The following is a 54,654-nucleotide window of genomic DNA, read 5'->3' as shown; positions in this document are numbered from 1 at the left end:
CAGGTCAGCCCCAGAAGTCGCGGTGCGGCTCCGCAGCCTCTTCCTGCAGGTGCGGCCCGGACACGACGGTGTCCCGTCCGCCGTGCGCGAAGACGTCGCGCGAGGGCAGATCGAGGGCCGCACCGTCGTCCTCGGGTCCGGCGAGCGCGATGAGCCCCGTCCCCGAGAGCGCGTAGATCACGCGGCCGATCCCCGCCCAGAAGATCGCACCACAGCACATCGCGCAGGGTTCGCACGAGGTGAAGAGAGTGGATGCCGGCAGCTCAGCGGCATCCACCTCCTTCCACACGCGGCGCACGAGGTTCGTCTCCGCGTGGCCGGTGACGTCACGGTCGGTGAGCACGGTGTTCTCGGCTTCGATGACGCGGCCGTCGCCGGTGACCAGGAGCGCGCCGAACGGGTGGTTGCCGTGATCGCGAGCGAGCTGGGAGAGCTCGATCGCTCGGCGGAGGTGGGCGAGGTCGGTCGTGTCGAGGGTGTCGGCCATGAGTCGATGATGGCGGGTCGCGACGCTCATAGCACTCCCATAGCTTCTCTTGGCCGCGGGTAGGGCGCTCTTTGGCCGCGAACAGGGATCGGCGTCTTCTCTGGTGCCATGGACCCCGAGCAGAGCACCCCCGACACCGCCCCGGGCAACGCGGCCGACCTGGCCTCGCACCCGGGGGCCTCGCACCCACAGACCTCGCGCGCACAGACCTCGCGCGCACGCGCCCCGCGCCGCCGCGTCGCCCGGCGCGCCTTCCTCACGGGCGGCCTGAGTCTCGTGCTCGTGGCGGGCGGGGTCACGTGGTGGGCGGCCGACCGATTCCTCATCCCGCACGTCGAGGTGACCGACGTCGCGGCCTACGAAGCCGAGCACGCGGCCGTGGTCACCACCACCACACCCGAACCGGAGGCGACCACCCTCACCGACACGAGCTACAGCAACGGCTCCACCTCGGTGACCCTGTCGACGGTCACGACCGACGCCCTCACCTCTTACGTCGCCGACGTCGTGCTCGGCGATGCCACCGATCTGCGGTCGGCTTTCGCGAACAACCAGTTCGGCGAGAACATCACGCAGACCACGAGCGAGATCGCCGCCGACAACGCCGCGGTGTTCGCGATCAACGGTGCGGCGGGCGTCCCTGACCGTCACGATCAGGATGCCGCGGACCAGGGGCGTTCCCGGGTTCGCGGCATCCTTCGCGAGCAGGGGCGGGCTCCCGGCAGCTCCGTCACACCCCGGGCCGTACATCTCACCGCATGACCTGCGCCCGCCCGACGTTCGCCGAGATCTCCGAGTGGGTCACCGATTACGAGAAGCAAGATCGCGTCGCCCACGCGACCGTGCACGTCCTCCCCCAGGAAGACCCCGCGCATCTCGAGTCGGGAATCGTCGCGGTCCATTTGAATCACGGCCCCACCTCGATTTACCGCGACCTCGACTGCGACCCGAAGTGGACGGCCGCCCTCACGGAGCGATCCGGCGCGTTCCCGCTCTCGGGCGGACACCTCATCGCCCTCGGCGAGGAGCTTCTGACGACCGGGCGACTCAGCGAGTACCTGCACTCGCGGACGAACTGACCCCCGCCGCCCACGAAGCAGCTGCGCACCACCGATCCGCTCGCGGTGACGCCGAAGACCGTCCCGTTCCACAAACGGGTTCTGCGTCACGACGGGCCAGCCAGCCGTGCGACCACGTCGGCCAGCTCGCCGACGGGTAGCGTCCCGTCCAGTTCGAGTGTCGCGCTCCGCCGGAGGAGCGGCTCGACCGCCGTGACGTAGGCGAGGATCTCCTGCTGCTGTGCCGCGGTGTGACCGTACGGATTGTTCGCGCGAGCACGCACCCGTTCGAGGAGAACCTCCGCGGGGGCGCTCAGCAGCACGACGTGCTCGAAACGGTCGCAGAAGGAGCCTTGGTTCTCGCTCGTCCCCGAAACCACGACCGTCGACTCCGCGGCCAGCAGTGCGGTCATGCGGTCGACATCCCACGGACCGCCGTTGCCGTCGGTCCATCCGTCGTAGTCGGTGTCGACGGTGCGATATCCGCGCGCGGCCAGCTCGCCGAGCACCGTCGACTTCCCCGCGCCCGACATTCCGGTGATCAGGACCCTCGCCATGCCGTCACGCTACCCGGGTGAGATGGTCCCTGCGGGTTCGCTGGCATACTCGGCATCCCGGCGCTTCGCCGCTGAGGGAGAGCAAGTACGCGACGCCCAGCCACTTGATCGTTTGGAACGCGATCGCTCGCGGCTCGCACGACGAGAAAAGGGGGTCACCGCCCGACCTCTAGGGTTGACAGTCATGGATCTCGAGCGCCGCGCGCGAACCCTGACCGACCCCGACGCCCCCTCCTTCCATCTCTCTGCCCCGTACGGGCGGATCAACGACCCCAATGGGCTCATCGTGGTGGATGGTGTGGCACACGCGTTCTACCAGTGGGGACCGTCGTTTCCCGATCGTGCCGGCATCGGGTGGGGACATGCCTCCTCGAGCGACCTGATCCGGTGGACCCACCACGGCATGGCCTTCGAACCGGATGCCGACTACGACCGCGACGGCTGCTACTCGGGGTCAGCGATTCCCGCCGACACGGGTGCCGACTTCTTGTACACCGGCAACGTCAAGCACCCCGACGGCACCCGCGAAGCCCACCAGGTGCACGTGCACACCGACGACTTCGTCACGTTCACGAAGAACGTCAACGGCCCGGTCGTGCCCGACGCCGCCCGCCCCCCGGGGCACACGGCGCACTTCCGCGACCCGATGGTCTACGCGTGCGACGGCGGGCGTCTGCGGATGTGCATCGGCGTCCAACGAACCGACGAGACCGGTGCCGTGCTGCTGTACAGCGCCGAGTCGGCGGCCGGCCCGTGGCGCTTCGACGGTGAGCTCGCGGTGGACGGGCTCGACGCGGCATCCGCGGGGTACATGTGGGAATGCCCGAACATCTTCCGGCTGACCGACGAAGAGACGGGGTTCGAACACGACGTGCTCGTGATCTGCCCCCAGGGCGCGACCGACCCCGCGATCAATCCGTTCGGCGTCGCGGACGTCTGCGGGTACGTCGTGGGCCGTCTCGAGGGAACCCACCTTCGCGACACGACCGGATTCCGGCTGCTCGACGCCGGCTTCGAGTTCTACGCACCGCAGGTCTTCGCGGGGCGCGGCACCACCCGCGATGCTCTGCTGCTGTCGTGGGCGGGCATGCCTGCCGAAGACGATCAGCCCTCGCGAGCCCACGACTGGGTGCACACGCTGTCGGCACCGAGACGCCTCACGCTGCGCGGCGGCGTGCTTCACCAGGCACCCGCCGTCGACCGCGCGGACTTCGGCGTCACGATCCCGCTGGACTCAGCCGCCCTCGAAGGGGACGAGAGCCTCGCCCTCCCCGTGCCCGGCGATGCGCGGACGAGCTGGCTCACCCTCCGCGTGCGCATCGCGGACGGCGCGCAGGCCCGTCTGCGGATCGGACCGGACGCTGCCCCCCTCACCGTCGATCTCGACGCCGACGCCCTGACCGTCGATCGCTCGGCCACGCGCTACGTCGACGGCGGGGCTCGACGCGAGGTCGCCCTCCCCGCCCCGGCGGGCGCTGTCCGCACCATCGACCTGCTGATCGACCGGTCGGTCGTCGAGGTGATCGTCGACGGCACGGTGGCATTCACCGCGCGGGCTTTCTTCGCGCCGGGGCCGGTCGCCGTGACGTTGAAGGCCGTCGGCGGCGGGGTGACCCTCGTCGAGGGCGAGTCGTCGGCGTTCTCCGCGCACTGAGCGTCACATACGTCGCCCATTTGGGCGGAGCCGGGTCAGCACCCTACTATGTCAAACGTTTGACAGAGTGTGTCAATCGGTCCTCCCCTTCACCGCCGTCGACCTTCAGGACTTCCCGATGCAGCACGACCTCGTCGCCCGCTCCGTTCTCACCGCGCTCGGTGGACCCGAGAACATCCAGGTGGCCGCGCACTGCGCGACCCGACTGCGGATCGTGACGGTCGACAAGACCAAGATCCATCAGGCGGCGCTGGATGCCGATCCCGACGTGAAGGGCACGTTCGAGGCGGGCGGGCAGTTCCAGATCATCATCGGCCCGGGCGACGTGGACAAGGTCTACGAGGAGCTCGTCGCGCTGTCGGGCGTGCGGGCCGCGTCGAAGGACGAGGTCAAACAGGTCGCCGGCCAAGGCGGCAACGTCGTCGTGCGGTTCATCAAGATGCTGTCCGACATCTTCGTGCCGGTCCTCCCGGCGCTGATCGCCGGCGGCCTCCTGATGGCGCTCAACAACGTGCTGACGGCGCCGGGCTTGTTCGGCCCCGATGCGGTGACCACGACGCTGCCGTGGCTGGCCGACCCCGCCGCGCTCATCAACCTCCTGGCATCGGCCGCCTTCGCGTTCCTTCCGGTGCTCGTGGCCTTCTCCGCGGGTCAGCGGTTCGGCGCGAACCCCTACCTGTCCGCGGCCCTGGGGGCTGCGATGGTCACCCCGTCGCTGGTGAACGGTTACTCGGTCGCGCAGGCGATCGCCGACGGAACCATGACCTACTGGAACATCCTCGGCTTCGACGTCGCACAGGCCGGGTACCAGGGCACCGTCATCCCCGTCCTCGCGGTCGTCTACCTGCTCTCGTTGTGCGAGAAGCTGCTGCGCCGCGTGCTCAAGGGGACGTTCGACTTCCTCTTCACGCCGATGATCGCGCTGCTCGTGACCGGCATGGCGACCTTCGTCGTGGTGGGTCCCGCGATGCGCTGGGTCAGCGACGCCATCACTTTCGGCCTGTCCTGGGTGTACGACAGCTTCGGCTTCGTCGGCGGTGCGCTGTTCGGACTCGCCTACTCCCCCATCGTCGTCACAGGGCTCCACCAGAGCTTCCCCGCGGTCGAGCTCAGCCTCATCGCGCAGGGCGGCTCGTTCATCTTCGCGATCGCCTCGATGGCCAACATCGCGCAGGGCGCCGCGTGCCTCGCCGTCTTCCTCTTGGTTCGCCGCGGCTCCAAGCTCCGGGCGATGGCGGGTGCCTCGAGTCTCTCGGCCCTCCTCGGGATCACCGAGCCCGCGATCTTCGGCGTCAACCTGCGCTTGCAATTCCCCTTCTTCATCGGCATGGGTGCCGCGGCCGTCGCCGGCGGCTTCATCAGCGCTCTCGGTGTGAAGGCGATCTCCCTGGGTGCCGCGGGTCTCATCGGTTTCGTCTCGATCCAGCCCTCGTCGATCCCGCTCTTCCTCCTGTGCGCGCTGATCAGCTTCGTGCTGTCGTTCGGCGCCACCCTTGGCTACGGCCGCTGGCGCGTCGCCCGTGGGCGCTCGCTCGACCCGACCGAGGGCGTGGCACCGCTCGACGCGTCGGCGGCCGTCGACTCACCCGACGTCAGCATCGACGTCGCCGCCACCAGCGCCACCGACCCCGTGGCATCCGATCTGCCCGATGCACGCATCGACATCGTCTCGCCCGCGCGGGGCCGGCTGATCCCGCTCTCGGAGGTGCCCGACCCGATGTTCTCGGGCGGCGTGCTCGGCGGCGGCGTGGCCGTGGTGCCGAGCGACGGCGATGTCACCGCACCGGTCGCCGGCGTGCTGACCGCGGTGTTCCCGACCGGCCACGCCTACGGCATCACGACCGACGACGGCATCGAGGTGCTGGTGCACATCGGCATCGACACCGTCAACCTGAAGGGCGAGCACTTCACCGCCCTGGTCGCCGCGGGCGAGCGCGTCGAGGTGGGCACCCCGCTGGCACGGGTCGACTGGGCGGCCGTCCGCGCCGCCGGGTACGAGATCACGACGCCGATCGTCATCACCAACTCCGACAGCTTCGAGGTCGTCGACTCCGTCGAGGCGGCGGACGTCGCACCCGGAGACCCGATCTTCCACGTGCACCGGAACCCCGTCGCTCCGCACGCCTGATCCGGCGCGGTCGTCGCGGCGCGCCCCTGCCGGTCGCGCCGCGGCTACCGCACGGTCTCGCCGCGGCGGAGCGTCACCGGCAGCACCGTCTCGGCCGGGACATCGCCGTCGGGTGACTCGATGCGCTGCATGAGCAGCCTGACCGACTCGTCCGCCAGCCGATCCACGGGCTGCAGCACCGTGGTCAGGGTCGGAGCGAGATGTCGAACGGCCGCCGATCCGTCGTACCCGACCACTCCGAAGTCGTCGGGAACCCGAACGCCCCGCGTGCGCGCCCATTCCACAGCCATCAGGGCGCTGACGTCGTCGGTGCAGAACGCGGCGTCGTAGCCGCCCTCGTCGAGGGCGCTCTCGATGAGAGCTCGCCTCTCGTCGAGGCTCGACCCGAAGCCGTACGCCAGCAACGACTCCGTCAGTCCGTGCGCGCCCACGACCTCGCGGTAGCCCGACCGGCGCGCCGAGCCGAGGTCGTCGCGAGGTGTGACGAAGAGGATGCGCCGGTACCCGGCATCCACCAGCAGGCGAGTCGCGAGAGAGGCACCCGCACGGTTGTCGCTTCGGACATCCGGGATGCCGGGACCCAGTCGCCGATCGAGAGCGACGATCGGAAGCCCGGCCGTGCGGTACAAGCCGACGTCGTCATTGTGGGTGGAGGTGATGACCCCGGCGACCTGGTGCGCGAGGAGCAGTTCGAGCGACGCCGTTTCGCGCTCGACGCTGCGCAGACTGTCACAGAGGAGGGTCCGATACCCCCGATCGGCGAGGTTCGCCTCGACCGCGGCGGCGAACTCGCCGAAGAAGGGGTCGGCGACCGTCGGAACGATCAGCCCCACGACCCGCGTCCCCCGGCCGAGAAGAGAGCGGGCCACCTCGTTCGGCCGGTACCCGAGTTCGGCGATGGCCCGGTGGACATCGGCGCGGACTCTGTCGCTGAGGTAGCCGCGGTCGTTCAACACCCGCGACACCGTGGTCACCGAGACACCGGCGCGGGCCGCCACATCGGCAAGGGTCGGACGCGACACATACCCTCCCCGGACGGATCAGCCCGTCGCACGGACCGGTTCTCAGCCTAAACGGCCGGGAGCAGCCCCCGTTCGGCGAAGACCTTCTTCGCCGTGGGTGTCGTGTTCCACGGCATCGCGGTGATCACCGCGGCCACCCTGGCCATGACGCTGCGCAACCGCTGACGGCGGGACCGCGCGACGGCGACGGAGCTTCGAGGCCGGTGGATGCCGCTGCGACGCGCCGATTCACGCGCGTCGCGCGTCGTCATAGGCGCTTCTCGCAGCGAGGATGACCTCGATGTTCTGGTTCCGCACGCTGCTGCACACCGCAGGACGCCTCGTGGCTACGTACCCGGGCACGGCGAAATGGATGCTGATGCACGGGCCGACCGTGACCGCCGCTCTCCCCATCCTCGAGGCGGGCACGGCTGTCCTGTCCGAGAGCGGCTTCGGAGCGCGCACCAGTTTCGCCTACGCCGCCCTCTTCAACAACGCCATGCTCACCGTCTCGCTCAACGACGATCGCCTGCAGCACGAGGGCGACGGCCCCCGCGACCACGCGACCATGATGGACGAGTTCCGCAGGATGCCGACGGCATCCCCTCACGCCCACGATCTCGGGCGGGAGATCATCGGCCCCTTCGCCGAGGGCGGGCAGACGGCCGTGCAGACGCGGTGGGCGTACTACGACTTCGTCGTCGACACCACGATCGCCGGACTCGACGCGAGCCTCCGCCCGACCGCCGGGTGAGTGGGAACGCGGATGCCGTTGCACCCACGCCAGCGCGTCGACGCATGCCCCGCGCGGCTCCCACGAAAGGACGTCCTATGACCATCGAACCCGGCATCTACGAGCACTTCAAGGGTCAGCGCTACGAGGTGTTCGGCACCGCGAGGCATTCCGAGACCGAGGAGGTCTTCGTCTCGTACCGCAAGCTCTACGACGATTACTCGTACTGGGTGCGTCCGGTGGAGATGTTCACGGGCGCCGTCGAGCGGGATGGGTACTCGGGGCCGAGGTTCCGCCGCATCGTGTAGCTCTCGACTTGCCGATGGGGCGGGCGCGGAACTCGGTATGTACGCGGGGTCGTGCGACCTCTGTCGAGAGATCAGCGAGCTTCGAAAGCGAGCCGTCCGGCGAGCAGAACATACGTCGCCGCGAACGTGCGGCGAAGCCACGCCATGACCTTCGGGTGCGTGATGACCTGGTTGCGCATCGTCGCGGCGAAGACGCCGTAGAGCGCGAACACGACGAACGTCAGCGCCATGAACACGAGGCTGAGCGAGACCATGTGCCAGGTGCCGTTGGCTTCGCCCGCAGGAACGAACTGCGGGAGGAAGGCGAAGAAGAAGATCGGATCCACCTTCTGAGACATTCGCGTGCAGCACCGCTTCACCTCCACGCCGGACGGCTTCACCTGCTCAGACGGCGATGCCGTTCCCGGCGGCGCAAGACCGTCAATGTGGCCACCGCAGCCACGAACATCAGAGCCATGACCGGGACGCCCCATTCCGCATGCACTCCGAGTCGACCAGCGTTCCGGAAGCCTTCGAAGAGAGGAAGGCCCAAGAGGTCGACAGGCATCACGACATCGCCCGCCGCGTAGCGCGCAGACTCAGCCGCAAAGAAGAACGCGGCGGTCGTCGCAGCAAGCACAAGGACTGCGGTGGCGGCCGCAATGGTCGCGACCGCGATCGTCATTGGGCCGGGGTTGCGTCTTGCGCTGACTGACGTCATTGGCTTCGTCCTTTCGGGTTTCGTGCGCACCATTGCACACCCAGAAGCACGTAGGCATGCCATTACTCGAGAAACTTCACCCCGCACCCACCAGGCCGCCGCGCCGAGCACCGACTCGGCCGACTCATGACGTGGCGAGAGTTGGATGCGCCGACGCCCGCTCCCTCTCAGCCGCCGTGAGCAACTGATCAACCTCCCCAGAGCCCTGTCGAGCCCCGACACCCTCGGCGTAGCATTCGAGTACGCCGGGTCCTCCGCGGCATCCGGTCCCTCCGTCACAACGAGCACTCGGGAGAAGCAATGGACACGATGGCCATGATGAAGTCGATGGACATGGGCGAGATGACCATGGACACGGATGCCATGCAGGAATGCATGCAGTCCCTGAACGCGTGCGCGATGGCCGCGGCGATGTGCGCCGGCAGCGACATGATGCACGGCCCCGAGATGGCGACGTGCTGCGCCATGTGCTCGAACATGGTCGAGATGGCTCAGGCGACGATGCACATGATGATGCGTCCGGCTGGCATGAACATGGACGTGATGAGCGCCATGATGACCGCCTGCATGACCATGGGCAAGGCCTGCGCCGCCGAGTGTCGCGCCCACGCCGACATGGACGAGATGTGCCGCTACTGCGCCATGGCCTGCGACGACATGGTCATGAAGTGCGAGGCCATGATGGCCTCGATGAGCGCGTAGTTCCGGTTCAGGCGACGCGAGCGGTCGTGATGACCGTCGCCGCGTTGAGGAGTTCCGCGACCGGGTGGTAGGCCACCGGCTCCCCCGCCGCGATGTCGACTGCGGGTCCCACGACCCGCAGTTCCACCGTCGCACCGTTCAGCAGGGCGACGGTGATCGTCGCGCCATCGGCGTCGACCACGAGACCGTCCCACCACGCGGAGGGGTTCGAGGCTGCCATGCAGCGCTGGATCGGGTGGACTGTCGACGAGATCGTGCGGGACATGGCTTCACCTGCCTTCGGAGGGGGTTGGTGAGATGAAGCTACGGGATGCCGTGGCGGTGGGCGATCTGGGACGTAGTGGGGCGTAACACCTCAGGTTCAGCTACAGACCGGGTTCTTCGATGTCCCCCGTCGAAGCTCTCGAGGAAGCCAACACGGCCGAGACCGCATCAGCGAATCGAGGTGCCCCGCCGCGCGCGAGCCGTTCCAGCAGTCCGTCTTTCGTGACTGGGGGTCTGCCCATCGCGCGCGCCTAATCTTCGATGAGCTGCACGGTCACGGTCACGCTGAGATCGAACTGCGACAGCAGGAAATCGTCGAGCCGCACGGCTTCCAGTCCGAGCGGCGCGAGCGCCGTCGTGGGAAAGTCGCGCACGTTCTCCGTCACGATGACATCTGCCCTCCCACGGATCGCGGCCGCGAGAACATGGCGGTCATTCGGGTCGAGCAGTTCGAGCCCCTCGACGAGCGGCTCCCATCCCGATACGCGCGCGTCTTCGAACGCCTCGTTCATGCTCCGAAACCGGCTGTAGAACCGGCTGGGATCGATGTCCGGATGGATCTCGCACAGAGCTCGCAGAGCCTCCTCCTCAACCGCCTCCGACCAGAGCGGACGAAAGGCTCCGCAATCAGCCATACGCAGAAGAGTGTCGCAAGGAGCGATGGGCACGAGAACGCACGCATCAAGGAATGCCGTGAAACGAGTCACTGGTCACTGCCTTCGTGCGCGCCGCAGTGCCTCTGCGTAGTCCGTCGCACTGGCTTCATAGAGGCCGTCGTCGTTCGCCTGACGGGTCATCTCGTCTAGACGGCTCCGCCGTTCCTCTCGCTTACGGTCGCGATACGCGAGCACGTCGTGAAGCCTCAGCCTGCGATGCCGGGACTCGCCGAGCCGCTCGAACGGAAGCTCGTGTTCGTCCAAGAGCCGCACCAGTGTGTTGCGACTGATCCCAAGGAGCGTCGCCGCCTGCTGGGTCGTGAGCTGGCGATCGATCGGCTCCAGGCTGACAGACGCACCCCGTTCCATCGCAGCGACAACACGCTTGAGCGCTTCGTACACAGGAAGCGGAAGAGGAACCTGCTCTCCGTCCGGGCCGACCAGCACGGCCGGAGCAGAATGCTGCTCCAAGAAGTTGGCCAGCCTCATCATCTCGTCGAGGTCATGCGGTGGCTCGACGACCTGTGCGTGACGGGACGAACGCGCATGCTCAGACATGAATCCATTATCGCGCAAATCGCCCAATTCGTTCAATACGCCCATCGCGCCCGTTCCATGCCGTGGACGGCGAACGCACCCTTCGCGCAGCCACGGCCCGCGTGCTCGCCCCTCCGCGCAGGGCGGCGATGATCACGGTGAAATTGCGAAGCGCGGAACCGCTCGGCGTCGTCATCCAGACCCTCGCGCGCCCACGAATTCACCCGCACAACACGTTCGTGGACGAGGGCCGCCGGATCGATACGTTCGTCTGCAGCGCCTTGCCCGAGGACGCTGTCGTACAAGCTCAACGTGAGCTCCTCATGCGTGTGATTCCTGCTCTGGTCGCGTTCGCCGCGTGTGCGATCACCATCGTCGTCGGAATCACTCTCTTCGGGAGCACGGTTCCGCCTGGGGCGTGCGAAGGAGTGGTGTACGACGCGTCGATCTGCGAGAGCGCGCGCCTTCGGCAGTCGCTCCTCGCCGCCATCTTGATCGGGTCGGCGCTGATCGCCGCGTCCGTCACCAGCGGCGCTCTGATCATCTCGACGGCTATGCGCGGGCGCCCCATCGCCGCCGAGGAGCCGTCGACAGACGGAACGTGATCAATGAGACTCGTTCTGTACGCAGCGGTGTCTAGCGCGACTCTCGCTCCCATCTTCCGGTGTTTTTGACATTCGGACGATGCATGTGGACCGCGCGGAGTCCGAAGAACCCGGCGTGAAGTCGACGCCACTCCGCCGACGCGGCCAGAGCAGCGGCGGCGTCTGGACGCTGATTACTGTGAGCGTGTGCCATCGTTACGCCCCCGGACGAACGCAGACCTCCCCGTTGTCGCGAGCTGGGTTCCCAACGCCGAGGCCCTCTTCGCGTTCGCCGGCCCGTGGGTGAACTGGCCTTTCCTGCCGAGCGACCTCGATGATCTGCACAAACGGCCCGGCGCGAGCGCGTGGATGCTGGACACGAGCGAGGGCGAACCCGTCGGCCACGTGCAGTTCACTCCGCTCGAGGATGCTCTGCGCATCGGCCGTCTGATCGTCGCTCCGAGCGTCCGCGGCCAGGGGTGGGGACGCCGCCTTCTTCTTCTCACCTTGGACTACGCACGCGCACAGGGCGTTTCGCGCGTGCAGTTGGGGGTCTTGGCATCCAATGCCCCAGCCCGCCGACTGTACGAATCGGTCGGATTCGTCGCCGACCCCGAGACTCTCGACGCCGCCATCGTGCTGATGGCCCGCAACATCTGAACCCACCCCCGAAAGGTCAGAAGATGCCCACCGCCGTCACGCTCATCCGTTCGAGCGCGCTCTCCGGCAGCGCGGAGTACGCCTACGCCGCCACCGCTCCCGCCGACGCGCGGCTGATCTTCCTCGCCGGTTCCTGCCCACTGAACCTCGACGGCACGACCGCAGGCGTCGGCGACTACGCCGCCCAGGCGGCGAAGTGTGTCGAGAACATGTCGATCGCGCTCCGCGAAGCCGGCGCGGAGATCACGGATGTCATCAGCACGCGAGTCCTCGTCGCCTCGACGCGCCAAGCCGACCTGGTGACGGCATGGGAGGTCGTCCGGGACGCCTTCGGTGAGCACGACGTTCCGAGCACGCTCCTCGGCGTCACCGTGCTCGGGTACGACGACCAGCTCGTCGAGATCGAGGCTGTTGCGGCGGTCGTCGACCCCGCTCCGCTCGACTGACGGCGCCGTGCCCGTCGAGGCCTCAGCATCAGGAGCGCACTCGGTCATCCGCCTCCGGGAATGCCACACTGACAACGTGGGGAATGGCGAAAGGGGCGATGGCCGCGGTCGGGCTACGGCTGGGGCTGGCTCGTCCTCAGCCTGGGCGCGCTGGTGGCGGGTGGCGCAACCGTCCTTTTCTACACCGTCTTTATCGGCGCAGAATGTCATCATTCGGGCACCAGCTGGGGCGGCAACAGGGCATTCTTCTGCCGCGACGTGATGGGTGGCTTCGTGGCTTCGTCGATGCCATGGGTGGTGCTCGCAGCGGTGAGTATCGCCGTCGTCGCCGGCCTTGTGGGCGGGACCATGACGGTGCTGCATCGCGGCCGACGGATGCGAGGCGCCTGGCTCACGTCAACGGCCATCGCCTACCTCCTCCTCACCGCTGGAGCGACCTGGGTCCCAAACTCCGGCTCCATCGACGCGGAACGCGTCTTCTCCGTCCTGCCGTTGACCGCGCCGATAGCCACCGGGCTCCTCATCGTCTGGGTGGGGATCACCGGCGGTCTCGGGGTGCTCGTGCTCACGGCGCGGCGTTTTCGCCAGGTTTCAGACGGCGTCGGGACGCGCGTGCCCTCGTGACGGGGGCGGAGTGCCCGCCCGCAGGCAGCGCCGGTGGAGCACGGGATAGGCGATCATCCATCCCCGAAGAACCGGCAAAATGGGCTGATGACCCAGCGTGAGCCGCAGACGGCGCTCCCCCGCTGCGACGTCTGCACCTCCGTCGCGGTCTATCGAGACTTCTACGGCAGGCGCGTCATCGATATCGAGCCGACCGAAGACCGCCTCGCCGAGCGGCTGGACGACGGGCGGATGAGCGTTCTGCGCGCCGACGTCCCCCTCCGCGACATGATGCCGTTGGCCAGGTCGGATCTGAAGTTCACGATCGTACTGTTCGCCAGGTGCGAGGTATGCGGGACCACCTGGTTTTACGGGCTGTGCATCCGGGGCCAACCCATGTACAAGCCGGTCGAGGCGGGGGCCGAAAACGCGTGGTCGTGGGATCCCGTGCCGGAGCGGGAGCGGTGGGCGCAGTGACGTACGGCGAGGCTCGCCGCCAGCATGCCGCGCCGACAACTCGTGATCGAGATTGGGATGCCTGACCCGGATCCGGCGTGATCACGCCAATGCTGCCTCACCTCGACGCCGCCAGCACAGCCGCCAACCCCTCCCGCAGATCGCGCACGAACTCCCCCGGCATCTCGAGCGCGGGAAAGTGGCCACCTGCCTCCGGCGCCCGCCATCGCACGATGTAGCGGAACCGTTCCTCCGCCCAGGGCCGCGGATGCTTCTCGATGTCGTGCGCGTAGGTCGTGAGGGCCGCAGGCACCGTCACCCGCAGGTCGGGGTCGAGCGACTGGTGACTCTCGAAGTAGATCCGCGCCGCTGACGCGCCGGTCGCGGTGAGCCAGTACAGGGTCACGTTGTCGAGGAAGCGGTCGCGCGAAATGGTCTCGAACGGCGAGTCGACCGTGTCGCTCCACTCGAAGAACTTCTCGAGGATCCACGCGAGCAGCCCGACGGGCGAATCGACCAGCGAGTAGCCGATCGTCTGCGGCGAGGTCGCCATGACCCTCGCATAAGCGAGACGGTTCCTCTCGAAGGCGCGGGTGTGCTCAACCCACTGCCGTTCGGTGGCGTCGAGCACATCGAGGCTCAGCCCGGGCGGCGCGATCGGGGTCGTCGTGTGGATGCCGATGACGTGCGCCGGAAACCGACCACCGAGCGCGATGGTGATCGGTCCACCCCAGTCGCCCCCGTGAGCAAGGAAGCGGCCGTACCCGAGCCTGCTCATGAGCTGGACCCACGCAGCCGCAATGCGCTCGGTACCCCACCCCTCGTCGTCGGTCTTGTCGGAGTACCCGTACCCCGGCAGCGACGGCGCGACGACATGGAACGCCGGGGCCGCGGCATCCTGAGGCTCAGAGAGCTCGTCGATGATGTCGACGAACTCGGCGACGCTCCCCGGCCAGCCGTGGGTCAGGACGAGCGGGGTGGCATCCGACCGCGGCGAACGGCGGTGGAGGAAATGGATGCCGAGCCCGTCGATGAGCGTGCGGAACTGGCCGATCTCGTTTAGCCGGCGCTCGAACGGCCGCCAGTCGTACCCTGTTCGCTGGGGCAGGTGGGGCGGGACTTCGTCGAGCCGGAGGACGAGCCGGAGTTGGTGTTCGTGGACCCAGCCGCGAAGCACTTTCGGTCGCAGCTGTTCGACGGGCGGGTTGGACAAAGCTTTCAATCATGCTTCGGGGTGCGCGACGGCGATGAGTTCACCGATGCTGCTTGACCGCGCCGTCTGCTTGAATGATCCGCCACAATGTCGTTGCCCCGGTGTAAATTTCACTCAGCATCCGACTTGAGGTCCGGGGGGACAACATGGCTAAACAGACGAACGAAGGGTACTGGAAGGGTCAGGTCACTGACCGGTACCAGACGTACAACGAGCGCACCGAACGCTGGGATAAGTACGACGGCGACGCGAACTACATCGACTCGAAGGTGTCTGAGGGTCCCTGGAAGAGCATCGAGAAGCGCGACGCGCAAAAGCCGGGCCGCTGACGCTCCGCGCCTCTCCCGCGCCCTAAGAACCCCGGAACCCACTCTCGGACTCCGGGGTTCTTTCGTGACCAGGACGATGCCGCGGAGCGTCAAGGACGGGGTTATTTAGGGCAATCGGGAAGCGTCGTCGGCGTCCTCGCGAGATTCGAACACCTGGTCAACCTTTGCCGCTTCGCCTTCCTTCCCGACCTTCTCGAGCTGTTGCACGGCCAACTTCGACGGCATTGGTCGACAACGAGAACTCGCCGCCCGAGCCAGCACCCTCACGCCCCTATGTTGAGGTGGTGTTCCGCGAGGTAATGGCAACCGAGCCCGGGAAACTCAGGCGTGCCCGATGAGCGACGACAAGAGGACTTCACCGACGCCCCCCAAGTCCGAGCCTATTCGCCCCGACGTGGAGGTGGTCTTCACCGGGCTTTTCGGTTCGGGCGACCCAACAAGGAGATAGAACTAGTTACGGAGAACCAGCGCCCGACGTTCCCGCCCCCACGCGCTGACGTCGAAGCGGTCTTCGTGGATCTGCGCGAGAACCCGACACCTCCCACTCACGGGCGCGGCTAGCCGCGTTTTCCACTCGGGCAAGCGCCCGAATGGCGCGTGCGCGTCTTCCGGGGCTAACAACATTCGTCCCGATATGGTGAGCCCATGTCAGCAGAGGCGACACAGGAAAAGGGGCGCCGGGGAGTCGCGCATACCAAGCGGTGGCTGGAGGCTACTACGTACGTCGAACTCCAGTTCAACGCATATGAAGACGAGGGCATGTGCGAACTGGAACTCCTGTCAGGCACGAAGACATTTGACATGTTCGGATTCATGCTCGGTCCGAACCGTCGACCCATTTACGTCGAGAACAAGGACGACACCAACACGTCTCGGCTGTACAGCGACTTTCAGGCGTTCCTCGCTAACGCATACAGCGCCACCGCGAAGCGAATTCAGACCACGAAGGATCAGAAGGCCGAGTTCATGTGGGTTAGCACCCACCCCTTCAATCAGGGCGGATGGGGCAAGCTCGCGACTCCGGCCGAAGTCAAGACGGCGCTGAATAAGTACCCAGGTGTGTTGGGCGGTGTCGCCATCGACGAGGATCTTGTGCGACTCGTCGCCCAACGCATCTGGGTGCTCGTCATGAATCAGCGGCAACTCGAAATCAGCCTCACCCACGACGAAGTACTGCTAGTCATGCCCACACTGAAGCGGAAGGAACCGACGCTGTGACCTTTGTCGAAACGCTGAATGCTGCGAAGGACACTCGCGACGCTGAGGAGTTCGTGGCAAGAGTGAAGACAGCGGTTTTGTCCGAACTCAAGACTCTCGACTCCTCTGTTGTCGTTGAAGACACCACCTACTTCAACCATTCAGCGATTCCGGATCTGGTCCTCAAATGGCCGAAGGAGCGAGCGAGCCGCGCTATATTCCTACGTCACAGCTATCAATCAGTCCTCGACGCCGACGACATCAACTACCTGGCGGATGACCACCCTGTGCTCATGTCGCTCGACACGCGGGAAAGCGACGATCGCCAGGCCGAGACTAAGCTTCGAGAGTCGACGACGAGCGCTCGCACTCTGGTCACCGATCCAACCGCCGTCGATGTGATCAGCGGCGACAGCCGAGGCGACAGCCCGCTGGCTGATCTAGTACGCGCCAACTTCATTCGAGGAGGGCGCGGCCTGATCGACCAGGATCGCGCCTCGTCGCTCGTTGACACAGCGCACGCTGAGCCCCAAGGCCGCGAGCTCCTCATCAGCGAAAGCTTCAGCGAGGACGCAGCCGCCCGCATCACTCGCACAGCTCAGCTCATCGCGCTTGCGCTGAATCCGTCATTCTCGATCCCGAAAGACGGCGACAGCCCGCTCGTTGGCGGGAAGCTGTCGGTTGCTGAGCTTCGCCACCTGGTTCCATGGCTTCTCGGGCAGGATGCCGCGATCGCGAACACCGAGTTCTGGCGTCACCTCGGCGACTACGTGACCTTCGCCGAACTGGAGAACATCCGCGCGGACCTCGCCGACCTGGACCTGTCTCCGCTCGTCGCTGCAAATGCGCGCCGGTGGAGCGCGAAGTGGGCTTATGTGGGCTTGGCCACGCCTATCGAAGGCGACGACACATACACGCTTCGGTCCGACTTCTGGTCGTTCCGTAACGGGGGCGCGCTGGGCATCGACATCGGCGAGCAACGCCTCTCACTCGCCCATAATGGGCAGCTGGCGAGTAAGGGCAGGGACGGTACGTCGAGCGCGACGTGGGACCTTATCAAGGGGGCAGTTGCCTCAGACAAGCTGGCGCGCATTGACCTCCGCGGAATCACTCGCTCCGTAATCCTGAACGCGGAACGCAGCCCGGATATCCGCACCGACATCGAGAAGGTCACGGACAGCCTGGACGACTCGTACGTGGTCAACGAAGTCGTGCTCCGGACGAGCGCGCCCGAGGGAGAAGGCACCACCGAGATTGAGGTGAAGTTTGACAACGCCCTCGTTATTGCTGGGGCTGGCGCTTCAATCACGGATCTCGCGCGTGTGTCACTCCAGGTTCTGAACTTTCGCGACTCCCTTACCGATGAGGCTGTCGACTCGCTATTCGCTCCGGCTGCCATAGAACCGGAGGACGTAGACGAGTAGCCCGACGCGCGACCGAGCAACCGCGAAGGATTGTGGCCGATTACCTGCGGGGGCTGGGATGGACGGGTTCGGCCCGTGACTATCTAACGCCCCGCCTCCAGCGAGTGCTGGGGGGTGGACGCGTGAAAGGGCGTCACGCCCCGCATGTAACGCCCACGTAAACTCCCCCTCTCCCCCACCCCCTCCGCGGGTGAGCACATCGTTACTCCCCCGCCCCTCCCGACGCCCTCCCGGGAAACCCCTCCTCCCTACGCTGACGGCACGCCCCGCCCATGCGGAGCGCTGCACCTCCCCCGCATCGCCCATGGAGGACCCCGTGACCGTCACCGACCCGCGCCCCGAAACCGCAACGCCGCCCGCGGCCGCAACGCCTGCAGAAACAGCCCAGGCCGACGCAACCCTGACCCGCCGCCCCGGCCGCTGGATCGACAACTGGAACCCCGAGAACCCCACCCAGTGGGCCAAAGAAGGCAAGGCCATCGCCTCTCGCAACCTGCGGTGGTCGATCTTCGCCGAGTTCCTCGGGTTCGTCGTCTGGCAGCTGTGGTCGGTCGTCGTCGTGTCGCTGCCGGCGGCGGGCTTCCAGCTCTCGACCGGTGAGATCTTCTGGCTCATCTCCATGCCGAGCCTCGTGGGCGCGACGCTGCGCATCCCCTACACGTTCATGGTCCCGCGCTTCGGCGGCCGCAACTGGACGATCGTCTCGGCAGGCCTCCTGCTCATCCCGAGCATCGGCCTCGCCATCGCGGTGTCGAACCCCGCGACCCCCTTCGGCCTCCTGCTCCTCATCGCCGCGTTCGCCGGCTTCGGCGGCGGCAACTTCGCCAGCTCGATGTCGAACATCACGTTCTTCTACCCGGCCGCGCAGAAGGGATACGCCCTCGGACTCAACGCCGCCGGCGGCAACCTCGGCGCCTCGGTCGCGCAGTTCGTCGTCCCCATCGTCATCACCGTCGGTGCCGCGGCGACCCTCAACCTGCCGCTCGCGGGCCTCATCTGGGTGCCGCTGATCCTCGTCGCGATGGTCGGCGCCTACTTGCGCATGGATAACCTCTCCGCCGCGAAGGCCGACATCACGGCATCCCTCGCCGCTCTCAAAGAGCCGCACATGTGGGTGCTCTCGCTGCTCTACATCGGCACCTTCGGCTCGTTCATCGGCTTCGCGGGCGTCTTCCCGAAGCTCCTCGCCGACACGTTCCCCGACTTCAAGGGAATCGTGATCGGCACCGCCACCGTCACCCTCGCCTTCATGGGTGCTCTCGTCGGCTCGCTCGCCCGCCCCTACGGCGGCAAGCTCGCCGACCGCTTCGGCGGCACCGTCATCACGATCGGCGCCTTCACGGTGATGGGGCTCGGCATCCTGAGTGTGATCCTCACCCTGCCGATGCAGAACTTCGCGATCTTCCTGCTGTGCTTCCTCGTGCTGTTCGCGGCGGCGGGCATCGGCAACGGCTCGACGTACCGCATGATCCCGACGATCTTCGCCCTCAAGGCCAACGGTGGCATCGGCGCGCAGCGCAAGGCGGCCGCGGCCCTCGGCCTCATCTCGGCGATCGGCGCGTACGGCGGCTTCTTCATCCCGCAGCTGCTCGGCTTCTCGAAGACGACGTTCGGCTCGTACACCCCCGCCCTCGGCTGGTTCGCCCTCGCGTACGTCGCGTTCCTCGCCCTCACCGCGGGCGTCTACCTGCGGATGTCGAAGAAGACCGGAACGCGGATCTGACCCCATGAGCTCCGCCGACACCCACTGCCCCTACTGCGCACTGCAGTGCGCCATGACCGTCAGCCACGCGGGCCACACGACGGTCACCGGCCGCGACTTCCCCACCAACCGGGGAGGACTCTGCGCCAAGGGCTGGACGTCGGCGGAGCTCTTGGCCTCCCCCCACAGACTCCGGATGCCGCTGATGCGGCGCTCCGACGGAACCCTCGCCGAGGTCACCTGGGAGGAGGCACTGGATGCCGTGGCCGCGGCGTTCCGCTCGACGCGCGAGGTCCACGGGCCCGACGCCAACGCGATCTTCGGCGGCGGCGGACTCACCAACGAGAAGGCGTACCAGCTCGGCAAGTTCGCCCGCGTCGCGCTCGGCACCTCGCGCATCGACTACAACGGCCGGTTCTGCATGTCGTCCGCGGCCGCGGCATCCAATCGGGCCTTCGGGATGGACCGCGGCCTGCCCTTCCCCGTCACCGACCTCGACGACGCCCAGACGATCCTGCTGCTCGGCTCGAACGTCGCCGCGACCATGCCGCCGTTCCTCGCGCACCTCGCCGGAGCGCGCGCCGCGGGCGGACTCATCGTCGTCGACCCGCGCCGGTCGGCCACCGCGCGTCTCACCGACGACGGCGCGGGCACCCACCTGCAGGCGGCGCCCGGCACCGACCTGACGCTCCTGCTCGGCCTCACACACATCGCCATCGCCGAAGGCCTCGCCGACCGCGCCTATATAGACGAGCGCACGACGGGGTTCGATGCTGTTCGGAGATCGGTCGCCGCGTGGTGGCCCGAGCGGACATCCTCAACGACCGGCGTGCCCGTGGCGCAACTCCGCGAGACCGCCCGCCGCCTCGCCGCGGGCCGCGCCTACATCCTCACCGGGCGCGGCGTCGAGCAGCACGTCGACGGCACCGCCACCGCGACCGCTGCGATCAACTTCGCGCTCGTGCTCGGCCTCGTCGGACGCGAGGGCTCGGGCTACGGCACCCTCACGGGCCAGGGCAACGGCCAGGGCGGCCGCGAGCACGGCCAGAAGGCCGACCAACTGCCCGGATACCGCTCCATCCGCGACCCCGAAGCCCGTCGGCACGTCGCCGGGGTGTGGGGCGTCGACCCGGACGCGATCCCGGATGCCGGCATCCCGGCCACCGCCCTCCTCGGTGAACTGGGCGGGCCGGTGAAGACGCTGTTGGTCGCCGGGTCGAATGTCGTGGTGTCGGCACCGGACGTCGAGGCCGTCCGCAAGGGACTCAACGCCCTCGACACCCTCATCGTCTGCGACTTCTTCCTCAGCGAGACGGCGGAGCTCGCCGACATCGTGCTCCCCGTGCTGCAGTGGGCCGAGGAGGAGGGCACGATGACCTCGCTCGAGGGTCGGGTGATCCGCCGTCGCCAAGCGCTGCCCGGGCCCGAGGGCGCCCGCAGCGAGCTCTGGATCATGGCCGAGATCGCGCGGCGGCTGGGCGCGGCATCCACCTGGTCGACGGTTCCGTCCGAGGTGTTCGACGAACTCGCCCGCGCCTCCGAGGGCGGCGTCGCCGACTACTCGGGCCTGTCGCACGCCCTGCTCGACACGGGCATCGAGGCGTACTGGCCGTACCGCGCCGAGGGCACCCCGCGTCCGTTCACCGAGCGTTTCGCGCACGCCGACGGCCGCGCTCGTCTCGTGCCGGTGGATGCCACTCCCCCGGCGCCCACCGACCGCGGCGGCGAGCTGACCCTCGTCACCGGCCGCTACCTGCAGCAGTACCAGTCGGGCACGCAGACCCGGCGCGTGGCCGAGCTGAACGGCGCCCGCCCCGAGGCGCGGCTCGAGATCCATCCGGCGACGGCGTCGCGGCTCGGCATCCGGGAAGACGCGCTCGTCGCCGTCTCGAACGAGCGCGGCACGGTGCGGGCGCGCGCGACGGTGACGACCGACATCCGTCACGACACCGTCTTCCTGCCGTTCCACTACGCCGGCGAGGAGTGCGCGAACCGCCTGACCGAGGCGCTCGTCGACCCGACCTCGGCGATGCCGGAGTTCAAGCGCACGCAGGTGCGGGTGGCTCCGGATGCCGCTATGCCCGTGCCGGCGCTCGAGCACGGGCCCGTGGTGGTGTCGGAGCATCCGGGCGTCGAGCGGGCAGGGGTCTCCGCTGCGGGCGGGCCGAGCGAGCACGTGCCGGGCCGCGACGGGGCGTCCACCCGCACCGAGGAGGGAACCCATGTCTGAGCGTGTGGTGCTGGTGGGCTACGGCCCCGTCGGGGCGCGGCTGATCGACGGGCTGCTGCCCGCGGTGCGCGACGGGCGCATCGACCTCACGGTCGTCGGCGCCGAACCCCACGACGTCTACAACCGCGTCCTGCTCGCCGAGTACGCAGTCGGCCGCACCGACCGAGCCGGCCTCGACATGGACGACCGGCGCGTCGCCGAAGAGGCCGGCGTGCGGTTCGTGCTCGGCGCCACGGTGGTGGGCGTCGACCGTCACCGCCGTTCGGTGCGCCTGCACGATGGCATCCGTTTCGATTACGACCGGCTCGTGCTCGCGACCGGCGCCCGCGCGAACGTCCCGACGCTCGCCGGTATGGAGCGCGCGCGGCGCGATCGGGCTTCCGTTTCAGCCTCCCCCGCGGAACTCGACTTCGGCGGCGCGCCGCTCCCGCGCGGTGTCGTCGCATTGCGCGACCTCGCCGACGCGGAACACGTGCGCGCGGCCGTCTCCGCCGGGCAGCGGATCGTCGTCCTCGGCGCGGGAGTGCTCGGCATGGAGCTCGCCCTCGCGGCGGCCGAGGCCGGGGCGGACGTCGTCGTGGCGTACCACTCCGCAGCTCCCATGAACCGCACGCTCGATGAGAACGGCGGACGAGTCCTGGCCGCCGCAGCCACCGCCGTCGGCGTCGAGATGGCGCACCACGCGCGCGCCGAGAGCATCCTCCTCCGATACGACGACCACGGGCACGCGTGGTTCGACGGCCTCGTCTGCGCCGACGGCAAGGTGCTCGCGGGAGACCTGCTCGTGCTGTCGTGCGGGGTTGCGGCGCGGACGGAAGTGGCATCCCTCGCCGGCCTCGCCACCTCGACCGGCATCCTCGTCGACGGCTCGTCACGCTCGTGGACCGACCCGAACGTCTTCGCGATCGGCGACTGCGCGCACGTCGCCGACCCCGCTGATGCCGACGCCCACGGCCGCGTCCCGGGCGGCCCGAGCGGACTCGTCGGACCGGGCTGGCGCCAGGCCGACCGCCTCGCTGCGCTGCTGTCATCGGGGGTCGCCGAACCGGCGCCCGTCGAACGCCCCGGTGTCGTCATGCTCAAGGCCGAAGGGGTCGATGTGGTGGCCGGCGGCGCGGTCGACGCCGACCCCTTCTCGCACGCTCCCGGATGCCACGGCCCCCAAGTCACCCTCTGGGCCGACCCCGCGCGCGGCGCCTACGTCAAACTCGTCACCGTCGAGGGCGTGCTCACCGGCTTCGTCGCGGTCGGGATGCCGCGCACCGGCGCCGAACTGACCCTGCTGTTCGAGCGTGGCTCGGAGCTTCCGGCCGACCGCTCGTCGCTGCTCCGCCTCGACGCCCCCGACGCCGGGATGGCCGTCGTCGCCGACCCCTTCGCCGCGGATGCCACCGTGTGCTGGTGCAACGGCGTGAGCGCCGGGGCGATCCGCGAGGCCGTCGCTGCCGGAGAGCCGACGGTCGCGTGCGTGAAGGCCGCGACCCGCGCGGGCACCGGCTGCGGCGGCTGCGTGGGGCGGATCAGCGAGCTGCTGGCGCGGGAGTCGGTGCCGGCGTAGAGCGTGCCCGGCGTGACGTGCCGCACTTTGCCGCCCGAGCCGCCCCCGAAGCGACAAATAGCGGCAAACGACGCCTCCCCCACCCGCGCGACACCGCATGACTTGCCGCACTTTGCCGCTCGAGCGCCCACAGAGCGACAAAGACGGGCAACTCACGCCCGCCGACGCCCCGAACGGACGTCCGCGAAACGCGAAAGCAGTACGCTGCACGCATGCCTCCGATCGAGAACATGCTGGCCTTCGTGGCGGCATCCGTCGTCATCATCGTCATCCCGGGGCCCAGCGTGCTGTTCGTCATCGGACGTTCCATCGCCCTCGGCCGCCGTGCGGGTGTCCTCAGCGTCGTCGGCAATGCCCTCGGCACGGTTCCCGCGGTACTCGCCGTCGCTTTCGGTGTCGGCGCGATCGTGGCCTCCTCGATCGTCGCGTTCACCGTGCTGAAGATCGTCGGGGCGATCTACCTCGTGTGGCTCGGCATCCAGGCCATCCGCCACCGCCACGCCCACGTCGCCGGCGCCACCCGCGGCCCCACCTCGTCGTGGACGCTGCTGCGCCAGGGATTCGTCGTGGGCCTCACCAACCCCAAGACGATCGCCTTCTTCGTCGCCGTGCTGCCCCAGTTCGTCGCCCCGCACGCCGGTGCGGTGTGGTTGCAGTTGCTCATCCTCGGGCTGATGTTCCAGCTGATGGCCCTGACGTGCGACAGCGTGTGGGCCCTCGCCGCGGGCACGGCGCGCACCTGGTTCGCCCGGTCTCCGAAGCGGATCTCGACGCTGTCGGGAACGGGCGGCGTGATGATGATCGGCCTCGGCGGGGCTCTCGCCTTCACGGGCGCGAAGAGCTGAACGAGTCCGCGGTCTCGAGCTCGCGAGAAACCTGTGCGTTAGCTGAGTGCAGACCATAGGATGAGGCTCGTCGGCTCCTCGAGCCACCGCCGAGCCACCCGGCCGACGGCGTCATCGACCAGGAGTCCCCCGCCTTGCGTACGTCCGTCGGTTTCGCCCTCGCTCTCATCCTCATCACCGGCGGGGTCGCCCCCGCGGCTCTCGCCGCCCCACCCGCCGCGCCGGAATCCTGCCGCACCATCCCCGTCGATGCCGACGCGCCCCTACGCGCCGACATCGCGCGCGAAGCCTTCGGTGTCGACGGTACGGGCGTGAAGGTCGGCGTCATCTCCGACTCCTTCGGCCGCACCTCGGCTCTCGGCGCGACCGTCGCCGACGACATCGCGAACGGACTCCTCCCCGGCCCGGGGAACCCCTGCGGACACGAGACCCCCGTCCACGTCGTGCGTGAAGCCGCCGAGGGCACGGACGAAGGTCGCGCGATGGTCCAGCTCGTGCACGGCATCGCACCGGGTGCCGAGCTCGCTTTCGCCTCCGTTGACGAGGGGCACGCGGCATCCGTCATCGAAGCGATCGAGATGCTCGTGGCCGACGGGGCGGACATCATCGTGGACGACGTCGAACCCAAGAACGAGCCCGTCTTCCAGCGCTCCCCCGTCGGCGAGGCGATCGCGCGGGCGAACGAAGCGGGCGTGGCGTACTTCTCGGCCGCCGGAAACTCGACGGCGCTCGCTCGGGATCCCCGCCCGGGTCAAGAAACATCCCCCATCAACGGCTGGGAAACCCCCACCTACCGCCCGATGGCCTGCCCCGACGACATCGTGACGGGCGCCGAGGCACAGGGCTGGGACACCCCCGTCGACTGCCTCGACGTCGACCCCGGCGAGGGCACGGATGCCACCCTCTGCTACACCGTCGGCGCCGGTGACAGCACCCCCGTCGACGTGCAGTGGGGAGAGCCGCTCGGCCGAGTCAGCGGCCTGCTGGTCCCGATCGTGACGGTCGACGGCGAGATCCTCGCGACTCCCGCGACCCGGATGCTCGACGGCACTCCCGGCTTCACCGTCACGCTCCCCGCGTCCGCGACCCCGACGGAGGTCGAGATCTCGGTCGCGCGCATCGTGATTCCGGATGCCGACACCTCCCTGCCCCTCCCACCCATCTCGGTCATCTTCGGCCAGGGCGCTTCCCTCCGGTCGGCCGAGTATTGGCGCTCGGCGGGCGACGACATCATCGGGCGGACCAACACCGGGCACAACGGCGACCCCGCGGCTCTCTCCATCGGCGCGTCCCCGGTAGACGATCCCACCGAGGTGGAGTACTTCTCGAGCTACGGCCCCGTCGTCTGGGCGTTCGGATCGGCCACCGCCGACCCGCCGTCGGCGATCCTCGAGCCGCGGCCCGTGGTGAGCCGACCCGACGTGATCTCGGTCGACCGCGCGCGCAACTCGGTCCTGGGAATCCCCACCGACGATCCAGCCGTGAAGACGTTCGTCGGAACCTCGGCCGCAGCCCCCACCGCCGCCGGCGTCGCCGCGCTGGTGCTGTCGAAGACGCCGGACGTCGGCCAGGAGGGCCTGCGCGCCCTCCTCACCTCGACGGCCACGCCGATGGACGCACCGAACGACTTCGTCTCCGTCGAGAACTCGGTCGGCGCGGGACTCATCAACGCGGAAGCGGCTCTTGCGGCGCTTCCTCCCGTGCCGACCCCGAGCCCGAGCCCCACCCCGACCCCCACTGCCTCCCCGACGAACTCCCCGTCGCCGTCGGCATCCGCGACGACGCCCGTCGCCGCCGGTCCGTCGCGCCTCGCCAACAGCGGAATGGATGCCTCGGCATGACTGCCGCTCGCCATCGGGGCGATCCTGCTCCTCATCGTGGGAGCTGTGGTGGTCATGGTCGTGCGCGTGCGGTCGCGGCGACGCTGAGACCCCGCGCCGTTAGGCTTCGAGGGTGAGTGACGCCGCTGCCCCCTCGAGCCGCACGGCCGTGGTGGCCGCGGCCATCGACCTGTTCGCCGAGCGCGGGTACGACCAGACCTCGGTCGAGCAGATCGCGCAGGCCGCGGGGGTGTCGCGCTCGACGTTCTTCCGGCAGTTCGGCGGCAAAGAAGACGTCGTCTTCGCTGATCACGAAGTTCTGCTCGCCGAGACACGGGCGTACCTCGCCCAGCCGCATGACGACCCGTGGGCGGCGGTGTGCGAAGCGTCGGTGCGGGTGTTCCGGCACTTCGCGGCCGACCCCGAGCTCGCGCGGCGCCGCTACGCGATCGTGCGTCAGGTTCCGGGACTGCGCGACCGCGAGATCATCACGGTGTTCCGCTACGAGCGCCTCTTCGACGAGTACCTGCGCGAAGCGCTCCCCGGGCTCGACCCCCTGGATGCCGTCGGCTTCGCGGCCCTGGTCACCGCGGTGCACAACCACGTGCTGCGCCGGCTCATGCGGGGCGCTCGGGTGCCGGCATCCGTTCTCCGTCGCGCTCTCGACGACGTGCTCCGCCGCTACGGGGTGCACCCCGCCGGCGACGACGCGGCCGGCGACGACCTCATCGTCGCGGCCTTCCCCCGCCGCATGCCCGCGGCCGAGGTGACGCGGCGCCTCCGCGCCTCGCTCGGCGAGTAGCGCGCTCGTTCCCCTGGCGTTGAGTGTCCAAAACACGCCGTAAGGGACGCGTATGTTGCGGCGTGTCCTGGACACTCAACTCCGCACGCGCCGGAGGAACCCCGCCGCGGCACGGGCGGCAGGGCCGCGATGTCAGGCGAGGGGCTTCGCGAGGTCCTCGATCACCTCGGCGCCGGGGAGGGATGCCAAGACCTCACCGGGGAGGAACAACTTTGCGCCGCGGATCCCGGCGCCGACGATCGCCCGCGGCAGCGCCGCCACGCGCGCGTCGAGCAGCAGGCGCCACTCGGAAGGGATGCCGAGCGGCGTGATGCCGCCGTACTCCATGCCGGTCTGCGCGACGGCGTCGTCCATCGGGGCGAATGTCGCCTTGCGCGCGTCGAGCAGGCGCCGCACCGCGCCGTTGACGTCGAGGCGGGTCGTCGCCAGGGCGAGACAGGCCGCCGTCGAGGTGACGCCGCCGCGGGTCCCCTGCACGACCAGGCAGTTCGCCGAGATGTCCAGGCTCTGACCGTAGGACTCGCAGAACGCGGCGGTGTCGGCCAGCGCCGGGTCGACGGCCGCCACGTCGATGCGCGCGGCGGTCGTGGCATCCATCGCCGCGATCGCGACGGCGACGGGCGCGGCCAGCAGATCAGGATGCTCTGTCGCAGGGAGGAAGGTCAGCGCGCTCACCCTCGCGACCCTACCCGGAACGCCCTCTCTTCCCCGCGTGATGCCGCCCTCGCCGCACTCCGAGGCATGTGAATGTCCGAAACACCCGGAGCCGGGCGCGAGGGCGTCCGGGTGTTCTGGACACTCAGCGACCTCCGCAGCCCGATGGGGCGAGATCCTCGCCACGCGGCACAACATCCCGCGCGTGACACTCAGTACCAACATGAACGATACTGGGAACCATGACCATCGATGCCGATGCCCGTACGCTCCCCGGCGAGCGCGTCTCGCACTACGATCTGCTCGGCCGCCGCGACACCGACTACTACGGCGTGTTCGCCGACATCCCCGAGGCCGACCGCGCGGTCTGGGATCGCGCGAAGGCCTTCTGCGACGAGGTCGGCACGCGCATGCAGGGCGAGTGGGATGCCGCGACCTACCCCGTCGAGCTTCTCCGGCGCATGGGCGAACTCGAGCTGTTCACCGACGGCATCGAGCACCCCGACCTGCCGGACTCCTCGCCCCTCGCCGCCGGCCTGGTGAACATGGAGGTGTCACGCCACGACGGCTCGCTCGCCACGGCCCTCGCGGTGCAGGGCGGTTTAGCGCTCCGCACCCTCGCCCTCTTCGGGTCCCCCGAGCAGCAGGAACGCTGGCTGAAGCCCCTCGCCGACGGCACGGTGCTCGGCGCGTTCGCGCTGACCGAGCCCGACCACGGCTCCGACTCGGTCTCGCTCGAGACCACCGCAACCCGCGTCCCTTCGACAGGCTCAGGGACCGGTGGGTGGTCGCTCAGCGGCACGAAGAAGTGGATCGGAAACGGCGCGTCCGGCGGCATCACGTTCGTCTGGGCCCGCGTCGACGCCGAGGGTGACGAAGATCACGGCAAGGTGCGCTGCTTCCTCGTGGAGCAGGACACCCCGGGATACACGGGCACCGTCATCACCGGCAAGGTGTCGCTCCGTGGCATCCATCAGGCCCACATCGCCATGGACGACGTGCGCCTGGCTCCGGATGCCGTCCTCCCCGGCACTCACACCTTCAAGGACGCGTCGACCGTGCTGTTCGCCACACGGTCAGGGGTCGCGTGGTCGGCCCTGGGTCACGCGACAGCGTGCTACGAGATCGCACGAACGTATGCCACCGAACGCATGCAGTTCGGGAAGCCCCTCGCGAAGTTCCAGATGGTGCAGGAACGCCTCACGCAGATGCTCGACGAACTCACCGCGATGCAGCTGTACTGCCGCCGCCTCGCCGACCTCGAAGCCTCGGGCGGCCTGCGCCCTACGCAGGCATCGCTCGCGAAGTACCACAACACGCGAGCCGCCCGCCGCGTGGCGGCGATCGCTCGCGACCTGCTCGGCGGCAATGGCATCCTGCTCGAGAACGGGGTCATGCAGCACATGGCCGATATCGAGGCCATCCACACGTACGAGGGCACCGAGAGCGTCCAGGCGCTCCTCCTCGGTCGCGACATCACCGGGATGAGCGCGTTCGTCTGACCCCGGATGCCGGGCGCCCGGCGCCTAATCCGCGATCGCGACCCGCGCAAGCCGCGCGGGCCATGTCGGTGGCTCCCGCTAACGTCGTCGCATGGGCCTGTTCTCTCGTCATCCCGCGCCTCGCGACGCCATCGCCTCCGCTGCGGCAGCGGTCGAGCCGCCGCCGAAGAGCCTGTGGGCCGACGGCTTCGGACGCCTCGCCGTGCGGGCGGTGCAGATCATCGTCGTGGCAATCCTCGTGGCGGGGCTGATCTGGGGCATCCAGCAGGTGACGCTCGTCATCATCCCCCTGATCCTTGCCCTCATCTTCGCCTCCGCGTTCGGGCCCGTGACGATGTGGATGCGCAAGAAAGGCGTGCCCTCGGTCCTCGCGACGCTGCTGACCCTCCTCGCCGTCGTCGTCGTCCTCACCGCGCTCGGCTGGCTCGTCGTCAACGCGGTCATCAACCAGTGGGATTACCTGTCGTCGCAGGCGACGAAGGGTTTCGAGCAGGCTCAGGACTGGTACCACACCCTGCCGTTCGCGGTCTCGCCCGACCAGGTCAACCAGGTCGTTCAGGGCATCCAAGACTTCGTCACGAGCTCGCAGTTCGGTACGGGCGCCCTGGCCGGTGTGAGCGCGATCGCGTCGTTCGTCACCGGTTTCGTGCTGATGGTCGTCATCCTGTTCTTCTTCCTGAAGGACGGTCCGCGCATGTGGGAGTTCGTCCTGCGGCCGTTCCACGGTAGCCACTACGACCGCGCGCGCCGTATCGGCGACAAGACCGTCACGGTTCTCGGCTCTTACGTCCGCGGCACGGCCTCCGTCGCCGCCGTCGACGCGATCGGGATCTACATCGGTCTGTTGATCCTGCAGGTACCGCTGGCCCTTCCCCTCGCCGTTCTCGTCTTCCTGCTCGCGTTCATCCCGATCGTCGGTGCGGTGACCGCGGGCATCCTCGCCGCGCTCGTCGCTCTCGTCACGAACGGTCCGATCGTCGCGCTGATCGTCGTCGGCGTGGTCGTGCTCGTGAACCAGCTCGAGGGCAACTTCCTCCAGCCCGTCCTCATGGGGCGCACGATGAAGCTGCACTCCTTCGTCGTGCTGGTCGTGCTCGCCGGTGGAACCGCGATCGGCGGCATCCTGGGCACCCTTCTCGCGGTGCCGCTCACCGCCGTCGCGTGGGGCATCATCACCGTCTGGAACGGCCCCGACGAACCTGCCGAGTGGGCGCGCCGCAAGAAGCGCCGGAACCCGGTCCCCCTGGCCGGTGACGAGAGCTCGGACTGACACCATGCCGTACGAGATCCCGGCGCCGATGCTGGCGAAGGCCGTACCGGCGATCCCCGACCACAGCAAGGTCGAGGGCGGGTTCAGCTACGAGCCCAAATGGGACGGCTTCCGGGCGCTCGTGTCGTGGGACGGCACCGACGTCGAGATCGGCAGCCGCGGCGCGAAGCCTCTCACACGGTACTTCCCCGAGCTCGTCGCGGCCTTCGCCGAGATCCTGCCCGAGCCCTGCCTGATCGACGGCGAGGTGGTCGTCGCGCGCGGCGAGCCCGGCGCGCAGCGCCTCGACTGGGAGGCACTGTCGCAGCGCATCCACCCCGCCGCGTCCCGCGTGACGATGCTCTCGCAAGAGACCCCGGCCATGTTCATCGCGTTCGACCTGCTCGCGCGCGGCGACCGCGATCTACAGTCCGAGCCCTTCTCCGAGCGGCGGGCCCAGCTCGAAGATCTGCTCGGCGCGGTTCCTCACCCGGTTCACGTCACGCGGACGACCGACGACCCCGACCTCGCCCGTCGCTGGCTGGCGGAGTTCGAGGGCGCCGGGCTCGACGGTGTCGTCGCCAAGCCCCTCGCCCAGCCATACGCCCCGAACAAGCGCACGATGTTCAAGATCAAGCACGCCCGCACGGCTGACGTGGTCGCGCTGGGGTATCGCATCCACAAGTCGGGTCAGGGCGTCGGCTCGCTCCTCGTCGGGCTCTACGACGACGAGGGTCGACTCCATGGCGTCGGCGGCGTATCCGCCTGGACCGACAAGCGTCGTCTCGAGCTGATCGACGAGCTCGCCCCCTTGGTCGAGCGGGATGCCGACGGCGAAGCGGTCGTCGGAGAGACCGATCGCTCGCGGTTCTCGGCATCCAGAGATGTGTCGTTCGTCCGGTTACGCCCCGAGCGCGTGCTCGAGGTGCGCTACGACCAGCTCGAGGGCATGCGCTTTCGCCACACCGTGCAGTTCGAGCGGTGGCGCCCCGACCGCGACGCGCAATCGTGCACGTTCGCGCAGCTCGAAACCGTGAGCGCGTACGACCTGGGCGGCGTGCTCGACTGAGCCCGCCGCGCGGCAACCGTCGCCCCGCCGCCCCGCCCCTTGGCATGGGTCCCCGCACGTCGCCGACGAACGCTGACGTGCGCCGAATGCATGCGCCGAGCGCCCGCCAGCGTGCATTCGGCGCAGTTCACGGGCCCTCGTTGTGACCAGGGAGGGCTTCAAAGCCCCGCGGGGGGCGGGGCACGCTGAGGGGGTCACGGCCGGACCGGTCGCGGCCCGGGGCTGCGGTGCGGGTGCCGCCGGAGAGGTCTCGGCCGGCGCCACCCCGGGAGGTCACCGGTCGAGGATCACGCCTCGGGTGCCTTCGCGCGCGACGGCTGCACACGCGGCGGCTCGCCAGGCATCTTCGGGAACTCCGGAGGGAACGGCAGCTCGCCCAAGCCGTTGTCGAGATCGCGCTCCCACCACTCCAACAGCGTGTCGATGCGGCCGGGATTCGCCGCGAAGTCAGCCCACGGGTCGCCGACGGATGCCAACCGGTCGGGAATTGTCCGCACCGTGAATGCGCTCGGGTCGAGACCGTCGAGCTCGTCCCATCCGATCGGAGTCGACACGGTCGCGGCGGGCAGGGCGCGCGGCGAGTACGCCCCCGCCATCGTGCGGTCGCGGTTCGCCTGGTTGAAGTCGACGAAGATGCGTTGCCCCCGCTCCTCTTTCCACCAATTGGTGGTCACGGCATCCGGCATCCGCCGCTCCAGCTCCCGGGCCGCGGCGATCACCGCGTGCCGAACGTCGAGGAACTCGTGCGTCGGCTCGATCGGGCAGAACACGTGCAGGCCGCGGTTGCCGCTCGTCTTGATCCAGGCCTCGAGACCCGCCTCGCGCAGCACGGCGCGCAGCTCAAGCGCGGCGGTCACGGCCTCGGAGATGCCGGTGCCCGGCTGCGGATCGAGGTCGATGCGGAGTTCGACGGGGTGATCGGGGTCGCTCGCGAGCGACGCCCACGGATGGAAGACGATCGTGTTCATCTGCGCCGCCCAGACGGCGGTGCCGATCTCGGTGACGATGAGCTGCGGATGCCGCCGCCCGCTGTTGTACGTGACGGTGACCGCCTCCACGAAATCGGGGGCCCCCTTCGGCGGGTTCTTCGAGAAGAAACTCTCACCGCCGATGCCCTCGGGAAAGCGTTCGAGCGAGACAGGGCGATTCCCGTTGGCCGCGAGGAACGGATCGGCGACGGCGAGGAAGTACTCGGCCAACTCGCGCTTGGTGATGCCCACTTCGGGCCACAGCACCCGGTCGGGACTCGACAGCCCGATCTCCCGGTCCCCGTGCGGGCCCGGCGCGGTCAGGGTGATGCGAGGGGATGCCATGCCCCGACGCTAGTGCGCGGGCAGGGCTCGTGTCTGCCCCGTTGCGGTGCGTGGTCGTCGCGTTCCCTCGCTCGAGCCGAGGCGCGGACCATGCGCACTCCTGCTTTCGCGCTCGAGGTGCAGCCGGGCCCCGGGGCAGGGAGGCCCCGAGCATCACGGCAGCCGCCCGCTGTCCACCCCGAGCCGTGGCATCCGGCCGCCCGTACGCTCGAACGATGACCTCCGCTGCCGCCCGCACCGCCCTCGAGATCGCCGACTGGCGTCGCCGCGTGTTCGCCCTCTACGACGCCGTGCGCGAGGCGGATGACCCCGAGGAGGCGCACGAGCTCTGGCGTATCGAGCGCGACGCACTCTTCGCCGGGCATCCCGCGACGCCTCTGCTCCCCGAGCAGCGTGAGGCGTTCACGGGTCTCCCGCTCGCGCCCTACGACACGGCGTGGCGGTTCGACGTACCGCTGCTCGACGCCGACGAAGCGTCGTTCGTCGCCACGACCGGAACCGACGGCGAAGTCGGCTTCGAACGCATCGGCCGCGTCGAACTACCGGACACGGGATCTCTCGACGTGTGGCGGCTGACCTCGTACGGCGGGGGCTTGTTCATCCCCGTTCGCGATGCCGCCGCCGGACGCCCTAGCGGCACCTACGGCGGTGGCCGCTACCTCATCGACACAATCAAGGGCGCCGACCTCGGCCGGGGCGCGACCCCGGAGACGCTCGTGATCGACTTCAACTTCGCGTACAACCCCTCGTGCGCGTACGACCCGATGTGGGCGTGCCCGCTCGCGCCGGCGGGCAACGTCCTGCCGGTCGCCGTCCCCGTCGGCGAGCTGTACGGGGTCTGACGGCTCCGACGCCCGAGCCCGCGGCATCCGCACGCGGGCGAAACTCCTGAGGAATGGGCCCTCGCGCGGATGAAACCGCACGCCGAAACCGCTAGTGCGCGGAAGCTCAGGAGTTTCGCACGCGGCGCTCGGGCGCGCGAGGCTCGAACGGCACGGGACGCGCCGGTCCGAGCCCTGACGCACAGCCCGCAGTCGGTCCCGCGCACACCGCGCGAGGACTAGCCCCGCGACGAATTACTCCGCGAGCGCCAGAACCGGAGCGAGGTCGGCGCGCGACAGACGGATCCACGGGCCGGCGGGATCGACGAGCAGGCCGGTGAGCCCCTCGTCGCTCGCGAGGGCCTTGGCCAGCTGTTCCGCCTTGAGCGGCACGGGCTGGTCGCCGCGACCGAGCGCGAGGAGCTCGAGCGGGTGCGAGAACACCTCGAGGAAGCGCTCGCCCGTGGCGGAGCGCGACTCGGCGACGCCGACCGCTCCGCCCTCTTCGGTCTGGTTCACCGCGATCCAGAGCGGGACACCGTCGACGATCGCCGAGACGATCGCGGATGCCGTGTCGTCGGTGCGCTTCTCGCTGAGCGCGGTCTTGACGCGCAGCTGCTCATCGGCCTCGCCGACCATTCGCTCCAGCAGCGCCGACGGCAGCACGGCACGCGCGTCGTCGGACGCCGGGTCGAGGACGATTCCGGCGTACGGACCGTCGAGGACGTGCCGCAGGAGCGCCATGATCGGCTGCCCCATCGCGGAGGTGTCGCGGTCGCCGTCGGCCTCGACGCTCTTGCTGAGCGCCTGGCCACTGCTGTAGGCGAGGACGAGCTGTTCGTCTCCGCGGGTCGCGATCGCGAGGGGCAGGTCCTTGCCCTCGGCGAGAAGAGCGCGTGCGTCACCCTTCACGCGCAGGAAGACGTGTCCCTGCAGCAACTGGCGAGCGACGTTCAGCAGCTGAGGAGGCTCCGGCTGGCCCTTGATCTCGGCCAGCGCCGTCGCGAGAAGCGCGTTGTCGCGCAGGCCGGGGATCGACTCGAAGCCCTCGGGCGCCTCCATCGGGCCCGGCTGCCGCGCCGACGGACGTGCCGCGACCGGCGGCGTCGAGGGGGTCTCGGGAGCGGCACCGACCCCGCGGAACGAAGAGGTCGAGATGGTGACGTTCGGGGTGGGTGCGGCGGCGGCTTCGGTGCCGGCGTCCGCGGAATCGGTGGCGTCGCTTGGACCGGCCGGGTCGACGGGCTGCTCGCCCGGTTCGATCGTGGTGTCGGCGCGGTCGTCGGACTTGTTTCGGCGCGAGAAAAGAGCCATTGGGCCAGCCTAGCCGCGTGCCTTCTTCTCGCGTCGCCCCCGGGTGAACTCGGAGGTGACCCTCCGGCTAGAGCTTGGTGATCGGCGCGATCTTGATCAGCAGCTTCTTCGGGCCGACGGTGTCGAAGCGCACGTGCGCGACGCGTTTCGCTCCCTCGCCCGTCACGGCATCCACACGACCTTCACCGAAGTCGTCGTGACGGATGCGATCACCCGATGCCAGGACCATGTCGCCGTTGTCGCGAACCTTCGCGGGAATGCGGTTGGGGAACTTGCTCGGGTCGGCCGGCGCGCGCTTCGGCAGCGGGACGAGGTCGTCTCCGTAGCGGCTTCCGCCCCCGCTCTGACCCGGGCGGCGGCCGCGCGCATTCAGCGCGCGCGACTGCGACCCGCCTCGACCGTTGACGTCGCCCGGCGACTGGCGCCAGTCGATGAGGTCGGCCGGGATCTCTTGCAGGAAACGGCTCGGCATCGCCACCGTGACCTCGCCGAACTGCGCGCGGGTCATCGCGAGCGACACGTGCAGACGCTTACGCGCGCGCGTGATGCCGACGTAGAAGAGTCGCCGCTCCTCCTGAGGACCACCGGGCTCGTTCGCCGAGATTCGGTGCGGGAGCAGGTCCTCCTCGACACCGGTCAGGAAGACGGCGTCGTACTCGAGACCCTTCGCGGTGTGCAGGGTCATGAGGGAGACCGAGCCGGACGCGTCGTCGAGGTCGTCGGCATCCGCCACCAGCGTCACCTCGGTGAGGAAGTCGATCACCGTTCCCTCGGGGTTGTTCCGCGCGAACTCACGAGTGACCGCGATGAGCTCGTCGAGGTTCTCGAGGCGGGCCTCGTCTTGCGGGTCTTTGCTCGCGCGCAGGGCGTCGAAGTATCCGCTCTTGTTGAGCAGCAGGGTGAGTCCCTCGGTGACCGAGGTGGAGGGAGCGAGTTCCCCGGATGCCGGGAGCATGATCGCTGTGGCCTCGGTGAGCACCGCGTCGAGCTGGTCGATCGCCTTCTGGAGCTTAGGCCCGACGCCGATCTGCGCGGAGTTGGCCAGGGCGTCACGGAAGGTGATGTCGTGTTCGGCGGCGTAGCGCGCGATGGCCGTCTCGGTCACGTCGCCGATACCGCGTCGCGGGCGGTTCAGGATGCGGCGGACCGCCATGCCGTCGGCGGGGTTCGCCACGGCGACGAGGTAGGCGAGCGCGTCTTTGATCTCGGCGCGCTCGTAGAACTTCGTGCCGCCCATGATCTTGTAGGGCACGGCCGAGCGGATGAAGATCTCTTCGAGCGCACGCGACTGCGAGTTGGTGCGGTAGAAGACCGCGATGCCGGAGTAGTCGACGCCCTTCTTGTGCAGCGCCTCGATCTCGTCGGCGACGAACTGCGCCTCGTCGTGCTGCGAGTAGCCGGTGAAGCCGATGATCGGGTCGCCCGCCCCGACGTCGGTCCAGAGCTTCTTGTCTTTGCGGTCGAAGTTGTTCGCGATGACGGCGTTGGCCGCCGACAGGATGTTCTGCGTCGAGCGGTAGTTCTGCTCGAGCAGCACGACCTTCGCGCCCGGGTAGTCGCGCTCGAACTCGCTGATGTTGCGGATGTCGGCGCCGCGGAAGGCGTAGATCGACTGGTCGGAGTCGCCGACGACGGTGAGCGACGCGGCGCCCCCGTCGGTCCCTGAGCCTGTCGAAGGGTCGGCGTCGAAGATCATCATGCCGCCGGAGGAGAACGGCTCGGCGTCGGACCCCACGGGCCGGGTGAGCTCGTGGATCAGCGCGTACTGCGCGTGGTTGGTGTCCTGGTACTCGTCGACCAGGATGTGGCGGAAGCGCTTGCGGTAGCGGTCGGCCACCTGCGGGAAGGCACGGAAGAGATAGACGGTCTGGGCGATCAGGTCGTCGAAGTCGAAGGCGTTGGCCCGCTGCAGCTCGCGCTGGTACGACGAGAAGATCTCGACGAAGATGCGCTCGGCGGGGTCGCTCATGTTGGCCGATCGCGCATACGATTCCGCGTCGGCGAGCTCGTTCTTGAGCTTCGAGATGCGGCTCTGCGTGCCGGCGGGGGTGAGTCCGAACGAATCGCCCTCGTGCTCTTTCACGAGACGCTTGATGAGCGCCCGCGAGTCGCCCGAGTCGTAGATCGTGAAGGCCTTGGTGAAACCGAACTGCTCGGCCTCGCGCCGCAGGATCCGCACGCACGCGGAGTGGAACGTCGAGATCCACATGCCATCGGCCTTCTGACCGATCAGCTGATGCACGCGCTCGCGCATCTCGCCCGCGGCTTTGTTCGTGAAGGTGATCGCGAGGATCTGGCTGGGGTACGCCTCGCGCGTGCGCAGCAGCGAGGCGATGCGCCGGGTGAGCACACTCGTCTTTCCCGAGCCGGCACCGGCCACGATGAGCAGCGCCTGCCCGCGGTAGGTCACGGCCTCGCGCTGGGGGCCGTTGAGACCCTGGAGGAGGTCGGCGTCGGGGCGGGCATCCGACGGTGCGGGACCGCCGACGATCAGGGGCGTGGAGGCGTCGGTCATGGCGCGTCCAAGTCTAGGCGGGGGCTCCGACATGGGCCTCGCCCCCTTGGCATCCGGAGTCCTCCCGCCATGATGGAGGCATGCGCCTCATCCTCAACATCCTGTGGCTCGTCCTGTCGGGCTTCTGGCTCTTCGTCAGCTACATGCTGGCGGGGATCGTGCTGTGCATCCTCATCGTGACGATTCCGTGGGGCATCGCGGCGTTCCGCATCGGGCTTTACGCGCTCTGGCCCTTCGGGCGCGAGATCGTGGCCAAGCCGACCGCGGGAGTCGGTTCGTTCCTCGGCAACGTGGTGTGGGTCATCCTCGCCGGGTGGTGGCTCGCCCTCGAGCACATCCTGACCGGCATCGCGCTGTGCATCACGATCATCGGCATCCCGCTGGGCATCGCGAACTTCAAGCTCGTGCCGGTGTCGCTCATGCCGCTGGGTAAGGAGGTGCGCGACATTCGTCGGGGCGGTCCGTTCGACCGCACCCTGGGGAGCTGACTAGAGCGTCGAGCGTTCGCGAGAGCGCTGCGGAAGAGCGAGCAGGATGCCGACGACCGTCACGACCGCACCCGTCACGGCCGCGCCGATGACGAGCTCGGCGGGGATGTCACCGTCGCGCCCGCCTGTGAGCCGGACGAGGTCCCAGGGCAGCACCCCGATCTGCTCGTTCCACGAGCGCAGGGCGTCGCCGGCCCCCACGACGGCGATCGTCACCGCGGGCAGGGCGTACGCGATCCCCATCCCGGCCAGGGCGACACCGGTCGCGCGCCGGCGCCCCAGCTGCGGGCGCAGCGACCAGCCGGCGACGACGAACACCCATGCCAGGAGCGCGAACGCCAGCGCGAGATAGAGCACGCGGACCATCGGCATCGCCCACAGCGCAGGCCAGATCCCCTCGGGACCCGAGAGCGAGATCACCGCGAGCGCGACGACGCACCGCAGGACGAGCGCTCCTCCGACGGCGGCGATGATCGGCCACGGCGAGCGCTTCCCGAGCAGGAGTCGCACGACGATGGCGAAGAAGAGCCACCCGAGCACGGCGAGGGCGGCACCCCAGAGCCCGTCGCGCGGAGTCTGCACGACGCGCGTGGCGACGAGGACACCCGCGGGGACGACGATCATGAGCCAGCGGTCGAGGGGCAGCAGGCCGAGGCTCGATTCCGCCGCCCGCCACGGCCGCGTCGAGGCGATCCAGCTCGCGCGAGCGGCGGCGGCACCGGGACGGCGAACGAGACGCGTGCGGGCCGCGACCATGCCGACGACGATCCAGACCACCCCGAACAGCAGCAGAATGCGGGCGAGCCACTCGGTCGTGGAATCGACTTCGATGGGCGTCCGCGCGAACGGATCGACCAGCATCGCCAGGATGCCGCCGGACACCAGCAGTCCGCCGGCGACGATCAGGGCCAGGATGCCTCGCCCCGCCGTCGTCGCCATGCACCTACGTTACACAGCGGTTCCTGAGCGTCCGTCCGGCAGAGGACGGGGTCAAGCGCCGCCGCTCGCGCCCCGCCCCGCGTACCGTCGCGCGGAGTTCATCACCGACACGCCGCCACACGGCATCCGGAACCGGCGTGTTCCCGACGACCTCCGCCCGACGGCACGGCAGCTCGCCGGCGCGGCCACACGCGCGGCCAGATTGTGTAACAATCCACTCATGCTTTCCGCTCTCGCGATCCTCGCTGCGGCGCTGTGCTTCTCCACGACCGGAACCGCGCAGGCGCTCGCCGGCGTCGACGCCTCGCCTCTGGCGGTCGGGGCGGCGCGGATCGTCGTGGGCGGCGGCATCCTGGGTCTGCTCGCCCTCGCGCGCCGCCCGCGCACGCCGACGCCGACAGGATCGCGCTTCTCGACCGCGGGACTGATCGCGGTGGGAGCGATCGGCGTCCTCGCCTATCAACCTCTCTTCTTTCTTGGGACGCGCGAGAACGGCGTCGCGATCGGCACGGTCGTCGCCCTCGGATCGGCCCCCATCGCGACGGGGATCGTGGATGCCGTGCGCTCGCGCCGTCTCCCCTCCCCCCGGTGGATGCTCGCCACCGCCATCGCGCTCACCGGCGTCGTGCTCGTGTCGGGCGTGACCGGCGGGGCGGTGGCGCTCGCGCCGGGCGGACTGCTCGCCTCGGCCGGCGCGGGAATGTCGTACGCCCTCTATACGGTGTGCGGAAAGGCGCTGATCGAGAGGGGGTGGGACTCCACGCGCGTGATGGGAACGGTGTTCGGCGTGGCCGCCGTCGCGAGCCTGCCGGTTCTGCTGATCGCGGGAGGGTCGTGGCTCGCAACCCCCAACGGGCTGGCGCTCGCCCTCTGGCTCGGAGTCGTCACGACGACGGTCGCGTACCTGCTGTTCGGCTGGGGTCTGGCGCGCCTGACGGCCGTCACGGTCTCGACGCTCACCCTCGCCGAGCCCCTCGCGGCGACCCTTCTCGGCCTCTTCGTGCTGCACGAGCAGCTCACACCCGTTAGCGCGTTCGGCCTCGCGCTCATCGCCGTCGGCCTCGCCGTCGTGTCGGTTCCGTCTCGTCGACGTCAGGAGGTTCCGGATGCCACGGCCCCCGCGTGACTCCCCCGCCTCCGCCGCGACAGCAGCCTACGTACCCGGCCCTCGCGCGGCCGACCTCGTCGCGGACGCGGTGCGTGCCGGCATCCTCTCCGGCGAACTGGCGCCCGGCACGCCCCTTCGGGAGGAGGAGCTGAGCGCGACGCACGGCGTCTCGCGGCACACCGCCCGCACGGCGCTCACCCGGCTCACCGCCGAGCGCCTCGTCACCGCGGAGCCTTATCGCGGCGTCCGCGTTTCTCTCCTCGACGACGACGCGCTCGTCGCCCTGCAGCAGTTGCGCTGCGCCCTCGAGACCGAAGCGGTGCGGATCGCGCGGGATCGCGGCATCCGTCCGGCCGAGGTCGACGCCGCCCTCGATGCCCTCGCCGCCGCCGAGGCATCCGGAGACTGGCCCGCCACGCTCGACGCGCACGCGCGCGTGCATCTCGCGCTCGTCGATGCGGCCGGCAGCCCGCGGATCGCGGAGGAGTATCGGCGCCTCGATTCCGAGATGCACCTGCTGCTGACGCATGTGCGCCCGGCGTACGCGCCCGGGGCTCTGACCGAGGAGCATCGCGCGTACGTCGAGGAGGCGTGGGCGGATCCGCAACGGGCCGTGCGCGCCCATCTGGAGCACTCGACGCGGGCGATCCTGGAGAGTCGGCGAGCTTCTTCGCCACGCGACGACACATCCGGTCACGATCCGCAACGCCCGTAGGAGGCCCGTCGGGCCCGGGTTAGCGTGGGGGCACATCGCGGCGATCCGGGCGGTCCCGGGCCTCGGCTCATAACCGAAGGCGTGGCGGGTTCGACTCCCGCCGTCGCGTCCACGTCTCGGTTCCCGCCGAGCCCTTCGCTTCGACCTCCCGGCCGCGGCGCCTCCCCGTGAGTGTCCAACACACCCTGAGACCGCCGGAGAATCGTCCGGGTGTTCTGGACACTCAAGAGGGGATCGCGCGCAGACCCTGCCATGCTGAAACCATGACCCGCCCCGCACCCCAGGACGTCCCCGTCGGCAGCGAGAGCATCCGCCTCAGCGCGTTCCTGAAGTTCGCCGGCATCCTGGACTCCGGCGGAGACGCCAAGGAGGCGATCATCGACGGCTACGTGACGGTGAACGGCGAGGTCGAACGGCGACGCGGGCGGCAGTTGCAGCTCGGCGACGTGGTCGGATTCGAGGAGCGCGCGTTCCGCGTTCAGCCCTGACCCCGCAGGCACATTGCCGTCAACTAAGACGTGACGCGCTGCTTCTACTCGGCCTATCCATCCCCGCGCGCCGCAACACCCTACACTGCGATTCCATGGGCAAAGGCAGCCGACTACGACGGCTTCGATCAGAAGCGGCGCTCGCGCGGCACGCGACCTACCCGTGGGGTGCCGCACAACCCCTACTGGATCTCACCGCCGAGTACCCGTCCCTCACGCAGATCGAGCGTACAGTCAACGACACCAGCGAGCTCGAGGCCTCACGCCAGAAGCACCTCGGGCGAAAGAAGCCCCCCTCTCAACCAGAAGCGCGCGTCATCGCCGCCGTGGGGAAAACGGGAGATTACCCTTTCGCCTCGTCGGAATTGATCGAGGAATGGATGCGGGGTTGGGAAATGCCCTCCCGATCCGGGAGCCCAACGAGTGGAGCCGGTCGGATCAAGACGTCGTCGTCGGTCTTTGTGGCGATCACGGACGACGATGACATGCCGTCGTCCTCGGCCGCCAGAGACCGACCCACAGTGAGCATCCCGATCCGATACATAGAACTCTGTTCGCGAATCGCTGACGTCTTCCCTCTTTTCGCAACCGTCACGCGGTCAGGCTTGACATGGCAGCAGGTCGGCGAAGCACGAAGAGCGTTGTTCGAGTACACCGATCCGAACACGGCGACGCCCGCGACGACGGAAGACCTCATTCACAACACCGCCGATGAGATATTCACTACTCGGGTGACTTCGGCTGCGGTACGTTGGGCGATCGCCCACGAGATGGCGCATCTCCGCACGACGGCCACACAGAGACATGCTGCGTACGAAAAGGTCCACCAGCTGTGGCCCTCTCTCCAAGAGGATGAATGGGACTCGCTCCGAGGAGAATTGGAACCATTCGGGGGGATTCTCTACAAGTACCGCGACGAGATCGCGTGCGATCTTCTCGCCAATCAGTTCGTACTCGATTCTGCGTTCTCGTCTGACGACCTTCTCACCCAGGCCTGCGGATCACTGCTTGCTCTCGAGGCGCTCGTGTGGAACGGCTGGCACACCGACAAATCAGCGCGCTCGGACACTCACCCGTCTCCTTCACTGCGGTTCATGCTCGTCTACCAGGACTGGCTCGACGTCGTCGGCGAACTGACAACCTGGCAATACCGCACACCCCCTGATGTCTTGGCACTGCAGGATTTCGCCTACTTCTACGCCTTCCAGAGATGGGGGGTCGGCGCGTACTCGCAGCACCGCAGCGGCTCTCAGTGGGGCCAAGATATCTCGGAGATCCTCTCGACTCTCGAGCACGTGGCTCCTGGCGACGGCCCACCCACCATCTACGCGAAGGATGCGGGGGGACGAATACGAAGGGTGCAGCCTCACCCCTAGCGCCCGTCATCGGCAGGGTTGACTACCGAACTGAACGAGAGCGGAAACGCGAAGGCCCGCCCCCTCATCGGGAGACGGGCCTCACGGCATCCGAGGTTCGGGCCCGGATGCCGTCACACCTCAATGCTCGTCGTAGTGATCGGCGTGGGCCGCGTGACGGTGACCGTCGTGCACGTAGTCGACGTGGTCGTCGTGCTCGACGGCCTCGTGGCCGCAGTCGTCGCCGTGGGCGTGCTCGTCGACGGTGTGCTCAGCCTGGGCCTCGTGCTCGTCGTAGTGATCGCCGTGCAGCGCGTGGTGGTGCGTGCCGTGCACGTAGTCGACGTGGTCGCCGTGCTCGACGGCCTCGTGGCCGCAGTTGTCGCCGTGCGCGTGCTCGTCGACGGTGTGCTCGGCGTGGGTCTCAGTGGTGCTCATGTTCGTTCCCCTGGTCGGTCGTTTCCTGGACGTGGGCGATCGCATCGAGCACGACGTGCGCGACGTGCTGATCGGCGAGGGCGTATCGGATCTCTTTTCCCTCGCGCTCGGATTCGACCAATCCCGCCTGCCGCAGCGTGCGCAGGTGTTGCGACACCAACGGTTGCGACAGGCCGGCCTGCTCGGCGAGCGCGCCGACCGTGAGCGGTTCGCGGCTCAGCAGCCACACGAGCGCGAGACGCGAGTCGTTGCCGAGGACCTTGAACAGCTCGGCGGCGTCAGCGAGCCCCGCGATCTTGTCCACATCTCAAGAAGACCACACACATAAACGCTTTGCAATACGTTTAGGCAATCAAGAACGGTTCTCGTTCGCGTTATCGCCGGGGTCGTCGCCGCGCGGCGGCTCGAGCTTCATCCACCCGAACGTCGCGGCATCCTGAATCTCCTCCGCCTGGCGGCGCCGCAGCATCGCGCGACCCCGCGACGCCCCGAGCCCCGCGAGCGCGAGACCGATCGCGACACCGGCGATCAGACCCCACCACTCCACGCCGCGAGTCTACGAACGACTCACCCCTGTCGCCCCTTGAAGCGCGGATTGAGCTTGTTGATCACGAAGACCTTGCCGCGTCGACGCACGACCTGCGCGCCGGGCTGCTTCTTCAGGGATTTGATCGAGGCGCGAACCTTCATGGCGTTCTCCTTTTTGATAACCGTTCTCATTAACAAGGTAAGGTGTCGAGAGCTCCCTGACAAATGAGAGGTGGATGCCATGCGCCGAACGATCGCCATCATGGGCGTCTGCGCCCCCGAACGCCGGTCCTACGCCGAACGAACCGCCATCGCCCTGGGGAGACCGCTCCACCTGCTGCGCTTCGCCGACCTCCGCGCCGCGCACGCGCTGCCCCTGCCTCGGCCACGAACCGACGAAGAGCACGTGGTCGTCGACATGGCCGCCGACGTCGACCTCATCCACTCGATCGCCGCGCGTGGGGGTTCCGAGGTCGAGGCCGTCTGCGTCGTGGACGCGCGGCACATGATCGGCGACCTCCTCGACGACACCGCGCTCGTGGCATCCGCCGCCCCCGGCGACACGCGTGGAGACGTCGGTGCCCGCGCGCGCCAGGCCGCTCTCGCTCTCGAGCTGGCGACCCGCATCGTCTGGATCAACTGGGAGCAGGTGCCGACACCCGCCCTCGCCGTGCAGATGGCTCTGGCGTCGCACCTGAACCCGGGCGCGGTGGTCCGGCTGACGCGCGACCCGCTCAACGACCTCGCGTCCGAGGCGTCGCACGAGGGCGAGATCCTCGAGCGCGCCGGATGGGTCCACGCCCTGAACGACGAGCACGACCCCTACATGCGCGACAACCGCGTCATGACGCTTCGCTACGAGCAGGTCCGCCCGTTCCACCCTGCGCGTCTCTCCGCCGCCCTCGACCGGCTCGATGACGGGGCTGCGGGACGCCTCGTCCGCTCGGCGGGATTCTGCCGCCTCGCCAGCCGTCCCGGCATCCTGGCCCGGTGGGAGCACGTGGGCTCGGCGATGTGGATCGAACCGATCGGGGCCGACGACGGCCGCATGGGCCTCGGTCAGGAGATCGCGTTCACGGGACTCGATCTCTCCGTTCCACGGCTCGCGCACATCCTCGACGACGCCGCGTTGACCGACGCCGAGCTCGCCGCCGGTCCCGCAGCGTGGACCTCGTTCGACGACCCGCTCCCCGCCTGGCCCGCGGTCGAGTCGTCGATCCCGGATGCCACGGACTGACGCGCGCTGCGACGGCACGGGCCGCGGTTCCCCGACGGCACACGCTGCCCGACGGCGCGGCACGCGCCCCGATCTCGCGACGACACGCGCTGCCCGACGGCGCGGCACCGTGACGGCGGGAGGAGAGGGGACGGGCGGAGGACGATCCGGGCGGAAGAGTCCTGCCCTGGCCCCCTGTCCTCCCCCGGCCCCTCGCACCTCTCGCCCTCGAGCGCAAGCCTGTCGACCACGACGGGGCGAGGGCGCACCGTGGACGCATGAGCACTCCTGACATCCCCTCCCGCCACGCCGACGACGCCCACGCCGACTCGGCCGCCCCCACCGACGCCGTAACCGACGAAGTGCGCGAAGACGCCGCCGAGGCCGAAGAGCACGTCGATCTCGCCGACGACACGGGCAACGCCGTCGACCCCGGCTTCCCGGCCGCGGAGGGCCACGCCTGAGCGCGACAGCCTTCATCGGGATCTCCGGTTGGCGCTATCCGCGCTGGCGGGGAGACTTCTACCCGCGCGGGCTCGCGCAACGGCGTGAGCTCGCGTACGTCGGCGAGTGTCTCCGCAGCGTCGAGCTGAACGGCTCGTTCTACTCGCTGCAGCGTCCTGAGAGCTACCGGCGCTGGCGCGAAGAGGTGCCGGCGAACTTCGTCTTCGCGGTCAAAGGATCGCGCTACGTCACGCACATGCTGCGCCTCGTCGGTGTGCAGACGGCGCTCGCGAACTTCTTCGCGTCGGGGGTGCTCGCGCTCGGCCCGACCCTCGGCCCGTTCCTCTGGCAGTTGCCCGAACGGGTGGATTTCGATCCCGACGTGCTCGACGGCTTCCTTTCGCAGCTCCCGCGGACGACCGGCGCCGCCCTCGAACTCGCACGGCAGCACGATCAGCGAGTGGACGGCCGCGACTGGCTCGAGGTCGAGGCCGATATGCCCCTCCGCCACGCGCTCGAACCGCGCTCGGCATCTTTCTCCGATCCGCGGGCGGCCGAGATCCTTCGCGCACACGGGGTCGCCCTCGTCCTCGCCGATACCGCGGGCCGCTGGCCCGTCTTCGACGCCCTCACCGCCGACCACGTCTACGTGCGACTCCACGGCTCCACCGAGCTCTACGCGAGCGGCTACGCCGGCCAGGAGCTCGATGCCTGGGCCGATCGCATCCGCGGCTGGCTCGACGGCACCGCTTCGACGGACGGCGTGCCGCGCGATGTCTATGCCTACTTCGACAACGACGCGCGTGGCCGCGCTCCGCATGATGCGGTGGCACTGGCCGATCGGCTGCGCTGAGGGCGACGCACACGACTCCACCCCTCCAGCCTCGAGCGCTGACGCCGCCGCCCTCCCCCGACCCCCAGTCTCGAGACCCTCGATCCCGAGTCGTCAGCCCGGGCACTCCGCCCCGACGTCGGCCGCGACCTCAGGCGATACGCGTCCCCGGCGGCAGGCGCTTCGCCGGTGTACGGGTCCGGCCGATTCCCCAGATCAGCAACCCGGCCGCGATCAGCAGTTGCACGATCAGCCCCACGAACCAGCTGGGAACCGTGCCCTCGAGCTGCTCCTCCGGCGTCTCGTACGACGGGACGTCGGGTGCCACGCACCCGTCGAACCGCGTCTCGGTTTCGGGCGCCTTCTGAGCGAGGCGGACGCTATAGGCGATCTGCGAGAACAGGTCGCGGGGATACCCGTCGACGTAGGTCGGCGGCGTGGCATCCGCCAGGATCACGAACGGGTTCGCGGCCAGCGCCCACCACACGCGATCGAAGCGCGGCACCTCCGAGGTGTAGCGGTTCTCGATGCACGGGAGCTCCTCGTACGACGGGCACCCGGTGTCCCGGGGCCGCACGCCGGGATCACAGCCCTCAGGTGCAGCGCTCCAGTCGAAGTCGCGCGTGATCGACACCTGCTCGGACCGCAGGGCGAGTCCGCCGAGACCGAAGGCGATCAGCGTTCCGATCGACAGCGCGGCGATGACGAGATACGTGCTCGCGACCGAGAAGATCGGCCGCGCGACCACGGCGCTGAAGCCGACACCGACGGCGGCCACGACCCCGACCTCGAGGACCAGGATGCCGAGCGAGGCGAGGATCACGCCCGGGTTCAGGCCGCCCGCCGCGGTGGCGACGACGAGGAACGGCGCGGCCACGACGAGGAAGGCGAGCCCCGAGATCCACGCGGCGAGGAACTTGCCGATGACGATCTCGGCCGTCGTGACGAGCGTCACTTGGACGGGCGCGAGGGTTGCGGCGTCCCGATCCCCGTTCACGGCACTGCCGCTGAGGGTCGGGGACACGAGCAGCACGAGCAGGAGCACGAGCATGATGACGAGGGAGAAGAACCATTCGTTGCCCCCGCTGGCGAGCGCGAACGACGCGAACGACAGCGCGAGGACAGCCATCAGGATGACGAAGAACACCCCGAGCAGCACGTACCACCCGACCGAGCGCACGCGCTGACGCAGCTCGATGCCGATCACGGTCCTGAGACGGTGGAGGTTCATGCGGGGCTCCCCTCGCCGCCGGGGCCGACTCTGAGGTCGAGGAAGGCGTGTTCGAGATCTCCCACCGCCGGAGCGAACTCGACCACCGGGACGCCGGCACCGACCAGCGCGCGAAGCCCGGCGACGGCCCCCGCCTCGTCGGCGAACGGCACGAGCAGGTCTCGGCGATCGACCCCGACCTCGTCGGGGGCACGCCCGAGCGCCGCCGCGACCTCGGCGCGACCCGCCTGCGCCCCGCGCGACGGATCGGTGAGCAGCCGCACCCGCCACGACCGTGTGCGCGTCGCCGCCGCGGCGACCCGGTCGGTTCCGACCGTGCGGCCGTCCATCATGAAGACCGCGTCGTCGACGACCTCCTCGAGCTCGGACAGCACGTGGCTCGAGATGAGGATCGTGCGCCCCTCGGCGGCCAGGCGCCGCAGCAGCACGCGCAGCGCGATGCGCGCCTGCGGGTCGAGCCCCGACGCCGGTTCGTCGAGCAGCAACACCTTCGGGTCGTGCACGAGAGCCCGCGCGAGCGCGAGACGCTGCTTCTGCCCGCGAGAGAGCACCCGCGCCGCGGACGTCGCGAGCGGGGCGAGGTCGACGAGCGCCAGGAGTTCGTCGGCACGCGTGCGCGCCGCCGCGCGCGGAAGGTCGTAGAGCTGCGCCGTCGCGACGAGGACCTCGCGCGCCGTCAGGCTCGGCCACGCGCCCAGAGAGTCCGGCATCCACCCCAGAAGACGGCGCGCACCCGTGGGGTCGGCGATCGGGTCGACGCCGCCGATCCGCACCTCACCGGCGTCGGGCTGAAGCAACGAGGCGAGCATCAGCATGAGCGTCGTCTTGCCCGAGCCGTTGGGGCCGACGAGCCCCGTCACCCGGCCCGGTGCCGCCGCGAACGTCACGTCCTGCACCGCGTGAACGGTCCCGAACGAGCGCCGCACCCCCGCCGCGTCGATCCCCACATCCATGGCCCCACCCTAGAGGGGCCCTCCGACATCGCCTCGGGAGAACGGATTCAGGATGCCGCGAGCGCGCGGCCGAGAGCATCGCCCGACGACCACGCGGTGCGCACCGCAGCGCTCTCGCCCCACGCGTCCCCGCACGCGGACAGACCGGGCGACCGGAAGAAGGGCTGACCGGTCGTCGCCGTCGGACGCGCGAACGTCCACCTGTGCGCGAAGGCCGAGACGGGGTCGACGGCGATCCGCAGGAGCCGGCGGGTGGCGGCGAGGACAGGCGCGATCGCCCCGTCCGGATCGTCGAGATGCAGCCGCGCGCGGTCAGCGGTCGTGTGCACGACGAGCACGGGTGCACCGTCGCCGCGGCGATCCCCGTCGTCGGCGATGAACGACACGTCCGGATCGCCGTCAACGAAGGCGCCGTGCAGATCGGCCGGCCAGTGTCGCTCCTCCCACCGCAGCACCACGGCGATGACGGGCTCCCACGCGGCCGCCGAGCCGAGACGGACGTCGGTGAGGCGCGCCGCCTGCGGTTCCGGCATCGCGAGCACGACCTCGCCCGACGGTTCCCCGTCGACGAGGTACAGCTCCACGCTCTCGACCACCCGCTCCGACACGACGTCGAGCCCCTGCGCGAGATCGAGAGCGAGTGAGCGGAGCCCGAGCGGAGCAGCCCATCGCATGGGCCCCGGCTTCGGCGTCTGGTTCCCGTCCGCGTCGACGACGACGAACGTGTCGGTCCAGGGGCGCGCGAGGTCACGCTCCTCCCAGTCCGCGACGACGTGCCCGAATCGGTCCGCCTCGCCGACGACGAAGTACGACGCCCCGAGGTCGACCGGACGCCCCTCGAACGTGCGGCTCGACAGACGCCCGCCGACGCGGCGCCCGCGATCGAGCACGCGCGCCGTCTTCCCGGCATCCTGAACCGCCCGCGCGCACGCGAGGCCCGAGATGCCACCGCCGACCACCGTCACGTCAACCGTCATGCGGCCATCCTCACGCGGCCGACCCACCGATCGGCAGGGGTTGCGGTCGGCCGTCAGCCGCGGAACACCTCGACGCCGAGGTCGGGATGATCGACGAACACCCCGTCGAGCCGTGCATCGCGAAGAACGGCCCACTCGGTCCGGAAATCACCGAATGCGGCCCGACCTCCGTGCCGACGATACCCCGGCAGGAGAAACATATTCTCGGGGCGGCATGTCCACGTGAAGACACGGAGACCCCGGCCCTGCGCCTCGGCGACGAACCGGGCGGGGCCGCGCGCCCGCCCGAGCCGCCCGGGGTCCAGAATGAGCCGTTTGTCGGGGCTGATGCCATCGACCTCGCGAGCGAGCGCGTCCAGCCCGGAGGGCGTCAACATCGACGCGTACGTCGCGGCCTCCGCCCCATCGCGCTCGCGCAGATCCCACGGCGCCCCGCCCGCTTCGATGAGCTGCACGAGCGGCGACCGGATGCCGAGCTCTCGCAGTCGCGCCAGCACGAGGGGCTCGAACGACTCGATCACCAGCGTCGGGTCGTCGAGCCAGTCCGCCTCGCGCAACTCGTCGCGAACGAGCGCCGCCATATCGAAGCCCTGGGCGGCGAACGCCGCCGCGTGCTTGATCTCGAGGACGACCCCCACACCACCCGACCGCGCGAGGTCGAGGACGTCTCGCAGACACAGCACGAACTCGGTGTCGTCGAAAGCCGCGCTGCCCGGTCGCAGGGCCGGAATCCGCTCACGGCAGCGGAGTGTGCGGAGTTCGTCCCATGTGAAGTCCTCGACGAACCACCCGGTCAGCCGCTCCCCGTCCACGACCTTCGAGGTGCGACGGTCCCCGAACTCCGGCCTCGTCGCGACGTCGGTCGTGGCGCCGATCTCGTTCTCGTGGCGGACGACCAGCATGCCGTCCTTCGAGGGGACGACGTCGGGTTCGACGGCATCCGCTCCCGCGGCGATCGCCAGCGCGTACGAGCTCGGCGAGTGCTCGGGGCGGTACCCGGGAGCGCCTCGGTGGCCGATGATCAGCGGGCGGTTGAGCGGCACCCGCCCACGGTAGCGACGGCGGGTGAACGACTCCCTTGCTCATAGCGGAATCCCAGTCAACACAAGGAATCTCGCACCCTGCTCGGCTAGTGTTGTCTGACAGCACGGTGCTGTGATGACCATCATTTGGAGTGTGAGTCCCCGTGGCCCTCAATAACCCGGCATTCAATACCCCGGCGTTCCAGGACCCTCGTGCCGGCGCCCAGACCCGTTACAGCCCTCCCGCGGCCCCCGCCGCGAGCGCGGCAGCCGCTGCTGAAGCGGCCAACCTCGAGGGCATGTACACCGCCCCCGCGGCGGGTGCCGTCGAAACCGATCGCATGACGATCGAAGACACCGTCTTCAAGACGCTCGCGCTGTTCGGCGTGCTCGTCGTCGGCGCCGTCGTCGGCTGGATCTGGTCGATGGCCGGCGTCAGCGTCGCGAACCCCAGCCCCAGCGCCGCCCCGATGATCGTCGGTGGCCTCGTCGGCTTCGTGCTCGCGATGGTCGCGATCTTCAAGAAGAAGCCGTCCGTCCCCGTCTTCCTCGCCTACGCGGCGTTCGAGGGTCTGTTCGTCGGTGGCATCTCGGCGTTCTTCGAGTTCATCTACCCGGGCATCGTCATCCAGGCGACGCTCGCGACGCTCTCCGTCGTCGGTGTGACCCTCGCGCTGTTCGCGAGCGGCAAGGTGCGCGCCTCGGCCCGCGCCACGAAGATCTTCCTGATCGCCATGGTCGGCTACATGGTGTTCGGCCTCCTCAACATCGTCCTGATGCTGTTCAACGCCCCGATCGCCGGTGGCGCGTTCGGCATGTACAGCACCGTCAAGATCCTCGGCATCCCGCTCGGTGTGATCATCGGTGTCGTCGTGGTCATCATGGCCGCGTACTCGCTCGTGCTCGACTTCGACCAGATTCAGCGCGGCGTGCGTAACGGAGCGGCTCGTGTCTACGGCTGGGTCGGCGCCTTCGGCATCATGGTCACCGTCGTGTGGCTGTACGTCGAGATCCTGCGCCTGATCGCGATCCTGCGCGGCAACAACTGAACGTTCCGCTCGAAGGGCCGTCCCGTTCCGGGGCGGCCCTTCGTCGTTCCCGGCGCGCCCCGCCCGCCTGCTCACCCGCTCGCTAGCTCGCCCGCCCGCCCGCCTGTCGAGTGTCCAAGACACGCCGCAACGGCGTCGTTCGTAACGGCGTGTTTTGGACACTCGACGTTCTCTGCGAGCCCCGCGCGCCACGCTCCGCAAGGGGTGCGGCGCACGCGCCACCCGGCGCTAGCCTCGCGCCATGAGCCCCGCGAAGACTCCCCCCGAGATCCTCGACATCGACGGCCATGAGGTGCGCGTCACGAGTCCCGACCGCGTCGTCTTCCCCACCCCAGGCCTGACGAAGCTCGACCTCGTGCGCTACTACCTCGACGTCGCCGAGGGCGCCCTGCGGGGAGCAGGAGGCCGACCGATGGTGCTCAAGCGCTTCTCGAAGGGCCTCGACCAGGAGCCGTTCTTCCAGAAGCGTGTGCCCGACAAGCACCCCGCCTTCATCGACACCGCAACCCTCCACTACGCCTCCGGCACCTCCGCCGAGGAGACGGTGATCCGGGATGCCGCGGGCCTGGCGTGGGTCGTCAACCTCGGCTGCCTCGACCTCAACCCTCACCCCGTTCGGGCCGAGGACCTCGACCACCCCGACGAGCTGCGCGTCGATCTCGACCCCATGCCCGGGGTCGACTGGGCACAGATCGTCGATGTCGCCTTCATCGCCCGCGAGGTCCTCGAAGACCACGGGCTCGTCGGATGGCCGAAGACCTCGGGCTCGCGGGGGCTCCACATCCTCGTGCGCATCCGTCCCGAGTGGGACTACGCCGACGTGCGCCTCGCCGCCGAGACGCTCGCCCGCGAGGTCGAGAACCGCGCGCCCGGGCTCGCGACCGCTCGCTGGTGGAAGGAGGAACGCGGCGAAAGCGTCTTCGTCGACTTCAACCAGAACGCAAAGGACCGCACGGTCGCCTCGGCGTACTCGATCCGGGCGCTCCCCGACGCGCGCGTGTCGACTCCGCTGACGTGGGACGAGGTCCGCGACCGCCGCCCCGAAGAGTTCACCGTCCTCACCGTGCCCGAGCGCTTCCGCGCGATCGGCGATCCGCACGCCGGGATCGACGACGCGGCAGGATCCCTCGACGCCCTCCTGGCTCTCGCGAAAGAGCTGGGGCCCGCCGAGAAGCCTCCGCGCGGCTCCGACGGCTCCGGTCGCCGCGCCTCGACCATGCCTCTCATCGAGGTCGCGCGCACGAAGACCAAGCCCGAAGCTCTCGATGCCCTCGAGACGTGGAAGTCACGGCATCCGGAAGCCGCGGACGCCCTCCACCCGGCCGACATCCTCGTCGACGGCATGCGCGGTTCGAGCTCGCTCTGGTACCGCGTGCGGGTGAACCTGCAGCATGTCCCGGATGCCGAACGTCCCGCGCAAGAGGACCTGATCGCCGACTACGACCCCTGGGCCGGCCGGAAGTGAGGCCGTCGACCGGTCGGGTCGTGGTCCAGATGTAGGAGCGTTCATCGCAACAGGAGCCGAACGAGGCGCAGCGTGCACATCAGCCCCACCGGTCCTGCATATGAACGACACCTCGCGCCTCGCACCCGGGCGGAGTCAGCGGCGCCGCGGGCGCGTCAAGGCCTCACCGCACGCCGCGGCCAGCGTCTGCATCGCGCGCGCCGGACTCAGGGTCGCCGCCGCGTCCACGGCCTCGGTCGACAGCCGCTCGCGCACCTCGGCATCCGTCAGCACACGAACGAGGGCCGCGACGAGGGCGCCCTCGTCGCCATCCGGAACCAGGATGCCACCTCCCCCGGCAAGCATGTCGCGCGGGCCGTAGCGGATGTCGTAGGCCACCACGGGGGTACCGTGCGCGAGGGCTTCGGCGAGGGCGAGCCCCTGCCCCTCGAAAGCCGAGGTGGTGAGGTACACGGCCGCGCCGTCGAGGACGGCACCGGGGTCGTTCGTGAGCCCGGGCAGCGAGATACTTCCCGCCAGGCCGAGCTCGGCGACCAGAGCTTCGAGCGCCTCTCGCTGGGCGCCGGCTCCCCACAGCTCCAGCCGCGCCGTGGGGACCTCTGCGACGACCCGGGCGAACGCACGGACGGCCGCGGGAAGACGTTTGCCGGGAGCGAGGCGCCCGAGCACCACGACACGACCGGCGTCGCGGTCCGCCGCGGGGACGACCCTCTCCGGCGCGCGGACGGCGTGCGGCGCGACGAGGTCGTTCGCCGCGGTCCCGAAACGTTCGCGCACGTCGTCCCGCTGCTGCGCGGTGGGCCACAGCACCGCGTCGAAGCGCGGAGCGATCTCGAACCATCGCGTCCAGAGCGCGTTGAGGTCGGAGTCAGCACGGTAAGGGGCTTCGAGGTGGATCGTGTGGACGGTGTGCACGATCCGGACCTCATCGTCTCCCCAGCCGACGATCAGTTCCCCGAGCTGCCGCGACTCGCAGATGACGACGACGGGACGCGGATTCTCCGCGCGGAGCTGTCCGGTGAGGTGCGCGAGCCACGCGCGGTAGAGCGCACCGAACCCGGCGACGACGCCGACAGGCTCGCCCGCGGCATCCCGGATCACGATCGGCGCCGTCGTCAGGTGCCAATCGGGGTCGATGACGTTGGGCAGGGAGACGGCGCCGCCCGCGACGTCGCGGTACTCCAGGGTTGGATCGGCTTCGCCGGGCATGGCCGCCCCTCGCAGCCACTCCGCGGCCCCTCCCTCGACGTCCACCGCTTCATCGAAGAGATTACGGAAGACCTCGGATGCCGCCGCCGCCCCGCGCTCCACGAACGTCGCGCGGTGCTGGGCATGGGCGTCGGGCGTTCCCGGATCGACCGTGAGAAGTAGCGGTTGCGCACCGGCATCCGCCATCTGACGCGCGCGGGCGAGCGTCGAGATCGTGTACCCGCCGTCGAGGTCGGGGATGAGCCTGCTCGACAGGATCAGGTACCAGGCGTCGGGGAACGGCATCACGCCTCCATCCTCCCCTGGCATCCCGGTACCCGCGTACCCACGCTTGGGGCGTGTTCGTCCGTTCGGGGCGCGCCATTCCCCGCCCCGACCGCCGATTCGCGCCCCAAACCGGGCACCACGACCAACGCTCGCAGCAAAAACGCCGCCGCCCGGAGGACGACGGCGTCTTGCCGCGCGAGTGGCCGAGGGCTCACTCCCACTCGATGGTCCCCGGCGGCTTCGACGTCACGTCGAGCACCACGCGGTTGACGTCCTTCACCTCGTTGGTGATGCGGTTCGAGATTCTCGACAGCACGTCGTAGGGCAGGCGGGTCCAGTCGGCGGTCATGGCGTCTTCCGACGACACGGGACGCAGCACGATGGGGTGGCCGTAGGTGCGACCGTCGCCCTGCACGCCGACCGAGCGCACATCGGCGAGAAGCACGACGGGGCACTGCCAGATCTCGTCGTCGAGGCCGGCCTTGGTCAGCTCGGCGCGGGCGATGGCGTCGGCCGCACGCAGGATCTCGAGACGGTCAGCGGTGACCTCGCCCACGATGCGGATGCCAAGACCGGGCCCCGGAAAGGGCTGGCGGCCGACGATCGCCTCGGGAAGGCCCAGTTCACGACCGATCGCGCGGACCTCGTCCTTGAAGAGGGTGCGCAGCGGCTCGACGAGCTCGAACTGCAGATCCTCGGGGAGCCCGCCCACGTTGTGGTGGCTCTTGATGTTCGCGGTGCCCGTGCCGCCGCCGGACTCGACCACGTCGGGGTAGAGCGTGCCCTGCACGAGGAAGCGCACCTGCTCGCCCTCGGCCTTGGCCTCGGCGACGAGGTCG

At 69.2% G+C, this 54,654-nt stretch carries 60 protein-coding genes and 1 tRNA gene (1 of these 61 running past the window's edge); 36 read left to right on the top strand and 25 right to left on the bottom strand.

What is annotated here, in order from left to right; genetic code table 11:
- Positions 1-4 precede the first annotated feature (4 nt).
- Positions 5-487 carry a nucleoside deaminase gene (locus AB0O24_RS11730; protein ID WP_363375037.1) on the bottom strand — a complete coding sequence of 161 codons (483 nt, stop codon included), beginning with the start codon at positions 485-487 and terminating at the stop codon, positions 5-7.
- A 108-nt stretch (positions 488-595) separates the two neighbouring features.
- Between AB0O24_RS11730 and AB0O24_RS11725 the strand changes: the two genes are divergently transcribed.
- Together AB0O24_RS11725 and AB0O24_RS11720 are read left to right on the top strand one after the other, a co-directional pair.
- On the top strand, positions 596-1,249 hold the full coding sequence (locus tag AB0O24_RS11725; protein ID WP_363375035.1) for a hypothetical protein: 654 nt from the start codon (positions 596-598) through the stop codon (positions 1,247-1,249).
- Complete coding sequence (locus tag AB0O24_RS11720) at positions 1,246-1,566, top strand: hypothetical protein (RefSeq protein ID WP_363375032.1); 321 nt, start codon at positions 1,246-1,248, stop codon at positions 1,564-1,566. Before AB0O24_RS11725 ends, AB0O24_RS11720 begins: the two co-directional genes overlap by 4 nt.
- 86 nt (positions 1,567-1,652) lie before the next feature.
- Here AB0O24_RS11720 and AB0O24_RS11715 read toward each other — a convergent pair whose 3' ends face one another.
- Positions 1,653-2,102 carry an AAA family ATPase gene (locus AB0O24_RS11715; RefSeq protein WP_363375029.1) on the bottom strand — a complete coding sequence of 150 codons (450 nt, stop codon included), beginning with the start codon at positions 2,100-2,102 and terminating at the stop codon, positions 1,653-1,655.
- A 184-nt stretch (positions 2,103-2,286) separates the two neighbouring features.
- On the opposite strand from AB0O24_RS11715, the gene AB0O24_RS11710 reads away from it, so the two are divergent.
- Together AB0O24_RS11710 and AB0O24_RS11705 are read left to right on the top strand one after the other, a co-directional pair.
- Entirely contained in the window at positions 2,287-3,756 is a 1,470-nt protein-coding gene (locus AB0O24_RS11710; protein ID WP_363375027.1) for a GH32 C-terminal domain-containing protein, read from the top strand.
- Positions 3,757-3,823: 67 nt separating this feature from the next.
- Positions 3,824-5,884, top strand: coding sequence for a sucrose-specific PTS transporter subunit IIBC (locus AB0O24_RS11705; RefSeq protein WP_363375024.1), 2,061 nt, complete (start codon positions 3,824-3,826; stop codon positions 5,882-5,884).
- A 44-nt stretch (positions 5,885-5,928) separates the two neighbouring features.
- On the opposite strand, the gene AB0O24_RS11700 is transcribed toward AB0O24_RS11705, so the two are convergent.
- Both AB0O24_RS11700 and AB0O24_RS11695 read right to left on the bottom strand, forming a co-directional pair.
- Positions 5,929-6,906 (bottom strand): LacI family DNA-binding transcriptional regulator, encoded by a 978-nt coding sequence (locus AB0O24_RS11700; RefSeq protein WP_363375021.1) that lies wholly within the window; start codon positions 6,904-6,906, stop codon positions 5,929-5,931.
- Between the two features lie 47 nt (positions 6,907-6,953).
- Positions 6,954-7,157, bottom strand: a complete 204-nt coding sequence (locus AB0O24_RS11695; RefSeq protein ID WP_275801266.1) for a hypothetical protein — start codon at positions 7,155-7,157, stop codon at positions 6,954-6,956.
- Positions 7,158-7,186: 29 nt separating this feature from the next.
- On the opposite strand from AB0O24_RS11695, the gene AB0O24_RS11690 reads away from it, so the two are divergent.
- Complete coding sequence (locus tag AB0O24_RS11690; RefSeq protein WP_307382569.1) at positions 7,187-7,639, top strand: hypothetical protein; 453 nt, start codon at positions 7,187-7,189, stop codon at positions 7,637-7,639.
- A gap of 77 nt (positions 7,640-7,716) precedes the next feature.
- Entirely contained in the window at positions 7,717-7,926 is a 210-nt protein-coding gene (locus tag AB0O24_RS11685) for a DUF1653 domain-containing protein (RefSeq protein WP_275801262.1), read from the top strand.
- Between the two features lie 71 nt (positions 7,927-7,997).
- Here AB0O24_RS11685 and AB0O24_RS11680 read toward each other — a convergent pair whose 3' ends face one another.
- Positions 7,998-8,264 (bottom strand): LysE family transporter, encoded by a 267-nt coding sequence (locus tag AB0O24_RS11680; RefSeq protein WP_275801260.1) that lies wholly within the window; start codon positions 8,262-8,264, stop codon positions 7,998-8,000.
- A 38-nt stretch (positions 8,265-8,302) separates the two neighbouring features.
- On the bottom strand, positions 8,303-8,590 hold the full coding sequence (locus tag AB0O24_RS11675) for a transcriptional regulator (RefSeq protein ID WP_363375015.1): 288 nt from the start codon (positions 8,588-8,590) through the stop codon (positions 8,303-8,305).
- Between the two features lie 336 nt (positions 8,591-8,926).
- Between AB0O24_RS11675 and AB0O24_RS11670 the strand changes: the two genes are divergently transcribed.
- Positions 8,927-9,328: an aldehyde dehydrogenase gene (locus AB0O24_RS11670; protein WP_307382574.1), complete on the top strand. Its 402-nt coding sequence runs from the start codon at positions 8,927-8,929 to the stop codon at positions 9,326-9,328.
- A gap of 7 nt (positions 9,329-9,335) precedes the next feature.
- Here the strand turns inward: AB0O24_RS11670 and AB0O24_RS11665 are convergent, their stop codons facing one another.
- The 3 genes from AB0O24_RS11665 to AB0O24_RS11655 all read right to left on the bottom strand — a co-directional run bounded on the left by AB0O24_RS11665 (position 9,336) and on the right by AB0O24_RS11655 (position 10,851).
- Complete coding sequence (locus AB0O24_RS11665; protein ID WP_363375012.1) at positions 9,336-9,593, bottom strand: nuclease; 258 nt, start codon at positions 9,591-9,593, stop codon at positions 9,336-9,338.
- 250 nt (positions 9,594-9,843) lie between these two features.
- The gene (locus tag AB0O24_RS11660; RefSeq protein WP_363375011.1) at positions 9,844-10,299 is read right to left on the bottom strand and encodes a PIN domain-containing protein; all 456 of its coding nucleotides are present in this window, start codon (positions 10,297-10,299) and stop codon (positions 9,844-9,846) included.
- A gap of 3 nt (positions 10,300-10,302) precedes the next feature.
- Complete coding sequence (locus AB0O24_RS11655) at positions 10,303-10,851, bottom strand: helix-turn-helix domain-containing protein (RefSeq protein WP_363375008.1); 549 nt, start codon at positions 10,849-10,851, stop codon at positions 10,303-10,305.
- A 92-nt stretch (positions 10,852-10,943) separates the two neighbouring features.
- Between AB0O24_RS11655 and AB0O24_RS11650 the strand changes: the two genes are divergently transcribed.
- From AB0O24_RS11650 to AB0O24_RS11630, 5 genes are all read left to right on the top strand, one after another.
- Positions 10,944-11,390, top strand: a complete 447-nt coding sequence (locus AB0O24_RS11650; protein WP_363375005.1) for a hypothetical protein — start codon at positions 10,944-10,946, stop codon at positions 11,388-11,390.
- A gap of 186 nt (positions 11,391-11,576) precedes the next feature.
- Positions 11,577-12,029: a GNAT family N-acetyltransferase gene (locus AB0O24_RS11645; RefSeq protein ID WP_307382585.1), complete on the top strand. Its 453-nt coding sequence runs from the start codon at positions 11,577-11,579 to the stop codon at positions 12,027-12,029.
- Between the two features lie 23 nt (positions 12,030-12,052).
- Entirely contained in the window at positions 12,053-12,475 is a 423-nt protein-coding gene (locus tag AB0O24_RS11640; protein ID WP_363375003.1) for a Rid family hydrolase, read from the top strand.
- 153 nt (positions 12,476-12,628) lie between these two features.
- A complete protein-coding gene (locus AB0O24_RS11635) occupies positions 12,629-13,099 on the top strand; it encodes a hypothetical protein (RefSeq protein ID WP_363375000.1) in 471 nt (156 codons plus the stop codon).
- Positions 13,100-13,186: 87 nt separating this feature from the next.
- A complete protein-coding gene (locus AB0O24_RS11630) occupies positions 13,187-13,555 on the top strand; it encodes a hypothetical protein (RefSeq protein ID WP_363374998.1) in 369 nt (122 codons plus the stop codon).
- A 97-nt stretch (positions 13,556-13,652) separates the two neighbouring features.
- Here AB0O24_RS11630 and AB0O24_RS11625 read toward each other — a convergent pair whose 3' ends face one another.
- The gene (locus tag AB0O24_RS11625) at positions 13,653-14,747 is read right to left on the bottom strand and encodes an epoxide hydrolase family protein (RefSeq protein WP_363374995.1); all 1,095 of its coding nucleotides are present in this window, start codon (positions 14,745-14,747) and stop codon (positions 13,653-13,655) included.
- Between the two features lie 146 nt (positions 14,748-14,893).
- Here AB0O24_RS11625 and AB0O24_RS11620 point away from each other — a divergent pair, with 146 nt between their 5' ends.
- From AB0O24_RS11620 to AB0O24_RS11580, 9 genes are all read left to right on the top strand, one after another.
- Complete coding sequence (locus AB0O24_RS11620; protein WP_363374992.1) at positions 14,894-15,076, top strand: hypothetical protein; 183 nt, start codon at positions 14,894-14,896, stop codon at positions 15,074-15,076.
- Positions 15,077-15,721: 645 nt separating this feature from the next.
- Positions 15,722-16,294 (top strand): hypothetical protein, encoded by a 573-nt coding sequence (locus AB0O24_RS11615; protein WP_363374990.1) that lies wholly within the window; start codon positions 15,722-15,724, stop codon positions 16,292-16,294.
- Entirely contained in the window at positions 16,291-17,697 is a 1,407-nt protein-coding gene (locus AB0O24_RS11610) for a hypothetical protein (RefSeq protein ID WP_363374987.1), read from the top strand. The genes AB0O24_RS11615 and AB0O24_RS11610 overlap by 4 nt, the downstream gene beginning before the upstream one ends.
- 400 nt (positions 17,698-18,097) lie before the next feature.
- Positions 18,098-19,420 (top strand): MFS transporter, encoded by a 1,323-nt coding sequence (locus tag AB0O24_RS11605; RefSeq protein WP_363375124.1) that lies wholly within the window; start codon positions 18,098-18,100, stop codon positions 19,418-19,420.
- A 4-nt stretch (positions 19,421-19,424) separates the two neighbouring features.
- On the top strand, positions 19,425-21,629 hold the full coding sequence (locus AB0O24_RS11600) for a molybdopterin oxidoreductase family protein (RefSeq protein WP_363374984.1): 2,205 nt from the start codon (positions 19,425-19,427) through the stop codon (positions 21,627-21,629).
- Complete coding sequence (locus AB0O24_RS11595) at positions 21,622-23,187, top strand: FAD-dependent oxidoreductase (RefSeq protein WP_363374982.1); 1,566 nt, start codon at positions 21,622-21,624, stop codon at positions 23,185-23,187. The genes AB0O24_RS11600 and AB0O24_RS11595 overlap by 8 nt, the downstream gene beginning before the upstream one ends.
- A gap of 212 nt (positions 23,188-23,399) precedes the next feature.
- The gene (locus AB0O24_RS11590; RefSeq protein WP_058630286.1) at positions 23,400-24,032 is read left to right on the top strand and encodes a LysE family translocator; all 633 of its coding nucleotides are present in this window, start codon (positions 23,400-23,402) and stop codon (positions 24,030-24,032) included.
- 134 nt (positions 24,033-24,166) lie between these two features.
- The gene (locus AB0O24_RS11585) at positions 24,167-25,873 is read left to right on the top strand and encodes a S8 family serine peptidase (protein ID WP_363374979.1); all 1,707 of its coding nucleotides are present in this window, start codon (positions 24,167-24,169) and stop codon (positions 25,871-25,873) included.
- 112 nt (positions 25,874-25,985) lie between these two features.
- Complete coding sequence (locus AB0O24_RS11580; RefSeq protein WP_307382603.1) at positions 25,986-26,654, top strand: TetR/AcrR family transcriptional regulator; 669 nt, start codon at positions 25,986-25,988, stop codon at positions 26,652-26,654.
- A gap of 132 nt (positions 26,655-26,786) precedes the next feature.
- Here AB0O24_RS11580 and AB0O24_RS11575 read toward each other — a convergent pair whose 3' ends face one another.
- Positions 26,787-27,329: a YbaK/EbsC family protein gene (locus tag AB0O24_RS11575; protein ID WP_363374977.1), complete on the bottom strand. Its 543-nt coding sequence runs from the start codon at positions 27,327-27,329 to the stop codon at positions 26,787-26,789.
- Between the two features lie 221 nt (positions 27,330-27,550).
- Here AB0O24_RS11575 and AB0O24_RS11570 point away from each other — a divergent pair, with 221 nt between their 5' ends.
- The 3 genes from AB0O24_RS11570 (at position 27,551) to AB0O24_RS11560 (ending at position 31,128) form a co-directional block, all read left to right on the top strand.
- Complete coding sequence (locus tag AB0O24_RS11570) at positions 27,551-28,810, top strand: acyl-CoA dehydrogenase family protein (RefSeq protein WP_363374974.1); 1,260 nt, start codon at positions 27,551-27,553, stop codon at positions 28,808-28,810.
- 91 nt (positions 28,811-28,901) lie between these two features.
- Complete coding sequence (locus AB0O24_RS11565; RefSeq protein ID WP_275797554.1) at positions 28,902-30,080, top strand: AI-2E family transporter; 1,179 nt, start codon at positions 28,902-28,904, stop codon at positions 30,078-30,080.
- A gap of 4 nt (positions 30,081-30,084) precedes the next feature.
- Positions 30,085-31,128: an ATP-dependent DNA ligase gene (locus AB0O24_RS11560; RefSeq protein WP_275797552.1), complete on the top strand. Its 1,044-nt coding sequence runs from the start codon at positions 30,085-30,087 to the stop codon at positions 31,126-31,128.
- A 287-nt stretch (positions 31,129-31,415) separates the two neighbouring features.
- Here AB0O24_RS11560 and ligD (AB0O24_RS11555) read toward each other — a convergent pair whose 3' ends face one another.
- Positions 31,416-32,441: a non-homologous end-joining DNA ligase gene (ligD, locus tag AB0O24_RS11555; RefSeq protein ID WP_275797551.1), complete on the bottom strand. Its 1,026-nt coding sequence runs from the start codon at positions 32,439-32,441 to the stop codon at positions 31,416-31,418.
- A gap of 215 nt (positions 32,442-32,656) precedes the next feature.
- Between ligD (AB0O24_RS11555) and AB0O24_RS11550 the strand changes: the two genes are divergently transcribed.
- Positions 32,657-33,283: a DUF1684 domain-containing protein gene (locus AB0O24_RS11550; RefSeq protein WP_275797549.1), complete on the top strand. Its 627-nt coding sequence runs from the start codon at positions 32,657-32,659 to the stop codon at positions 33,281-33,283.
- A gap of 234 nt (positions 33,284-33,517) precedes the next feature.
- Here AB0O24_RS11550 and AB0O24_RS11545 read toward each other — a convergent pair whose 3' ends face one another.
- Both AB0O24_RS11545 and AB0O24_RS11540 read right to left on the bottom strand, forming a co-directional pair.
- A complete protein-coding gene (locus tag AB0O24_RS11545) occupies positions 33,518-34,576 on the bottom strand; it encodes an SseB family protein (protein ID WP_275797547.1) in 1,059 nt (352 codons plus the stop codon).
- Between the two features lie 67 nt (positions 34,577-34,643).
- Positions 34,644-37,091, bottom strand: coding sequence for a UvrD-helicase domain-containing protein (locus AB0O24_RS11540; RefSeq protein ID WP_275797545.1), 2,448 nt, complete (start codon positions 37,089-37,091; stop codon positions 34,644-34,646).
- Positions 37,092-37,171: 80 nt separating this feature from the next.
- Between AB0O24_RS11540 and AB0O24_RS11535 the strand changes: the two genes are divergently transcribed.
- Positions 37,172-37,579 carry a YccF domain-containing protein gene (locus AB0O24_RS11535; RefSeq protein WP_275797543.1) on the top strand — a complete coding sequence of 136 codons (408 nt, stop codon included), beginning with the start codon at positions 37,172-37,174 and terminating at the stop codon, positions 37,577-37,579.
- Here AB0O24_RS11535 and AB0O24_RS11530 read toward each other — a convergent pair whose 3' ends face one another.
- Positions 37,580-38,518: a hypothetical protein gene (locus tag AB0O24_RS11530; protein WP_275797541.1), complete on the bottom strand. Its 939-nt coding sequence runs from the start codon at positions 38,516-38,518 to the stop codon at positions 37,580-37,582. It lies immediately after the preceding gene.
- Positions 38,519-38,738: 220 nt separating this feature from the next.
- On the opposite strand from AB0O24_RS11530, the gene AB0O24_RS11525 reads away from it, so the two are divergent.
- The 5 genes from AB0O24_RS11525 (at position 38,739) to AB0O24_RS11505 (ending at position 42,205) form a co-directional block, all read left to right on the top strand.
- Entirely contained in the window at positions 38,739-39,644 is a 906-nt protein-coding gene (locus AB0O24_RS11525) for an EamA family transporter (protein WP_275797540.1), read from the top strand.
- On the top strand, positions 39,625-40,341 hold the full coding sequence (locus tag AB0O24_RS11520; protein ID WP_275797538.1) for a GntR family transcriptional regulator: 717 nt from the start codon (positions 39,625-39,627) through the stop codon (positions 40,339-40,341). The genes AB0O24_RS11525 and AB0O24_RS11520 overlap by 20 nt, the downstream gene beginning before the upstream one ends.
- Positions 40,342-40,377: 36 nt before the next feature.
- Positions 40,378-40,453: transfer RNA gene (locus tag AB0O24_RS11515), tRNA-Met, on the top strand.
- Positions 40,454-40,604: 151 nt separating this feature from the next.
- Positions 40,605-40,829, top strand: a complete 225-nt coding sequence (locus AB0O24_RS11510; RefSeq protein ID WP_275797536.1) for an RNA-binding S4 domain-containing protein — start codon at positions 40,605-40,607, stop codon at positions 40,827-40,829.
- Positions 40,830-40,924: 95 nt separating this feature from the next.
- Positions 40,925-42,205 carry a hypothetical protein gene (locus AB0O24_RS11505; RefSeq protein ID WP_307382623.1) on the top strand — a complete coding sequence of 427 codons (1,281 nt, stop codon included), beginning with the start codon at positions 40,925-40,927 and terminating at the stop codon, positions 42,203-42,205.
- A 120-nt stretch (positions 42,206-42,325) separates the two neighbouring features.
- Here the strand turns inward: AB0O24_RS11505 and AB0O24_RS11500 are convergent, their stop codons facing one another.
- The 4 genes from AB0O24_RS11500 to ykgO are packed head-to-tail and all read right to left on the bottom strand — an operon-like array spanning position 42,326 to position 43,312.
- Positions 42,326-42,622, bottom strand: a complete 297-nt coding sequence (locus AB0O24_RS11500) for a hypothetical protein (protein WP_275797532.1) — start codon at positions 42,620-42,622, stop codon at positions 42,326-42,328.
- Complete coding sequence (locus tag AB0O24_RS11495; protein WP_275797531.1) at positions 42,609-42,926, bottom strand: metalloregulator ArsR/SmtB family transcription factor; 318 nt, start codon at positions 42,924-42,926, stop codon at positions 42,609-42,611. The genes AB0O24_RS11500 and AB0O24_RS11495 overlap by 14 nt, the downstream gene beginning before the upstream one ends.
- 48 nt (positions 42,927-42,974) lie before the next feature.
- Entirely contained in the window at positions 42,975-43,169 is a 195-nt protein-coding gene (locus tag AB0O24_RS11490; RefSeq protein ID WP_275797529.1) for a hypothetical protein, read from the bottom strand.
- 20 nt (positions 43,170-43,189) lie between these two features.
- A complete protein-coding gene (gene ykgO / locus AB0O24_RS11485) occupies positions 43,190-43,312 on the bottom strand; it encodes a type B 50S ribosomal protein L36 (RefSeq protein ID WP_056226526.1) in 123 nt (40 codons plus the stop codon).
- 79 nt (positions 43,313-43,391) lie between these two features.
- On the opposite strand from ykgO, the gene AB0O24_RS11480 reads away from it, so the two are divergent.
- The 3 genes from AB0O24_RS11480 (at position 43,392) to AB0O24_RS11470 (ending at position 45,663) form a co-directional block, all read left to right on the top strand.
- Positions 43,392-44,387 carry a GTP-binding protein gene (locus AB0O24_RS11480; protein ID WP_275797526.1) on the top strand — a complete coding sequence of 332 codons (996 nt, stop codon included), beginning with the start codon at positions 43,392-43,394 and terminating at the stop codon, positions 44,385-44,387.
- 257 nt (positions 44,388-44,644) lie between these two features.
- A complete protein-coding gene (locus AB0O24_RS11475; RefSeq protein WP_275797524.1) occupies positions 44,645-44,830 on the top strand; it encodes a hypothetical protein in 186 nt (61 codons plus the stop codon).
- Positions 44,827-45,663: a DUF72 domain-containing protein gene (locus AB0O24_RS11470; protein WP_275797577.1), complete on the top strand. Its 837-nt coding sequence runs from the start codon at positions 44,827-44,829 to the stop codon at positions 45,661-45,663. Before AB0O24_RS11475 ends, AB0O24_RS11470 begins: the two co-directional genes overlap by 4 nt.
- Before the next feature lie 130 nt (positions 45,664-45,793).
- Here the strand turns inward: AB0O24_RS11470 and AB0O24_RS11465 are convergent, their stop codons facing one another.
- Genes AB0O24_RS11465 through AB0O24_RS11450 form a run of 4 tightly spaced genes read right to left on the bottom strand, consistent with a single transcriptional unit; the run spans position 45,794 to position 49,846 of the window.
- Positions 45,794-46,873, bottom strand: coding sequence for an ABC transporter permease (locus AB0O24_RS11465; RefSeq protein ID WP_275797522.1), 1,080 nt, complete (start codon positions 46,871-46,873; stop codon positions 45,794-45,796).
- Entirely contained in the window at positions 46,870-47,826 is a 957-nt protein-coding gene (locus AB0O24_RS11460; RefSeq protein ID WP_275797520.1) for an ABC transporter ATP-binding protein, read from the bottom strand. Before AB0O24_RS11460 ends, AB0O24_RS11465 begins: the two co-directional genes overlap by 4 nt.
- A gap of 47 nt (positions 47,827-47,873) precedes the next feature.
- Entirely contained in the window at positions 47,874-48,803 is a 930-nt protein-coding gene (locus AB0O24_RS11455; RefSeq protein WP_363374965.1) for an NAD(P)-binding protein, read from the bottom strand.
- 53 nt (positions 48,804-48,856) lie between these two features.
- A complete protein-coding gene (locus tag AB0O24_RS11450; protein WP_275797516.1) occupies positions 48,857-49,846 on the bottom strand; it encodes a glycerophosphodiester phosphodiesterase family protein in 990 nt (329 codons plus the stop codon).
- 143 nt (positions 49,847-49,989) lie between these two features.
- Between AB0O24_RS11450 and AB0O24_RS11445 the strand changes: the two genes are divergently transcribed.
- Together AB0O24_RS11445 and ligD (AB0O24_RS11440) are read left to right on the top strand one after the other, a co-directional pair.
- Entirely contained in the window at positions 49,990-50,874 is an 885-nt protein-coding gene (locus tag AB0O24_RS11445) for a Bax inhibitor-1/YccA family protein (protein WP_275797514.1), read from the top strand.
- A 241-nt stretch (positions 50,875-51,115) separates the two neighbouring features.
- On the top strand, positions 51,116-52,339 hold the full coding sequence (gene ligD, locus AB0O24_RS11440) for a non-homologous end-joining DNA ligase (protein WP_275799540.1): 1,224 nt from the start codon (positions 51,116-51,118) through the stop codon (positions 52,337-52,339).
- A gap of 135 nt (positions 52,340-52,474) precedes the next feature.
- On the opposite strand, the gene AB0O24_RS11435 is transcribed toward ligD (AB0O24_RS11440), so the two are convergent.
- The gene (locus tag AB0O24_RS11435) at positions 52,475-53,833 is read right to left on the bottom strand and encodes a glycosyltransferase (protein WP_363375122.1); all 1,359 of its coding nucleotides are present in this window, start codon (positions 53,831-53,833) and stop codon (positions 52,475-52,477) included.
- A 193-nt stretch (positions 53,834-54,026) separates the two neighbouring features.
- Positions 54,027-54,654: the 3' end of a glutamine-hydrolyzing GMP synthase gene (gene guaA / locus AB0O24_RS11430; protein WP_363374961.1), read on the bottom strand. Its footprint extends 953 nt past the window's final position; the window shows 628 of its 1,581 coding nt (coding positions 954-1,581); its start codon lies beyond the right edge, outside the window; it ends in the stop codon at positions 54,027-54,029.

This window comes from Microbacterium sp. NPDC086615 (genome assembly GCF_040686055.1).
Lineage (GTDB): Bacteria > Actinomycetota > Actinomycetes > Actinomycetales > Microbacteriaceae > Microbacterium.
This window is presented reverse-complemented; position numbering and strand designations above follow the sequence as displayed.

What these genes read in the sequence shown, in the direction of transcription:
- AB0O24_RS11480 (WP_275797526.1), top strand. Translation starts at nt 43,392, where the DNA reads ATGCGCCGAACGATCGCCATCATGGGCGTCTGCGCCCCCGAACGCCGG.
- AB0O24_RS11560 (WP_275797552.1), top strand. Translation starts at nt 30,085, where the DNA reads ATGCCGTACGAGATCCCGGCGCCGATGCTGGCGAAGGCCGTACCGGCG.
- AB0O24_RS11460 (WP_275797520.1), bottom strand. Translation starts at nt 47,826, where the DNA reads ATGGATGTGGGGATCGACGCGGCGGGGGTGCGGCGCTCGTTCGGGACC.
- AB0O24_RS11690 (WP_307382569.1), top strand. Translation starts at nt 7,187, where the DNA reads ATGTTCTGGTTCCGCACGCTGCTGCACACCGCAGGACGCCTCGTGGCT.
- AB0O24_RS11680 (WP_275801260.1), bottom strand. Translation starts at nt 8,264, where the DNA reads ATGTCTCAGAAGGTGGATCCGATCTTCTTCTTCGCCTTCCTCCCGCAG.
- AB0O24_RS11435 (WP_363375122.1), bottom strand. Translation starts at nt 53,833, where the DNA reads ATGCCGTTCCCCGACGCCTGGTACCTGATCCTGTCGAGCAGGCTCATC.
- AB0O24_RS11535 (WP_275797543.1), top strand. Translation starts at nt 37,172, where the DNA reads ATGCGCCTCATCCTCAACATCCTGTGGCTCGTCCTGTCGGGCTTCTGG.
- AB0O24_RS11505 (WP_307382623.1), top strand. Translation starts at nt 40,925, where the DNA reads ATGGGCAAAGGCAGCCGACTACGACGGCTTCGATCAGAAGCGGCGCTC.
- AB0O24_RS11530 (WP_275797541.1), bottom strand. Translation starts at nt 38,518, where the DNA reads ATGGCGACGACGGCGGGGCGAGGCATCCTGGCCCTGATCGTCGCCGGC.
- AB0O24_RS11600 (WP_363374984.1), top strand. Translation starts at nt 19,425, where the DNA reads ATGAGCTCCGCCGACACCCACTGCCCCTACTGCGCACTGCAGTGCGCC.
- AB0O24_RS11565 (WP_275797554.1), top strand. Translation starts at nt 28,902, where the DNA reads ATGGGCCTGTTCTCTCGTCATCCCGCGCCTCGCGACGCCATCGCCTCC.
- AB0O24_RS11475 (WP_275797524.1), top strand. Translation starts at nt 44,645, where the DNA reads ATGAGCACTCCTGACATCCCCTCCCGCCACGCCGACGACGCCCACGCC.
- AB0O24_RS11595 (WP_363374982.1), top strand. Translation starts at nt 21,622, where the DNA reads ATGTCTGAGCGTGTGGTGCTGGTGGGCTACGGCCCCGTCGGGGCGCGG.
- AB0O24_RS11675 (WP_363375015.1), bottom strand. Translation starts at nt 8,590, where the DNA reads ATGACGATCGCGGTCGCGACCATTGCGGCCGCCACCGCAGTCCTTGTG.
- AB0O24_RS11550 (WP_275797549.1), top strand. Translation starts at nt 32,657, where the DNA reads ATGACCTCCGCTGCCGCCCGCACCGCCCTCGAGATCGCCGACTGGCGT.
- AB0O24_RS11520 (WP_275797538.1), top strand. Translation starts at nt 39,625, where the DNA reads ATGCCACGGCCCCCGCGTGACTCCCCCGCCTCCGCCGCGACAGCAGCC.
- ligD (WP_275799540.1), top strand. Translation starts at nt 51,116, where the DNA reads ATGAGCCCCGCGAAGACTCCCCCCGAGATCCTCGACATCGACGGCCAT.
- AB0O24_RS11730 (WP_363375037.1), bottom strand. Translation starts at nt 487, where the DNA reads ATGGCCGACACCCTCGACACGACCGACCTCGCCCACCTCCGCCGAGCG.
- AB0O24_RS11500 (WP_275797532.1), bottom strand. Translation starts at nt 42,622, where the DNA reads ATGAGCACCACTGAGACCCACGCCGAGCACACCGTCGACGAGCACGCG.
- AB0O24_RS11665 (WP_363375012.1), bottom strand. Translation starts at nt 9,593, where the DNA reads ATGTCCCGCACGATCTCGTCGACAGTCCACCCGATCCAGCGCTGCATG.
- ligD (WP_275797551.1), bottom strand. Translation starts at nt 32,441, where the DNA reads ATGGCATCCCCTCGCATCACCCTGACCGCGCCGGGCCCGCACGGGGAC.
- AB0O24_RS11525 (WP_275797540.1), top strand. Translation starts at nt 38,739, where the DNA reads ATGCTTTCCGCTCTCGCGATCCTCGCTGCGGCGCTGTGCTTCTCCACG.
- AB0O24_RS11455 (WP_363374965.1), bottom strand. Translation starts at nt 48,803, where the DNA reads ATGACGGTTGACGTGACGGTGGTCGGCGGTGGCATCTCGGGCCTCGCG.
- AB0O24_RS11620 (WP_363374992.1), top strand. Translation starts at nt 14,894, where the DNA reads ATGGCTAAACAGACGAACGAAGGGTACTGGAAGGGTCAGGTCACTGAC.
- AB0O24_RS11590 (WP_058630286.1), top strand. Translation starts at nt 23,400, where the DNA reads ATGCCTCCGATCGAGAACATGCTGGCCTTCGTGGCGGCATCCGTCGTC.
- AB0O24_RS11695 (WP_275801266.1), bottom strand. Translation starts at nt 7,157, where the DNA reads ATGACGACGCGCGACGCGCGTGAATCGGCGCGTCGCAGCGGCATCCAC.
- AB0O24_RS11540 (WP_275797545.1), bottom strand. Translation starts at nt 37,091, where the DNA reads ATGACCGACGCCTCCACGCCCCTGATCGTCGGCGGTCCCGCACCGTCG.
- AB0O24_RS11715 (WP_363375029.1), bottom strand. Translation starts at nt 2,102, where the DNA reads ATGGCGAGGGTCCTGATCACCGGAATGTCGGGCGCGGGGAAGTCGACG.
- ykgO (WP_056226526.1), bottom strand. Translation starts at nt 43,312, where the DNA reads ATGAAGGTTCGCGCCTCGATCAAATCCCTGAAGAAGCAGCCCGGCGCG.
- AB0O24_RS11510 (WP_275797536.1), top strand. Translation starts at nt 40,605, where the DNA reads ATGACCCGCCCCGCACCCCAGGACGTCCCCGTCGGCAGCGAGAGCATC.
- AB0O24_RS11545 (WP_275797547.1), bottom strand. Translation starts at nt 34,576, where the DNA reads ATGGCTCTTTTCTCGCGCCGAAACAAGTCCGACGACCGCGCCGACACC.
- AB0O24_RS11465 (WP_275797522.1), bottom strand. Translation starts at nt 46,873, where the DNA reads ATGAACCTCCACCGTCTCAGGACCGTGATCGGCATCGAGCTGCGTCAG.
- AB0O24_RS11710 (WP_363375027.1), top strand. Translation starts at nt 2,287, where the DNA reads ATGGATCTCGAGCGCCGCGCGCGAACCCTGACCGACCCCGACGCCCCC.
- AB0O24_RS11655 (WP_363375008.1), bottom strand. Translation starts at nt 10,851, where the DNA reads ATGGGCGTATTGAACGAATTGGGCGATTTGCGCGATAATGGATTCATG.
- AB0O24_RS11630 (WP_363374998.1), top strand. Translation starts at nt 13,187, where the DNA reads ATGACCCAGCGTGAGCCGCAGACGGCGCTCCCCCGCTGCGACGTCTGC.
- AB0O24_RS11670 (WP_307382574.1), top strand. Translation starts at nt 8,927, where the DNA reads ATGGACACGATGGCCATGATGAAGTCGATGGACATGGGCGAGATGACC.
- AB0O24_RS11570 (WP_363374974.1), top strand. Translation starts at nt 27,551, where the DNA reads ATGACCATCGATGCCGATGCCCGTACGCTCCCCGGCGAGCGCGTCTCG.
- AB0O24_RS11685 (WP_275801262.1), top strand. Translation starts at nt 7,717, where the DNA reads ATGACCATCGAACCCGGCATCTACGAGCACTTCAAGGGTCAGCGCTAC.
- AB0O24_RS11725 (WP_363375035.1), top strand. Translation starts at nt 596, where the DNA reads ATGGACCCCGAGCAGAGCACCCCCGACACCGCCCCGGGCAACGCGGCC.
- AB0O24_RS11615 (WP_363374990.1), top strand. Translation starts at nt 15,722, where the DNA reads ATGTCAGCAGAGGCGACACAGGAAAAGGGGCGCCGGGGAGTCGCGCAT.
- AB0O24_RS11640 (WP_363375003.1), top strand. Translation starts at nt 12,053, where the DNA reads ATGCCCACCGCCGTCACGCTCATCCGTTCGAGCGCGCTCTCCGGCAGC.
- AB0O24_RS11720 (WP_363375032.1), top strand. Translation starts at nt 1,246, where the DNA reads ATGACCTGCGCCCGCCCGACGTTCGCCGAGATCTCCGAGTGGGTCACC.